This is a genomic window from Catenulispora yoronensis, assembly GCF_039531695.1.
Taxonomy (GTDB): Bacteria; Actinomycetota; Actinomycetes; order Streptomycetales; family Catenulisporaceae; genus Catenulispora; species Catenulispora yoronensis.
In genome coordinates this window covers 56,693-113,706 of the sequence record NZ_BAAAQN010000035.1, presented here as the reverse complement: position 1 = coordinate 113,706, position 57,014 = coordinate 56,693, and the positions used below count along the sequence as shown (strand labels likewise).

The 57,014-nt window shown below is 71.4% G+C and carries 51 protein-coding genes (1 of these 51 cut by a window edge); 30 read left to right on the top strand and 21 right to left on the bottom strand.

Annotated elements, in window-relative coordinates; translation table 11 throughout:
• Positions 1–16 precede the first annotated feature (16 nt).
• Entirely contained in the window at positions 17–760 is a 744-nt protein-coding gene (locus tag ABD481_RS26360) for an alpha/beta hydrolase (RefSeq protein ID WP_344668439.1), read from the top strand.
• 77 nt (positions 761–837) lie between these two features.
• Positions 838–2,109 carry a class I SAM-dependent methyltransferase gene (locus ABD481_RS26355; protein WP_344668438.1) on the top strand — a complete coding sequence of 424 codons (1,272 nt, stop codon included), beginning with the start codon at positions 838–840 and terminating at the stop codon, positions 2,107–2,109.
• An 81-nt stretch (positions 2,110–2,190) separates the two neighbouring features.
• Here ABD481_RS26355 and ABD481_RS26350 read toward each other — a convergent pair whose 3' ends face one another.
• Positions 2,191–3,453, bottom strand: coding sequence for a PP2C family protein-serine/threonine phosphatase (locus ABD481_RS26350; protein ID WP_344668437.1), 1,263 nt, complete (start codon positions 3,451–3,453; stop codon positions 2,191–2,193).
• 215 nt (positions 3,454–3,668) lie between these two features.
• Here ABD481_RS26350 and ABD481_RS26345 point away from each other — a divergent pair, with 215 nt between their 5' ends.
• The gene (locus tag ABD481_RS26345) at positions 3,669–7,025 is read left to right on the top strand and encodes a HAMP domain-containing protein (protein WP_344668436.1); all 3,357 of its coding nucleotides are present in this window, start codon (positions 3,669–3,671) and stop codon (positions 7,023–7,025) included.
• Complete coding sequence (locus tag ABD481_RS26340) at positions 7,022–7,639, top strand: response regulator (protein ID WP_344668435.1); 618 nt, start codon at positions 7,022–7,024, stop codon at positions 7,637–7,639. Before ABD481_RS26345 ends, ABD481_RS26340 begins: the two co-directional genes overlap by 4 nt.
• Before the next feature lie 40 nt (positions 7,640–7,679).
• On the opposite strand, the gene ABD481_RS26335 is transcribed toward ABD481_RS26340, so the two are convergent.
• A complete protein-coding gene (locus tag ABD481_RS26335) occupies positions 7,680–8,591 on the bottom strand; it encodes an EamA family transporter (RefSeq protein ID WP_344668453.1) in 912 nt (303 codons plus the stop codon).
• A 57-nt stretch (positions 8,592–8,648) separates the two neighbouring features.
• Positions 8,649–9,806: a LacI family DNA-binding transcriptional regulator gene (locus tag ABD481_RS26330; protein WP_344668434.1), complete on the bottom strand. Its 1,158-nt coding sequence runs from the start codon at positions 9,804–9,806 to the stop codon at positions 8,649–8,651.
• 121 nt (positions 9,807–9,927) lie between these two features.
• Here ABD481_RS26330 and ABD481_RS26325 point away from each other — a divergent pair, with 121 nt between their 5' ends.
• The 4 genes from ABD481_RS26325 (at position 9,928) to ABD481_RS26310 (ending at position 14,243) form a co-directional block, all read left to right on the top strand.
• Complete coding sequence (locus tag ABD481_RS26325; protein ID WP_344668433.1) at positions 9,928–11,094, top strand: Gfo/Idh/MocA family protein; 1,167 nt, start codon at positions 9,928–9,930, stop codon at positions 11,092–11,094.
• 5 nt (positions 11,095–11,099) lie between these two features.
• On the top strand, positions 11,100–12,194 hold the full coding sequence (locus tag ABD481_RS26320; protein ID WP_344668432.1) for a dihydrodipicolinate synthase family protein: 1,095 nt from the start codon (positions 11,100–11,102) through the stop codon (positions 12,192–12,194).
• Positions 12,191–13,021, top strand: a complete 831-nt coding sequence (locus ABD481_RS26315; protein ID WP_344668431.1) for a sugar phosphate isomerase/epimerase family protein — start codon at positions 12,191–12,193, stop codon at positions 13,019–13,021. The genes ABD481_RS26320 and ABD481_RS26315 overlap by 4 nt, the downstream gene beginning before the upstream one ends.
• A gap of 142 nt (positions 13,022–13,163) precedes the next feature.
• The gene (locus ABD481_RS26310) at positions 13,164–14,243 is read left to right on the top strand and encodes a LacI family DNA-binding transcriptional regulator (protein WP_344668430.1); all 1,080 of its coding nucleotides are present in this window, start codon (positions 13,164–13,166) and stop codon (positions 14,241–14,243) included.
• Here the strand turns inward: ABD481_RS26310 and ABD481_RS26305 are convergent.
• Genes ABD481_RS26305 through ABD481_RS26295 form a run of 3 tightly spaced genes read right to left on the bottom strand, consistent with a single transcriptional unit; the run spans position 14,233 to position 18,559 of the window.
• Positions 14,233–15,009 (bottom strand): sugar phosphate isomerase/epimerase family protein, encoded by a 777-nt coding sequence (locus ABD481_RS26305; RefSeq protein ID WP_425559289.1) that lies wholly within the window; start codon positions 15,007–15,009, stop codon positions 14,233–14,235. The two genes, ABD481_RS26310 and ABD481_RS26305, sit on opposite strands and share 11 nt — an antisense overlap.
• Entirely contained in the window at positions 15,006–16,859 is a 1,854-nt protein-coding gene (locus ABD481_RS26300) for a DUF2264 domain-containing protein (RefSeq protein ID WP_344668428.1), read from the bottom strand. Before ABD481_RS26300 ends, ABD481_RS26305 begins: the two co-directional genes overlap by 4 nt.
• Complete coding sequence (locus ABD481_RS26295) at positions 16,859–18,559, bottom strand: heparinase II/III domain-containing protein (RefSeq protein ID WP_344668427.1); 1,701 nt, start codon at positions 18,557–18,559, stop codon at positions 16,859–16,861. Before ABD481_RS26295 ends, ABD481_RS26300 begins: the two co-directional genes overlap by 1 nt.
• A gap of 119 nt (positions 18,560–18,678) precedes the next feature.
• Between ABD481_RS26295 and ABD481_RS26290 the strand changes: the two genes are divergently transcribed.
• Positions 18,679–19,692 carry a hydroxyacid dehydrogenase gene (locus ABD481_RS26290; protein WP_344668426.1) on the top strand — a complete coding sequence of 338 codons (1,014 nt, stop codon included), beginning with the start codon at positions 18,679–18,681 and terminating at the stop codon, positions 19,690–19,692.
• A 14-nt stretch (positions 19,693–19,706) separates the two neighbouring features.
• Positions 19,707–20,549 carry an alkaline phosphatase family protein gene (locus ABD481_RS26285; protein ID WP_344668425.1) on the top strand — a complete coding sequence of 281 codons (843 nt, stop codon included), beginning with the start codon at positions 19,707–19,709 and terminating at the stop codon, positions 20,547–20,549.
• A gap of 79 nt (positions 20,550–20,628) precedes the next feature.
• On the opposite strand, the gene ABD481_RS26280 is transcribed toward ABD481_RS26285, so the two are convergent.
• Positions 20,629–21,507, bottom strand: coding sequence for a hypothetical protein (locus ABD481_RS26280; protein WP_344668424.1), 879 nt, complete (start codon positions 21,505–21,507; stop codon positions 20,629–20,631).
• A 277-nt stretch (positions 21,508–21,784) separates the two neighbouring features.
• On the opposite strand from ABD481_RS26280, the gene ABD481_RS26275 reads away from it, so the two are divergent.
• Positions 21,785–23,197, top strand: coding sequence for a magnesium transporter MgtE N-terminal domain-containing protein (locus ABD481_RS26275; RefSeq protein WP_344668423.1), 1,413 nt, complete (start codon positions 21,785–21,787; stop codon positions 23,195–23,197).
• A 1-nt stretch (position 23,198) separates the two neighbouring features.
• Entirely contained in the window at positions 23,199–23,702 is a 504-nt protein-coding gene (locus ABD481_RS26270; protein ID WP_344668422.1) for a DUF1003 domain-containing protein, read from the top strand.
• 19 nt (positions 23,703–23,721) lie between these two features.
• Here ABD481_RS26270 and ABD481_RS26265 read toward each other — a convergent pair whose 3' ends face one another.
• Both ABD481_RS26265 and ABD481_RS26260 read right to left on the bottom strand, forming a co-directional pair.
• Entirely contained in the window at positions 23,722–24,078 is a 357-nt protein-coding gene (locus ABD481_RS26265; protein ID WP_344668421.1) for a VOC family protein, read from the bottom strand.
• 72 nt (positions 24,079–24,150) lie between these two features.
• A complete protein-coding gene (locus ABD481_RS26260) occupies positions 24,151–24,960 on the bottom strand; it encodes a methyltransferase domain-containing protein (RefSeq protein ID WP_344668420.1) in 810 nt (269 codons plus the stop codon).
• Between the two features lie 246 nt (positions 24,961–25,206).
• Between ABD481_RS26260 and ABD481_RS26255 the strand changes: the two genes are divergently transcribed.
• Positions 25,207–25,674: a MarR family winged helix-turn-helix transcriptional regulator gene (locus ABD481_RS26255; RefSeq protein ID WP_344668452.1), complete on the top strand. Its 468-nt coding sequence runs from the start codon at positions 25,207–25,209 to the stop codon at positions 25,672–25,674.
• Positions 25,675–25,814: 140 nt separating this feature from the next.
• Positions 25,815–26,699, top strand: coding sequence for an SGNH/GDSL hydrolase family protein (locus ABD481_RS26250; protein WP_344668419.1), 885 nt, complete (start codon positions 25,815–25,817; stop codon positions 26,697–26,699).
• Positions 26,700–26,746: 47 nt separating this feature from the next.
• Here the strand turns inward: ABD481_RS26250 and ABD481_RS26245 are convergent, their stop codons facing one another.
• From ABD481_RS26245 to ABD481_RS26225, 5 genes are all read right to left on the bottom strand, one after another.
• A complete protein-coding gene (locus ABD481_RS26245) occupies positions 26,747–28,411 on the bottom strand; it encodes an MFS transporter (protein ID WP_344668418.1) in 1,665 nt (554 codons plus the stop codon).
• Positions 28,412–28,598: 187 nt separating this feature from the next.
• A complete protein-coding gene (gene moaC, locus ABD481_RS26240) occupies positions 28,599–29,096 on the bottom strand; it encodes a cyclic pyranopterin monophosphate synthase MoaC (RefSeq protein ID WP_344668417.1) in 498 nt (165 codons plus the stop codon).
• Entirely contained in the window at positions 29,093–30,334 is a 1,242-nt protein-coding gene (gene glp, locus ABD481_RS26235) for a molybdotransferase-like divisome protein Glp (RefSeq protein WP_344668416.1), read from the bottom strand. Before glp ends, moaC begins: the two co-directional genes overlap by 4 nt.
• Positions 30,335–30,406: 72 nt before the next feature.
• On the bottom strand, positions 30,407–31,327 hold the full coding sequence (locus tag ABD481_RS26230) for a UTP--glucose-1-phosphate uridylyltransferase (protein ID WP_344668415.1): 921 nt from the start codon (positions 31,325–31,327) through the stop codon (positions 30,407–30,409).
• Positions 31,328–31,340: 13 nt separating this feature from the next.
• Positions 31,341–32,027, bottom strand: a complete 687-nt coding sequence (locus tag ABD481_RS26225; protein ID WP_344668414.1) for a GGDEF domain-containing protein — start codon at positions 32,025–32,027, stop codon at positions 31,341–31,343.
• 41 nt (positions 32,028–32,068) lie between these two features.
• Between ABD481_RS26225 and ABD481_RS26220 the strand changes: the two genes are divergently transcribed.
• From ABD481_RS26220 to ABD481_RS26200, 5 genes are all read left to right on the top strand, one after another.
• A complete protein-coding gene (locus tag ABD481_RS26220) occupies positions 32,069–32,701 on the top strand; it encodes a 5-formyltetrahydrofolate cyclo-ligase (protein WP_344668413.1) in 633 nt (210 codons plus the stop codon).
• Positions 32,702–32,796: 95 nt separating this feature from the next.
• Positions 32,797–35,127, top strand: coding sequence for an ATP-binding SpoIIE family protein phosphatase (locus ABD481_RS26215; RefSeq protein WP_344668412.1), 2,331 nt, complete (start codon positions 32,797–32,799; stop codon positions 35,125–35,127).
• A gap of 207 nt (positions 35,128–35,334) precedes the next feature.
• On the top strand, positions 35,335–35,742 hold the full coding sequence (locus ABD481_RS26210) for an FmdB family zinc ribbon protein (RefSeq protein WP_344668411.1): 408 nt from the start codon (positions 35,335–35,337) through the stop codon (positions 35,740–35,742).
• 138 nt (positions 35,743–35,880) lie between these two features.
• Positions 35,881–36,462 carry an RcpC/CpaB family pilus assembly protein gene (locus tag ABD481_RS26205; RefSeq protein WP_344668410.1) on the top strand — a complete coding sequence of 194 codons (582 nt, stop codon included), beginning with the start codon at positions 35,881–35,883 and terminating at the stop codon, positions 36,460–36,462.
• A gap of 50 nt (positions 36,463–36,512) precedes the next feature.
• Complete coding sequence (locus ABD481_RS26200) at positions 36,513–37,181, top strand: nitroreductase family protein (RefSeq protein ID WP_344668409.1); 669 nt, start codon at positions 36,513–36,515, stop codon at positions 37,179–37,181.
• 53 nt (positions 37,182–37,234) lie between these two features.
• On the opposite strand, the gene ABD481_RS26195 is transcribed toward ABD481_RS26200, so the two are convergent.
• Positions 37,235–37,780 carry a hypothetical protein gene (locus ABD481_RS26195; protein WP_344668408.1) on the bottom strand — a complete coding sequence of 182 codons (546 nt, stop codon included), beginning with the start codon at positions 37,778–37,780 and terminating at the stop codon, positions 37,235–37,237.
• A gap of 80 nt (positions 37,781–37,860) precedes the next feature.
• On the opposite strand from ABD481_RS26195, the gene ABD481_RS26190 reads away from it, so the two are divergent.
• From ABD481_RS26190 to ABD481_RS26180, 3 genes are all read left to right on the top strand, one after another.
• Entirely contained in the window at positions 37,861–39,135 is a 1,275-nt protein-coding gene (locus tag ABD481_RS26190) for a serpin family protein (RefSeq protein ID WP_344668407.1), read from the top strand.
• Positions 39,136–39,241: 106 nt separating this feature from the next.
• Positions 39,242–39,811, top strand: coding sequence for an FHA domain-containing protein (locus ABD481_RS26185; RefSeq protein WP_344668406.1), 570 nt, complete (start codon positions 39,242–39,244; stop codon positions 39,809–39,811).
• 68 nt (positions 39,812–39,879) lie between these two features.
• Positions 39,880–40,143 carry a LapA family protein gene (locus tag ABD481_RS26180; RefSeq protein WP_344668405.1) on the top strand — a complete coding sequence of 88 codons (264 nt, stop codon included), beginning with the start codon at positions 39,880–39,882 and terminating at the stop codon, positions 40,141–40,143.
• Positions 40,144–41,747: 1,604 nt separating this feature from the next.
• Here ABD481_RS26180 and ABD481_RS26175 read toward each other — a convergent pair.
• Positions 41,748–42,119: a LamB/YcsF family protein gene (locus tag ABD481_RS26175; RefSeq protein WP_344668404.1), complete on the bottom strand. Its 372-nt coding sequence runs from the start codon at positions 42,117–42,119 to the stop codon at positions 41,748–41,750.
• Positions 42,120–42,337: 218 nt separating this feature from the next.
• Between ABD481_RS26175 and ABD481_RS26170 the strand changes: the two genes are divergently transcribed.
• On the top strand, positions 42,338–43,147 hold the full coding sequence (locus tag ABD481_RS26170) for a hypothetical protein (protein WP_344668403.1): 810 nt from the start codon (positions 42,338–42,340) through the stop codon (positions 43,145–43,147).
• Here the strand turns inward: ABD481_RS26170 and pheA are convergent.
• Positions 43,134–44,078, bottom strand: coding sequence for a prephenate dehydratase (gene pheA, locus ABD481_RS26165; protein ID WP_344668402.1), 945 nt, complete (start codon positions 44,076–44,078; stop codon positions 43,134–43,136). The genes ABD481_RS26170 and pheA overlap by 14 nt on opposite strands.
• Positions 44,079–44,094: 16 nt before the next feature.
• Positions 44,095–45,285, bottom strand: a complete 1,191-nt coding sequence (locus ABD481_RS26160) for an FAD-dependent monooxygenase (protein ID WP_344668401.1) — start codon at positions 45,283–45,285, stop codon at positions 44,095–44,097.
• An 86-nt stretch (positions 45,286–45,371) separates the two neighbouring features.
• Here ABD481_RS26160 and ABD481_RS26155 point away from each other — a divergent pair, with 86 nt between their 5' ends.
• The 7 genes from ABD481_RS26155 (at position 45,372) to ABD481_RS26125 (ending at position 53,567) form a co-directional block, all read left to right on the top strand.
• Positions 45,372–45,989 carry a TetR/AcrR family transcriptional regulator gene (locus ABD481_RS26155; protein WP_344668400.1) on the top strand — a complete coding sequence of 206 codons (618 nt, stop codon included), beginning with the start codon at positions 45,372–45,374 and terminating at the stop codon, positions 45,987–45,989.
• 246 nt (positions 45,990–46,235) lie between these two features.
• Positions 46,236–47,363: a pyruvate dehydrogenase (acetyl-transferring) E1 component subunit alpha gene (gene pdhA / locus ABD481_RS26150; protein WP_344668399.1), complete on the top strand. Its 1,128-nt coding sequence runs from the start codon at positions 46,236–46,238 to the stop codon at positions 47,361–47,363.
• A gap of 1 nt (position 47,364) precedes the next feature.
• Entirely contained in the window at positions 47,365–48,360 is a 996-nt protein-coding gene (locus ABD481_RS26145; protein WP_344668398.1) for an alpha-ketoacid dehydrogenase subunit beta, read from the top strand.
• 18 nt (positions 48,361–48,378) lie between these two features.
• Entirely contained in the window at positions 48,379–49,866 is a 1,488-nt protein-coding gene (locus ABD481_RS26140; RefSeq protein ID WP_344668397.1) for a dihydrolipoamide acetyltransferase family protein, read from the top strand.
• A gap of 101 nt (positions 49,867–49,967) precedes the next feature.
• On the top strand, positions 49,968–50,762 hold the full coding sequence (locus tag ABD481_RS26135) for a carbon-nitrogen family hydrolase (protein WP_344668396.1): 795 nt from the start codon (positions 49,968–49,970) through the stop codon (positions 50,760–50,762).
• A gap of 33 nt (positions 50,763–50,795) precedes the next feature.
• The gene (locus tag ABD481_RS26130; protein ID WP_344668395.1) at positions 50,796–52,580 is read left to right on the top strand and encodes a serine/threonine protein kinase; all 1,785 of its coding nucleotides are present in this window, start codon (positions 50,796–50,798) and stop codon (positions 52,578–52,580) included.
• A 72-nt stretch (positions 52,581–52,652) separates the two neighbouring features.
• The gene (locus ABD481_RS26125; protein ID WP_344668394.1) at positions 52,653–53,567 is read left to right on the top strand and encodes an SDR family oxidoreductase; all 915 of its coding nucleotides are present in this window, start codon (positions 52,653–52,655) and stop codon (positions 53,565–53,567) included.
• Between the two features lie 41 nt (positions 53,568–53,608).
• Here the strand turns inward: ABD481_RS26125 and ABD481_RS26120 are convergent, their stop codons facing one another.
• From ABD481_RS26120 to clpB, 3 genes are all read right to left on the bottom strand, one after another.
• Positions 53,609–53,989, bottom strand: a complete 381-nt coding sequence (locus tag ABD481_RS26120; RefSeq protein ID WP_344668393.1) for a DUF3037 domain-containing protein — start codon at positions 53,987–53,989, stop codon at positions 53,609–53,611.
• Complete coding sequence (locus tag ABD481_RS26115; RefSeq protein WP_344668392.1) at positions 53,986–54,846, bottom strand: HipA family kinase; 861 nt, start codon at positions 54,844–54,846, stop codon at positions 53,986–53,988. Before ABD481_RS26115 ends, ABD481_RS26120 begins: the two co-directional genes overlap by 4 nt.
• A gap of 64 nt (positions 54,847–54,910) precedes the next feature.
• A protein-coding gene (clpB, locus tag ABD481_RS26110; protein WP_344668391.1) for an ATP-dependent chaperone ClpB crosses the window boundary here: on the bottom strand, positions 54,911–57,014 show its 3' portion. Its footprint extends 512 nt past the window's final position; the window shows 2,104 of its 2,616 coding nt (coding positions 513–2,616); its start codon lies beyond the right edge, outside the window — the gene reads right to left on this strand; the stop codon is at positions 54,911–54,913.

Below are 57,014 nucleotides of genomic sequence, written 5' to 3'. Positions count from 1 at the left end.
CGGTACATTCGCAGGCGTGAGCAGGGAAATCGAGCCCCGTCTCGACCCGCCGGTCCGCCCCGTTCCGGGGGTCGTGGCCGGCGTCGTGCTGTTGACGCACGGCGGGAAAGAGCGTTCGCACCAGCCGCCGCGGCTGCGGGGCGGGCCGGTGCAGCGGGTGCGGATGATCGCGCGGGCGGTCGGGCCGCGGCTGGCGGGGCAGGGCATCGCCGTGCACACCATGAGTTTCCGGTACCAGGGTTGGAACGGCGACGAGCGGGCACCCGTGCCCGATGTGCGATGGGCCGTGGAAGTGCTCGGGCGCCGGTACGGCGAGGTGCCCGTGGTGCTGGCCGGGCATTCGCTCGGGGGACGAGCCGTGGTCAACGCCGCGGACGCGCCCGGGGTGGTCGGCGTGCTCGGACTGGCGCCGTGGCTGCCGGCCGACGAGCCCACCGCGCAGCTCGCCGGGCGGCGGCTGCTGCTGGCGCACGGGACCAAGGACCGCGTCACCTCGCCCCGGTCGTCGTTCGCGTTCGCGGTGCGGGCCCGCGCGGACGGGCACCGGGTGGCGCGGATCGTGCTGCCCGGCTCCGGTCACACGCTGCTGGCCCGGGCCCGGGATTGGAACCGGCTGGTTCTGGCGTTCACCTCCACGTGCCTCGCCGACGCCGCCGTCCCGTCCCCGCGCTATGCGGACGTCATCGCCGACGCCTTCCGGGCCGACGCCCCCGACGGGTTGCAGCGGGTCCTGATCTCGGACGGACGAGTCCGCACCTAGACGTGACATAGCGGTGCGAAGTGCGTGTTAAGTTACCAAAGCGTTCAGTGCCCACGACCTGAGCTCGGAGCGGAGACATGAACCAGCCGCCCATCCTGCTGATCGACGCCGACCGCTGGCCGGATCTGGCGCGGATCCCGGACCATCCGGTGCGGGCGCGGATCGCGCGCCGACTGTTCACCCATGCCCTCAAGGACGTCCCGGTCACCGTGGTCGCGCCCAACGGCCTGGCGCTGGCCGGGGCCGGGGTGCCCGGCGGCGGCGGACCGGTGCTGCGGGTGCGCCGGCCCAAGGAGTTCCTGAACCGGCTGGGCGCCGACGGCCTGATCGGCTTCGGCGAGGCCTATCAGACCGGCGCCTGGGACACCGAGAACGGCGACGAGCTGGCCGCGCTGCTCACCGAGCTGGCGACCCGGCTGGAGGACCTGGTCCCCAGGCCGCTGCACCGGCTACGCCGGATCCAGATCCGGCACCTGCCCGGCGAGCAGCGGCCCGACCGGACCGGCGCCCGCAGCAACGCGCACGCGCACTACGACCTGTCCAACGACATGTTCGAGCTGTTCCTGGACCCGTCGATGACCTACTCCTCAGGGTTGTTCGACCCGGTCGCCGACGCCGACGGGCCCGGCGACCTGCACGCCGCGCAGCTGCGCAAGATCGACGCCGTCCTGGACGCCGCGGGCGTGCGCAAGGGCACCCGGCTGCTGGAGATCGGCTCCGGCTGGGGCTCGCTGGCCATCAAGGCGGCCGGCGAGCGCGGCGCCACCGTGCTCAGCCTGACCCTGTCCGAGGAGCAGCAGGAGCTGGCCCGGCGCCGGGTGGCCGCGGCCGGACTGGCCGACCGGGTCGAGATCCGGCTGGCCGACTACCGCGAACCGACCGGGGAGCAGCTGTTCGACGCGGTGGCGTCGGTGGAGATGATCGAGGCCGTCGGCCGCCGGTTCCTGCCGGACTACTTCCAGGCCATCGAGGCGAACCTGGCCCCGGGCGGCCGGGTGGCGATCCAGGCCATCACCATGGCCCACCACCGGATGCTGGCGACGCAGGACTCGTACTCCTGGATGCACAAGTACGTCTTCCCCGGCGGCCTGATCCCCTCGGTCGCCGAGACCGACAGCGCGGCCGCCACCGCGGGCCTGCGCCTGGTGGCCCGCCGCGATTTCGGCCCGGACTACGCCCGTACCCTGCGCGCCTGGCGGCACCGCTTCGAGGACAACTGGCCGCGGGTCGCGGCCCTGGGCTTCGACGAGGTCTTCCGCCGCACCTGGCGCTTCTATCTCGCGTACTGCGAAGCCGGGTTCGCCTCCGGCTACCTCGGGGTCTCGCAGCTCACCTACGTCCGCCGCTAGCCGCCAGCAACCAGCCACCAGCCACCAGCCACGGCAGCCGCCCCCTCCGTACGCACCGGGAGGGGCGGCACCACCCCCGCCTCACCCCCGCGAGGCCCGCAACGCCAGCAGCGCCAAGTCGTCCCGCGTCCCGGAGGACCCGAAGTCGACCACCGCCTGCCGCACCCGCGCCACCACGCCCGCCGCCGTCATCCCGGAGCACCCGGCCAGCGCCGCGGCCACGCCCTCGTCGCCCAGCATCCGGCGGCCGTTGCGCCGCTCGCTGGCGCCGTCGGTGTAGACCAGCAGCACCTCGCCGGCGGCCAGTTCCACGTCCTCGGCGTACAGCGCGGGCTCGGGCAGCACCCCGAGCAGCGCCTGCGGGTTCGCGGCCGCGCGCACCGTGCCGTCCTGCCGCAGGATCAGCGGCAGCGGGTGCCCGGCGCAGACCAGCACCAGCTGTGCCGAGCCGTCCGGGCGCGGCTCCACCTCGCCGTACAGCAGGGTGATGAAACGCCCGGCGTCGCCGGCGAGTTCGCCCTCCTCCAGCACCGCCTGGTTCAGCCGCTCCACCACCGACACCGGCGAGCGGCCCTCGCGGGCCAGCAGCCGCAGCGAGTGCCGGGCCAGCCCGGTCAGCGCCGCCGCCTCCGGGCCGGTGCCGCACACGTCGCCGACCGCGAAGCCCCACACCTTCGGGGTGATCGGGAAGACGTCGTAGAAGTCGCCGCCGACGTGCACGCCGTCGCTGTTGGAGGCGGCCTCGTAGACCACGCCGGTGTCGAGCCCGTCGATCCGCGGCAGCGACGGCGGCAGCAGCGAGCGTTGCAGGCCCCGGACGATCTCCAGCTGCTCGGCGTAGAGCCGGGCGTTGTCCAGCGCCGCCGCGATCCGCGCGGCCAGGTCCAGCGCCAGGGTCACGGTGGCGCCGGTGAAACCGCCCTTGGCCGGGCCGCCAAGCACCAGGGTGCCGAGCGCGACGCCGCGGGCCGTCAGCGGGATCGGCAGCGCCTGGCCGTACGGCGAGCGCACCGGGACCGGCCGGTCGCCGGGCCCCGGGTGCTCGGCGGCGGCCGGCGGCCGCCAGTCGGCCAGCGCCGCGGCCAGCGGGTCCAGACGGCGCTCCTCGCGGTGCCAGACATGCTCCGCGGGCGCCGACACCGACACGTTTGAGTGATCCTCGGCTGGATACAGTGCCACCCAGTCGGCCAAGCCGGGCACGATGAGCTGGGCGGCCAGCGCCGCGAGCCGACGCCGGTCCAGAGTCCCGGCCAGCAGTTCGCCGGCCTGGGAAAGCAAGGTGAGCCGGACCGCTTCTTCGGGGCGGCCCCGGGGAACAGGAGTACGGGGGCTGGGGGAGGACATCGCTTCGAGCGTAACCCGCCCCGCGGCTCCCGGGCGGGCTAATCGTATGGTTCATCCGTTTCCGCCCGACCGATCGGGCCCGATCTGCGACACTGGCACAGACCGAGAGAACACCGGGCGGCCGATGCCGCACGTCGGGTGGCTCCGCGAGCACCGAGAGCCACCCGCGTCACGCAGCAGATGCCCTGGCCGCCGACGCGCAAGGAGGCGCGGCGATGACACTGCAACCGGACGTCAGGTCGGACCCGGAGCTGGACCGCCAGCTGGGGGCGATCCTGGAGGTGGCGCAGGCGGTGGCCCGCGGCGACCTGTCCAGGAAGATCGCGTTGCCCGGGGACGTCGGCGGCCCGGTGCGCGAACTGGCCGAGACCATCGACGCGATGGTGGGCCAGCTGTCCGGCTTCGCCTCGGAGGTGATCCGGGTGGCCCGCGAACTGGGTACCGAGGGCCGGCTCGGCGGGCAGGCCACGGTGCCGCACGCCGAGGGGATCTGGCGTGACATCACCGATTCGGTGAACTCCGCGGCCCGCAATCTGACCGCCCAGGTCCGTGACATAGCGGGCGTCACCACCGCGGTCGCGCAGGGCGACCTGACCCAGAAGATCACCGTCGAGGTGGCCGGGGAGATGCTGGAGCTGAAGGACACTATCAACACGATGGTGGACCAGCTCTCGGGGTTCGCCGACGAGGTCACCCGGGTGTCGCTGGAGGTGGGCACCGAGGGCCGGCTCGGCGGCCAGGCCCGGGTGCCGGGCGTCGCGGGCACCTGGAAGGACCTCACCGACTCGGTGAACTCCATGGCCGACAATCTGACCACGCAGGTGCGCAACATCGCGCAGGTGGCGACCGCGGTGGCCTCCGGCGACCTGACGCAGACCATCACCGTGGACGCGCGCGGGGAGATCCTGGAACTCAAGACCACGCTGAACAAGATGGTGGACCGGCTCGGCACCTTCGCCGACGAGGTGACCCGGGTGGCGCGCGAGGTGGGCACCGAGGGCAAGCTCGGCGGCCAGGCCACGGTGCGCGGCGTGGCCGGCACCTGGAAGGACCTGACCGACAACGTCAACGCCATGGCCAACAACCTGACCGGCCAGGTGCGCAACATCGCGCAGGTGACCACCGCGGTGGCCAACGGCGACCTGAACAAGCGGATCGACGTCGACGCGCGCGGGGAGATCCTGGAGCTGAAGACCACGATCAACACCATGGTGGCGCGGCTGTCGGCGTTCGCCTCCGAGGTGACCCGGGTGGCCCGGGAGGTCGGGATCGAGGGCAAACTGGGCGGCCAGGCCACGGTCGAGGACGTCTCCGGGACCTGGCAGCGGCTCACCGAGTCGGTGAACGAGCTGGCCGGGAACCTCACCACGCAGGTGCGCGCGATCGCCGAGGTGGCCACCGCGGTCACCAGCGGCGACCTGACCCGGCTGATCACGGTCGAGGCCAAGGGCGAGGTCGCGGACCTGAAGAACAACATCAACCAGATGATCGGCAACCTGCGCGAGACCACCCGGCGCAACGACCAGCAGGACTGGCTGAACACCAACCTGGCCCGGATGAGCGGCCTGATGCAGGGCCAGCGGGACCTGGACGCGGTGGCCGCGATGATCATGAGCGAGCTGACCCCGCTGGTGAACGCCCAGTACGGGGCCTTCTACCTGGCCCGCAAGGAGGCCGGCAGCAAGGTGCTGACCCTGGTCGCGGCCTACGGCGCGGACCGGGAGTCCCCCGGGCTGTCCCCGGGCTTCCGGCTGGGCCAGGGCCTGGTCGGCCAGGCCGCGGTGGAGCGCAAGCCGATCATGATCCAGCACGCGCCCTCGGACTACATCCGGATCTCCTCCGGGCTGGGCTCGGCACCGCCGTCGTCGATCGCGGTGCTGCCGGTGCTGTTCGAGAACGAGGTGATGGCGGTCATCGAGCTGGCCAGCTTCCACACCTTCGACGAGGTGCACCGGGCGCTGCTGGAGTCGCTGATGGAGATGGTCGGCGTCACCGTCAACACCATCACGGCCAACACCCGCACCGAGGAGCTGCTCGGCGAGTCCCGGCGGCTGGCCGACGAGCTGAAGGCGCGCACCGACGAGCTCCAGATGCAGCAGAAGGAGCTGCGCCGCTCCAACGCCGAGCTGGAGGAGAAGGCCGAGCTGCTGGCCCGGCAGAACCAGGACATCGAGGTCAAGAACTCCGAGATCGAGCAGGCCCGGCAGGAGCTGGAGGAGCGGGCCGACCAGCTCACGATGTCCTCCCGCTACAAGTCCGAGTTCCTGGCGAACATGTCGCACGAGCTGCGCACCCCGTTGAACAGCCTGCTGATCCTGGCCCGGCTGATGTCCGACAACGCCGAGGGCAACCTGACCGAGCGCCAGGTGGACTACGCCGAGACCATCCACGGCGCGGGCAGCGACCTGCTCCAGCTGATCAACGACATCCTGGACCTGAGCAAGATCGAGGCCGGGCGGATGGACGTGCAGCCGGCCCGGATAGCGGTCAGCCAGCTGGTGGACTACGTCGAGGCGACCTTCCGGCCGCAGACCGAGCAGAAGGGCCTGGAGCTGCGGGTCCGGGTGGCGCCGTCGGTGCCGGCCCGGCTGTTCACCGACGAGCAGCGGCTGCAGCAGGTGCTGCGCAACCTGCTGTCGAACTCGGTGAAGTTCACCGAGACCGGGCATGTGGAGCTGGTCGTGGACACCGTCGACGACGTGGTGCTCGGCGGTCCGGAGGACAGCAACGAGGTGGTGCTGGAGCGCGCGGTGTCCTTCGCGGTCTCCGACACCGGCATCGGCATCGTCGACGACAAGATCCAGACCGTGTTCGAGGCCTTCCAGCAGGAGGACGGGACCACCTCGCGCCGCTACGGCGGCACGGGCCTGGGGCTGTCCATCAGCCGGGAGATCGCCAAGCTGCTCGACGGCGGGATCCGGGCCGAGAGCCGGCGCGGCCGCGGCTCGACCTTCACGCTGTTCCTGCCGCGCGCGGTGGGACCGGACAGCGCCGGCGGGCCGTCCGGCACGATCCCGGAGCCGGCGCCGACCCTGCCGCTGATCCCGGACCAGCAGGCGCCCTCGGACCAGTACCTGCCGGGCATGGCGAACCTCTACACCGCCACCGCGGACGTGTCCTTCGACGGCGAGAAGATCCTGATCGTGGACGACGACATCCGCAACGTCTTCGCCCTCACCTCCGTCCTGGAGCAGCACGGCTGCGCGGTGCTGAACGCCGAGAACGGCCGGGCCGGCCTGGAGGCCCTGGAACGCGCCGACGACGTGGCGCTGGTCCTGATGGACGTGATGATGCCGGAGATGGACGGCTACGCCACGATGGCGGCGATCCGCGAGATCGACCGCTACAAGAACCTGCCGATCATCGCCCTGACCGCCAAGGCGATGCGCGGCGACCGCGAGAAGTCGATCGAGGCCGGCGCGTCGGACTACGTCACCAAACCGGTCGACACCCCGCACCTGCTGGCCGTCATGCGCGGCTGGCTCGACGCCGACTCCGGCGTCCAGAACCCGGTCCAGGGCGGCCCGGCCCAGAACACGATCCAGCGCACCCCCGGAGGATCCGCCGCGTGAACGACGCGCACCGCACCCCGGCCACCGGCAGCGACATCAAGATCCTGCTGGTCGACGACCGCCCGGAGAACCTGCTGGCACTGGAGTCCATCCTGGCCTCCCTCGGCCACGAGCTGGTCACCGCCGCCTCCGGCGAACAGGCCCTGCGCGCCGTCCTGCGCGAGGACTTCGCCGTCATCCTCCTGGACGTCCGCATGCCGGGCATGGACGGCTTCGAGGTGGCGGCCCACATCCGCCTGCGCGAACGCTCGCGCGACACCCCGATCATCTTCCTCACCGCCGCCGGCGACGGACCGCACCAGACCCTGCGCGGCTACGCGGCCGGGGCCGCCGACTACCTGACGAAGCCCTTCGACCCCTGGGTGCTGCGCGCGAAGGTCGGCGTCTTCGCCGAGCTGCACCGCAAGAACCGCCAGCTGAAGGAACAGGCCGAGATGCTCCGCGAAGCCGCCGGCGTGACGCCGCGGATGCTCGACGAGCTGTCGAACCGCCTCGGCGCGATCGAGGGCACGCTGGCGCTGCTGATCGAGCAGAGCGGGCGGGAGGGGCCGGTCGGGCGGCTGGAGCGGCGGGTGGTGCACATGCGGACGGCCTTGGACGCGGTGCGGATCTGAGACGGCGCCCGCGCTGCCTACGGCCTGCGCCGCCTACGGCCTACGCCGCCTCAAGGATCAGGATCCCGCCGGCGATCGTCACGGCCGCGAGAATCCGGTACCGCCCGAACGGTTCGCGCAGGAACACCGAGCCGAGTGCCGCGCCGAAGATCACGCTGGTCTCGCGCAGCGCCGACACGGCGGCGAGGGCTCCCCGGGTCTGGGCCCACAGCACCAGGCCGTAAGCCAGCAACGACAAGGCGCCGGCGACGACGCCGCGCACCAGGTCGGCGCGGCCCAGTCCGGTCAGCGCCGCCCGGACCGCACCCCCTTCGGGCCGGGTCGCCCGGCCGCGGCGAGCGATGACCAGCACGCACGCGGTGGTCATCATGATGCTCTCCGCGAGCATCATCCAGGCCGTGTATCCCGTCGCGGTACCGGAATGCCGGACGGCGACGCCGTCGGTGACCGTGTAGACCGCGATGGAGAGACCGGTCATCACCGCCCAGAACATCGCCTTGCCCTGGGTGCGCTTGGGCCGGCCGGCCGAGAAGACCAAGGTGGCCAGTCCCCCGCAGACCACGGCGATACCGACCGTCTGATGGCGCGACAGCGGGTCGCCGAGCGCGGTGGCGAAGCCCGCCACCACGACCGGGGACAGGCCGCGGGCCAGGGGGTAGACCTGGTTGAAGTCGCCGATCTCGAAGGTCTTGATCAGCATCAGGAAGTACCCGACGTGGAGCGCCGCCGACACCAGGAGCAGGAGCCAGGACGAGCGGTCCGGGACCGCGGTGAAGAAGGTCGCCGCCCCGGCGATCACGCCGCCGGACACCGTCATCAGCAGCGAGCCGGTGAGCTTGTCCGGGACGAACTTCAGGATGGCGTTCCAGGTCGCGTGCAGCAGAGCGGCGGTCAGCACCACGGGGACGAGGATCGCGGGCGCGCCGGCCGAGGCAGCCGCCGCCGTGAGCACGTTCAACTGACTTCCCACCCCTGTTATACGCCATGAATACGTGTGCTGTGATTCGTCTCAGGACACTGCCGGACCGGTACTCCCGCGCACAATCAATTCAGTCGGGCTCTTAATGATCCGGCGGCGTTGTCCGGCGGCATCGTCGGTCGCGGATCCGTCTCCGGCGACGTCGGGGGCGCTGGAAGCACCATCGGCGCCGGCGCTCTCAGAACCGCCGTCATCGTCCGGCGAATCCGCCTCCACCACCATCCGCATCGCCTGCTCCCCCATGCCCTCGGTGTCCACCCGCACCGTGGTCAAGGCCGGCGTCAGATCCGCACAGATCGCCAGATCGTCGAACCCCACCACGCTCACCTCGTCCGGGACCCGCCGTCCCGCCTCCCGCAGCGCGGCCAGCGCGCCGACGGCCATCAGGTCGCTCAGCGCGAACACCGCCGTGATCTCCGGATGCTGTTCCAGGAGCCGCCGAGTGGCCCGGTAGCCGCCGTCGCGTGTGAAGTCGCCCTGCTGCGCGATGACGTGCGCGTCGTCGGCGCTCTCCATCAGGCCCGCGCTGAACCCCTCCAGCCGCTCGGCGACGGTCACCAGCCCGGCCGGACCGGTCACCACCCCGATCTCCCGGTGCCCCAGCCCGGCCAGGTGCAGGGCGGCCGCGCGGCCGCCCTCGACGTTCTCCGGCAGCAGCGCGTCGATCTCCGGGCCCTGATCCCCGATCGAGACCACGCGCCCGCCCCCGAGCACGTAGTCCACCAGCCGCTCGCGCAGCGCGGCGGCCGCGGCGGCCTCCACCGGCGGCGAACCCGCCACCAGGATCGCGCGCGCCCGCTGGGCGTCCAGCCGCGCGATGTAGTCCAGCTCCAAGTCGGCGTCGCGGTAGGTGTTGGCGACCATCACCAGCAGGTCCCGCTCCCGCGCCACCCGCATGGCGCCGGCCGCGATCGCCGAGAAGTACGGGTCGTTCACGTCGTGCACCAGCAGCCCCACCAGCGAGGTGGTGGCCCGGGCCAGCGCCTGCGCCGGGCCGTGCGAGACGTAGCGCAGCCGGCTGGCGACCTCCTTGACGTGCGCGCTCAGCTCCGGATTCACGGTGCGCGTGCTGCCATTAAGCACCCGCGAGGCGGTGGCCAGCGAGACGCCCGCGGCGTCGGCCACCTGCTGCAGGGTGGCGCCGCCGCGGCGGGGCGCGGGGGAGGGTGTTGACCGGTGCGTGGGCACGCTCGTAACCTATCGCCTCAAGGGGATGCGGGAAAGCGCTTTCCAATCGCGGCGCGGTCCCAGGGTGGTCACAGATTCACGCAGCCGCGCCGTTCGCAGACGCGCAGATCAGGGAGCAGTGATGGCACACGGACGCGAGACCGTCGGCATAGCCATGAACGGCGTGACCGGCCGGATGGGCTACCGGCAGCACCTGCTGCGGTCCATCCTGGCCGTCCGCGAGCAGGGCGGCCTGGCGCTGCCCGACGGCCGCACGGTCTGGCCCGAGCCGGTCCTGGTGGGCCGCGACGCGGAGAAGATCTCGGCGCTGGCCGCGCGGCACGGCCTGGAGCGCTGGACCACCTCGCTGGACGAGGCCCTGGCCGACCCGTCGGTCGCGGTCTACTTCGACGCGCAGGTCACCCCGGCCCGCGTCCCGGCGCTCACCAAGGCCATCGAGGCCGGCAAGCACATCTACACCGAGAAGCCGACCGCCGAGACCCTGGAGGAGGCGATCGGGCTGGCCCGCCTGGCCGACGCCGCCGGGATCAAGCACGGCGTGGTCCAGGACAAGCTGTTCCTGCCGGGCCTGCTGAAGCTGAAGCGCCTGGTCGACTCCGGGTTCTTCGGCCGGATCCTGTCGGTGCGCGGCGAATTCGGCTACTGGGTCTTCGAAGGCGACTGGCAGCCGGCGCAGCGGCCGTCGTGGAACTACCGCGCCGAGGACGGCGGCGGGATCATCCTCGACATGTTCCCGCACTGGCGCTACGTGCTGGATCACGTGATCGCGCCGGTGCGCAGCGTCTACGCCGAGGCCCGCACCGACATCCCGACCCGCTGGGACGAGCAGGGCCGCGAGTACCGGGCCACCGCCGACGACGCCGCGTACGCCATCTTCGAGCTCGAAGGCGGCGTCGTCGCCTCGCTGAACTCCTCCTGGACCACCCGGGTCAACCGCGAGGAGCTGGTCGAGTTCCAGATCGACGGCACCCACGGCAGCGCGGTCGCGGGCCTGCGCACCTGCAAGGCCCAGCACCGGACCGCCACGCCGAAGCCGGTGTGGAACCCCGACATCCCGGCCACCGAGGACTTCCTCGCGCAGTGGCAGGAGGTCCCGGACAACGCCGTCCTGGACAACGGATTCAAGGTCCAGTGGGAGATGTTCCTGGCTCACCTGGTCGCCGACGGCCCGTACCACCACGACCTGTGGGCCGGCGCCCGCGGCGTGCAGCTGGCCGAGCTCGGCGTCCAGTCCTGGCGCGAGGGCCGCAAGATCGCCGTGCCCGAGCTCGGCCCGGCCAGGGCGTGACCGCCGTGCGCACTGCGAACCCGGGATCCCGCTTCACCGCGCGCGTCGTCTACGCCGCCGCGCACGTCGTCGCGGATCCCGACGCGGACAACGGCCCGGGGCGCCCCGCGATCCTGGACTGGGATGCCACGCTGCGCTTCCGCGAGCACCTGTGGTCGCTCGGCTTCGGGATCGCGGACGCGATGGACACCGCGCAGCGCGGCATGGGCCTGGACTGGCCGGCCACGCAGGAGCTGATCCGCCGGAGCGGTGCGGCCGCTCGGGCCGTGGACGCCGCGGACGTGCCGTCGCTGCTGGCCTGCGGCGCGGGCACCGACCAGCTCGCCGCCGGAGCGCGGCCGTTGGCGGCCGTCCGGGCCGCGTACGAGGAGCAGCTCGGCGTCGTCGAAGCCGCCGGAGCCCGCGTCATTCTGATGGCCAGCCGGGCTTTGGCCGCGTCCGCCCGATCGGCGGAGGACTACCTGGAGGTCTACGGCTCGCTGCTGGCGCAGTCCTCGAATCCCGTGATCCTGCACTGGCTGGGCGACATGTTCGACCCGGCGCTGGCCGGCTACTGGGGCTCGCGGGACATCCCGACGGCCACCGCGACGGTCCTGGAGCTCATCAACGCGCACCCGGACAAGGTCGACGGCATCAAGGTCTCGCTGTTGAAGGCCGAGTACGAGATCGATCTGCGCCGCCGGCTGCCCGAAGGCGTCCGCCTCTACACCGGCGACGACTTCAACTACCCGGAACTGATCAAGGGTGACGAACTCGGCCACTCCGACGCGCTGCTCGGTATCTTCGACGGCATCGCCCGTCCGGCGTCCCAGGCCCTGCACGCGCTGGACGAGGGCGATCTGGAGACCTACGACCGGCTGATGACGCCGACCATCGCGCTGTCGCGGCACATCTTCGAGACGCCGACCTTCCACTACAAGGCCGGTCTGGTCTTCCTGGCCTACCTGAACGGGCACCAGGACCACTTCCGGATGGTCGGCGGCCTGGAGACCGCACGCGACGCCGCGCACCTGACCGAGCTCTACCGGCTCGCACGGGTCGCGGGGGTCGTCGACGACGCGGACCTGGCCGAGGCCCGCTTCCAGGCCGTGGTCGCGTGAAGCTCTCGCTGAACCAGGCCACGGTGAAGCGCCTGACGCTCGCCGAAGCCGCCGACGGCTGCGTGCGCCACGAGATTCCGGCCATCGGCCTGTGGCGCGACCGCGTCCAGGAGGTCGGGATCGAGGCGGCGGCGCGGATCATCCGGGAATCAGGGCTGGAAGTCACCAGCTTGTGCCGAGGCGGCTTCCTGACCGCCGGCACCGCCGGAGAGCGCGCGGCAGCCTTGGCGGACAACCGGCAGGCGGTGCTGGAGGCGGCCGGGATCGGCACGGACGTGCTGGTCCTGGTGGTCGGCGGCCTGCCCGCCGGCTCGCGCGACCTGCTGGGCGCCCGGGCCGCCGTCGCGGACGGCGTCGCCGCGCTCGCGCCGTTCGCCGCCGAGCACGGCGTGAAGCTGGCCATCGAGCCGCTGCACCCGATGTTCTGCGCGGACCGCGCGGTGGTCTCCACCCTCGGGCAGGCGCTGGACATCGCCGAGGAGTTCCCGGCCGAGCAGGTAGGCGTCGTGGTGGACACCTATCACGTGTGGTGGGATCCGCAGTTGGAGGAATCGATCGCGCGCGCGGGCCGGGGCAACCGGATCCACTCCTACCAGGAGTGCGACTGGATCCTGCCGCTGCCCGCCGACGTCCTGCTCGGGCGAGGGCACGTCGGCGACGGCCACATCGACTTCACGCGGATGCGGCAGCTGGTGACGGACGCCGGCTGGCGCGGCTACGCCGAGGTCGAGATCTTCAACCAGGAGATCTGGGACGCGGACGGCGACCGGACCATCGCCACTGTCCGCGCCCGGCATGAGGCCGTCTCGGCCGCGTCAGGGCTCTGACGGTCGATCGGGTCGGCGGCCGGTGGTTCGCGACGGTGCGCGACGGTGCGCGACGGTCGGCGCCTATCCGATCGCGCACGCAGCCGACCGCCCTCCTGCCGGATGATTAGGGGAAACGCGCCAGTAACCGTATTCTCTCCGCGTGGCACGCCGATCCGAGACCGCCGACGCGTCCGGCCCGCGGGCCGCGACGATCCGGGATGTCGCCACTCGCGCCGGGGTCTCGGTGGCGACCGTCTCCCGCGTGCTGACCGGCAACTACCCGGTGGCCGCCGCGACCCGCACCAAGGTGCTGCGCGCCGTGCGCGACCTGGACTACGTGGTCAACGCGCACGCCCGCGCGCTGGCCGGGAACCGCTCCAAGACCATCGCTGTCCTGCTGTCGAACCTCACCTCGCCCTTCTACAACCGCGTCGCCTCCGGCGTGGAGCAGCAGGCGATGGCCGAGGACCGGCTGTGCATGGTCAGCACCACCGGCGGCGACCCGGAGCGTGAGGTGAAGCTGGTGGAGACGCTGCGCGAGCAGAGCGTCGACGCCGTGGTGCTGGTCGGCGGCGCCATCGACACCCCCGACTACCGCGAGCACATGGCGCGGCTGGCCCGCCTGCTGGACAGCGCCGGGTCGCGGCTGGTGGTGTGCGGACGCCCGTCGCCGGGCGAGAACCTCCCGGTCACGGTGGTGGAGTACGACAACGCCGGCGGCGCGTTCGCGGCCACCAGCCATCTGCTGTCCCTGGGCCATCGCAGGATCCTGTTCCTCGGTGGGGACCCGGCGAACACCACGATGCGCGACCGGCTCGGCGGCTACCGCCGCGCGATCGCGGCCTACGGCCTCGACGAGGACCCGGGCCTGGTCGTCACCGACGCCCAACTCCCGAACCTCGCCTACGCCGAGGTCAAGAAGCGGCTCGCCGCCGGACCGCCGGACTTCACCGCCGTCTTCGCGTGGGACGACCACGTCGCGGCACGCGCGCTGGTGGCCCTGCGCGAAGCGGGCGTCGCAGTACCCGATGACGTCTCGGTCATCGGCTACAACGACGAACACGAGGCGCAGGACGTCTTCCCGGCGTTGACGACCGTCTCGATCCCGCACATGGAGCTCGGCCGCGAGGCGGTCCGGCTGGCGCTGCACCGCGAAGGCCCGGCCGCCCCGAACCAGCACGTGATGCTGGGCACGCACATCGTGCTGCGCGATTCGGTACGGCCGCGCATCAACGCGTGAAGGACGGCTTCACCCGCAACGCCTCGGCCAGCGGCACGGCTTCGGGATGCCACTTCGACTCCCACTCCAGCGCCATCCACCCCTGATACCCGAGTTCCCACAGGGCTGTGTAAAACTCCTCCAGCGGGATGGTGCCCGCGCCCAGGGGCAAAGGGGTGCGCTCGGTGGGCGATAAAACGTCTTTGACCTGCACATGCTTCAGATACGGCGCCAGTACTTCCTTCGTCACGGCGATCGGCTCGCCGGTACGCCACGGATGCATGACATCCCAGATGGCGCCCACTTTCCCAGAGATCTGAGACAGCACCCGCACGATATCCACACCCTGTGGATGACTGTCGTGGGTCTCCAGCAGAACACTGACACCATCGGGAAGCCGATCGGCGATCGCGTTCAACCGCCGCACCGCGCGCGCGTCGGCTTCAGGGCCGGGTTCCTCCGCCCCGGGGAAGACTCGCACGAAGGGCGCCCCGAGATCGCGGGCCAAGTCGGCGTGCGCCAAGGCGTCGGCGACGCACTCGTCGTCGCTGATCGCGCCGCGTGCCACTTTGACATACGAGGCGACCGTGAGCACGGTGACACCGCCGGAATCCAGCAGCTCGCGCGCGGCGGCCCGCTCCCGCGGCGACAGTCCGACGTGCACGGGCTCGTCGTCAGCGGCTCGGAGCTCCAGCCCGAGCCACTCGGTCGACCGCGCCAACTCCACGACGTCGGTCAACGGCAGGCCGGAACATCCCAGCGTCGAGAAAGCCAAGGGCCAGTTCATTCGCCGTCCTCCTCGGGAAGCCGATAGAGCATGACTTTGGAGCGGTAGAGCGCCGTGCCGCCCGGATGCTCGGCGGTCAGGTACGGCGTCGCCGAGAACGCCCCCAGGGCGTTGGCCCCGAGCTCGTCCGCGATCCCGGCCCCGGTCCAGCCGCCGAGGTTCTCGATCCGGGACATCACCCCGAGATCGTTCATGGCGAACGCGCCGGGCAGTCTCTCGTTCTCGCCGTGCACCGGCTGCTCGGGCCCGGCGACCGGATAGCCGCCCTCGCGGACCGTCCAGCCGGCGGGCGCCGTCACCCGGTGCACCCGGATCTCGGCGCCGTCCTTCACAAAGGTCTGCGTCTCGATCTCGGCGCCCGCGACGCGCTCCAGCCCCGCACCCGGTTCGGGTTCGAAGCCCGGGACGTGCCGCGACCCGCCCCAACCCTCGGCGACGCCGATCGGTTCGATGGCGCCGCGCGAGGTCGCGCGACCGTCCGGGGCGATCAGCGCGACGTGGTTGCCGACCCGCTTGGCCCAGGCCTCCGGCGCGGTGTCCGGCGCGGTCACGGTCGAGAACGCCAGCGGCGAGTAGAAGACGTCGGTGTGCTCGTCGAACGGCGGCGTGTGGTGGCGCGCCTTGTCGCTGCCGTGGTTCAGCAGCCGCACCACGCCGTCGTCCTTGGTGCCGCTCAGCAGCCAGCCGACCGGTGCGATCGACGACTCGAAGTCGCCCGCCTCGACGGGCAACGGCGACTCAGGGCTCGTCCACACCCGGTGGTCGGCCGGGAGCAACAGGCCGATGAAGCCCTTCGAGGCCCAGTACGGCGAGCCCGGACCGGAGTAGTCCTGGACCATCGGCAGGAACGGGTCGTGCCAGCCCATGGTCAGCAGGCCGCGCGCGTCCGGGGAGCCGTGCTCGGCGAAGTGCTTCAGGACGCCGCTGGCCGCGCGCCGGGAGAGGCCGGCGTCGTAGGGCGAGCAGTCGAACATCTCCCCGATCCAGATCGGCGCGGCGGCCGCGAACCGGTACGTCAGCGACCGGCCCTGGTGCACCGGCGCGCCGTCGGCGCCGAAGAAGTCGAAGTAGCGCTCCAGGAACAGGCGCAGCCGGTCCCGGTAGACCTCCCGCGCGGCCAGCGCCCGGTCGTGGCGGGCCCCGCCCTCGGCCATCCGCGTCCACAGCAGCGGATACAGGTGCATGGCCCAGCCGATGTAGTAGTCGAAATTGCGCCCGGCACCGTCGGTGTACCAGCCGTCGCCGACGTACCAGTCCTCGGTGGCGTCCAGGCCCCGCAGGATCTCGGCCTCGTCGTGGCGGGCCCCGATCGAGGCGAGGAACTCCTCGGTCACGGTCTGGAACAGCATCCAGTTATTGGGCCACGTGGGGTTGCCGACGAAGCCGCCGAGCCAGTCGGCGATCAGGCCTTGGGCGCGAGGTTCAAGGCGATCCCATAACCACTCGCGAGTGGTGTGCAGTCCGAGCGCGATGGAGGCGGCCTCGACCATCGGCTGCCCCGGGTGGCCCTGCGGAATCCGGGGCCAGGCCTCGGGATGGGCCGCGTCGGCACCGGCCGCCAGCCCGGAGGAGTACCGGGCGATGAGGTCAGCGGCGACCGGCCCCTGACCGCGATCGGCGGCGATGCGCCACGCCGCGAGCAGGAAGGTGCGAGCGAGCCCCTCCAGCGCGTCGGAGTCGACCCCTGAGCGGCTCGGACGGCCGGGAAGCTCGAAGCGGGCCGAACCGGGGGAGGCGAACGGCTTCACGCCGTCGAGCAGGAGATCGGCCTGGGCGAGCCAGTGGTCACGGGTCCAACCGGTGTACCCGGACAGCTTCCGGTCCTCGGGAACATCCAACGCGCCGGCCATCAACGCTCCTTGCGCTCGACGGTGAACACGGACTCCAGCCGGGTGGTGCCGGCTTCGACGGAGCATCGTAGCCGAAGACGGAAAACGCTTTCCAGCTCTGCCAGGTGGCCGGTCGTCCCGATCGTGTCGAGCACCGCCGTCATCGTGACAGGGCTCTGCCAGGTGAGGACGCAGCGGCCGTGAGCACCTTCCCACACCACCCGATCGTCCTCGACCACCGGCCGGATCCGGCTGATGTAGAGCTCGTCGACCGGCATGGCCCGCTCGGTCTGGAAGCGGTCGACGACCACCAGGCTGCCCTGCCGCTGCCAGGTGAAACGGCGGCCGACGGCGGTCAGGCCGGGCACATCGTAGGCACCGGTGAGGTCGAGCGTGAGGATCGCGCCGTGGCCGGTCTCGGCGTAGCGCTCGACCTTCGCGGCGTACTCGCGGCCCGGCCGCTGTCCCTGACCGTCGACGAGCGGAACAGAATGGCCCTCGGTCGCCGTGTGGATGTCCTCGTACCGCTTGGGCCCGAAGTAGTCGGCGTTGTACTCGCCGGCGCCGAGGTCCGCGAGCAGCGTCTCCCCTCCGGCGCGGAGGATGAACTGACCGACGTCCAGATGGTTGTGGTCCTCGTCGTTGTGGCCGGCCTTGGCCGCGAACTCGGCCGGACCGCCGCGGTCCACGAGCCACTCCAGGCTCGGCAGGAACACGGCGCCGGGCTCGCCCCGGCGCTCCAGCACCCGCTCGGTGGTCCACTCGATGTCGCGCGCGATGTGCGGCCAGCGATGGCAGGAGTCCGATGCGAAGCTCGGAACCGCTGCCAGGTAAGGGATCGGCACTCCGAGCCGCTCGACGAGGCGGGACATCAGCCCGGTCGGGATCGGCGCCGCCTCCGAACCGTCGGAGAAGCTCGGGAACCGGCCGTCGCCGAAGGCGACCCGCGCCGGGAACGCGGCGATCTCCCGGACCTTCTTGTCCAGCAACAGATCCGGGCCGCCGCGCTCGCGCCAGGCCTCGGCGAAGTAGGCGAAATACCCGAAGCCGTAGACCCAGTAGTCCATGCCCTCGGAGCAGCCGCCGTCGTCCGGGAACTGCGCGAGGTAGCGGACCATCGATTTCTGCGCCCGCTTGAGGATCATCGCCAGCCGCTTGGCGTCGTCCGGGAAGAAGGCCAGCGCCGCCATCCCGACGCCGCCGGCCACCACCGCGAGCCAGTTGTTCGTCATCTTCTCGAACGCCATCGGCCGCTGGTCGTCGGCGAACGGGATGAACACCCGGTCCAGCAGTTCCTCGCGGCACCGCATCACCACGTCCTCCGGCAGCTGCGCACCGAACCGCGCGATCAGCTCGGCCACGGTGTGCGCGGTCTCCGCCGCGAACAGATCCACGCAGCGCCGCATGTCGTCGTCGCGGGCGTGATACGCATGCGCGGGAAGCGCCCAGGTGAACTCGTCGCACACCCGCCACAACTCGTCGGCGAGGACGGCCAGGACCTCCTCGGCGACCGTCCCGGCCGTGCGCACGTCGAACAGCGCCGCCGCCCCGGCCGCGACCAGCCGGCCGCGCCGCTCGAAGTAGGGCTGCTCGTAGTGGAACCGGTTGCCGGTGTCCTGGTACTGCCGGTACAGCGTGTACGTCAGCTCCGGCGCGGCGGTTCCGGCCGCCCTCGCCACGACGTCGCGGACTTCCTCTTCCAAGGCGGCCAGGTAGGTCATGCGCTGATCATCCCCTACGTGTCAGGAGCTACGAAACCGGTTACATCACCTGCGACTCGGCCGCTCGCCGAGTGGGCATACCTGTACCGGCTCCCGACTCGCCGACAGAGAGGAACCCGATGGCCGGCCGTCCCGCCGCCGTTCTCGCCATGCGTCCCGACGTCGCCGACGCGGCGTTCCCGGCCGCCGCACAAGCCCTTCTCGACACCCTCGTGGACATCGATCACGGCCTGGCGGTGACGGACTTCTCCGACCCCCGGGCCCGAGCGGCGCTGGCCGGCGCCGAGCTCCTGCTGACCGGTTGGGGCTGCCCCGTTCTGGACGCGCAGGTGCTGGACGCGGCGCCGAAGCTGCGTGCGGTGGTCCACGCGGCCGGGTCGGTGAAACACCATCTGAGCACTGACTTCTGGACCCGCGGGATCCTCGTCTCCTCGGCCGCGCAGGCCAACGCGTACCCGGTCGCGCAGTTCACGGTGAGCGTGATCCTGCTGTCCGGCAAGCGGGTCTTCGAGATGGCCCGGCAGTACTCCGACGGCGCGTTCAAGAAGTCCTCGACCTCGCCGCGCTTCGGGAACACCGGCCGGACGGTCGGCGTGATCGGCGCCTCCCGGATCGGTCGGCTGGTGGTGCCGATGCTGGTCCGCGAGGGCTTTGAGGTGCTGGTGGCCGATCCGACGGTGACCGCCGCCGAGGCCGCCGCGCTGGCAACGGGTCCGGTACGGCTCGTCGGCCTCGAAGAACTCCTGCGGAGCAGCGACGTGGTGACCGTGCACGCGCCGTCACTGCCGGAGACGCATCATCTGCTGGACGACGCGCGCCTGGCGCTGATGCGCGACGGCTCGGTCCTGGTGAACACCGCGCGCGGCACGCTGGTCGACACCGACGCGCTGGTCCGGCACTGCTCCTCCGGCCGGATCGACGCGTTCCTCGATGTCACCGATCCCGAACCGCTGCCGCCGGGGCATCCGTTGTTCCTGCTGCCGAACGTGGTCGTGACCCCGCATCTGGCCGGGGCTATGGGCACGGAGGTGGCGGAGCTGGGCGGCTTCGCGATCGCGGAGGTCCGGCGATACGTCGAAGGGGTTCCGCTGCTCGGTGCCGTCCGGGAAGATGATCTCGCGCGTATCGCCTAGGGGGAGACAGGGTTATGGCCAACAGCTCGCACGTCCTGGTGATCGGGATCGACGGGACCCGATTGGACTTCCTGGAAACCGAGCCGACGCCCCATATCGAGCGGGTCATCGGCGAGGGATTCCTGGCGCCGGTGCGGATCGAGGACGGCACTCCCGACGTATCAGGCCCCTGCTGGGCCACGGTCGTGACCGGGACCACCGTCGAGCGGCACAACGTGCGCGCGAACGACTTCGAGGGCCATCGGCTGGCCGAGCACCCGGACTTCCTGACCGTGCTGTCGCGCGAGTTCGGCCTGCGCACGTATCTGGCCGTCGGCGCGTGGCCGCCGTTGGCGACGATCGAGGCGCACGGCCCGCTGTTCGCGCGGCCGTCGCGGGTGACGTTCGTGGACTACGGCCAGAGCCCGCGGGAGTGCGACCGGGGCGACGAGACCGTCACCCGCGACGCGGAGCGGATCCTGGCCGGCGAGGAGGTCGACGCGGCGTTCGTGTACCTGGGCGTGGTCGACTCCACCGGGCACGACCACGGCTGCGGCGACCTCTACCGCACGGCCCTGCACCGCACCGACGCCCGCGTCGGCCGGCTGCTGGCGGCGGTGGCCGCGCGCCCGAACCGCGCGGCGGAGAACTGGACCTTCATCCTGGTCACCGACCACGGGCACGTGCTCGAAGGCGGCCACGGCGCCGGCAGCGACGTCGAGCGGACGGCGTGGATCGCGGCGGCCGGCCCGGGGATCGAGGGCGGCGCCGAGTACGGCTCGCTGCGGCACGTGGACGTGGCGGCGCATGTGTACGCCGCGCTCGGGCTGGAGCCGCGGATCGTGCTCGACGGGAAGGCGTTCGCCTCGGTCGTGTGACCGCGTCAGTCTGGGTGGTGTTACCGCGTTCGCCTCGGCGGCGTGACCGCGTCCGCCTCGGCGGTGGTGCGGCCGCCGCCTACTTGGCGATCTTGGCTATGTCCACGACCTGGGCCGCCGGCGGCGGGTTCAGCGTCACCGGCTTGTCGTAGTCCAGGAAGTCGAGCGTCCCGCCGCCGGGCGGCAGCACCCGCAGCAGCCACGGGGAGCCGTCGATCGCGACGTACACCCGCGAGTCCTTGGGCCCGGACAGCACGATCGACTTGGTGCCGCGGATGTCCTTCTGGCCGTCCTTGGTCAGCCCGCCGACCCCCTGCATGATCTGCTGCACCAGCTGGCGCGGGTCGGTGAGGGAGGCGAAGGTCTGGTACTGCGCGTCGGCCGGGCCGATGTGCAGGAAGTTGACCTGCATCGCGCTGACCGTGATGTCGCCGGGGGTGCTGGCCGCGGCCTTCGGGCTCGCCGAGCCGGCGGCCGCGCTCCCGGACGGCGCCGCCCCGGCAGCCTTGCCCGACGCCGAGCCGGACTTGCCCGGCGTGGCGGCGCCGCTCGGCGCGGTGCTCGGCGCGGCGGAGCCGGTGGCCCCGGACGAGGGCGCGGCGCCGGCCGCCGGGTCGCCGCCGCCGCCGCCGAACCGCGCCACCACCGAGCGGTAGAAGGTCTCGTCGCCCTTGACGTAGACGTCCGGGCCGATCCGCAGCAGCTCGATGACCTCGTTGTCTATCGTCACCGTGCCGGCCGCGCCCTTGTCCTTGACCAGGCGCAGGTCCAGCGCGACGTGCTCGCTGCCGGAGGTGAACTGGCCCTGGACGTGCACGCTGTCGGCGGCGGCCACCGCGTCCTCGGCGGTGGCCACGATGGCGCCGGTCGACTTGGTCGCGACGCCGTTCTTGCCGGTGGACCCGCATCCGCCCACGGCCGTCACGGCCGCCGCGGCGGCGATCGCCAGAACACTCACTCGGACGGCGGTTCCACGGGAGGCAAGCGTGTGCACGGTACTCGGTACTCCAAAGTGGGGTCGGTGACGCCACGAGACTAGACGGTCGGCGGGCGCGGCGGGAATGGAGTAGCGGAGCCTGCCGCGCCGCGTCCGGAACCGGTAGCCTGATCGCATGATCGGACCCGCGGCGCGGCGCGGCCCGCGGTGCGCCGATCATCGGGCCCGGCAGTGAAGACTCATCATGACCGAAGCGGCGCCCCGCCGTGCCTCGGCCGAGACGGATGCGGAGGTTGACATGCGCGCCCCCTCCCGTGTCTACGTCTCCCACCTGGCCGGCAAGTCGGTCTTCGACGCCGACGGCGACCCGGTCGGCCGGATCCGCGACCTGGTGATCGCCATGGGCGCCGGCGACAGCGCGCCCCGGGTGCTCGGCCTGGTGCTGGAGATGCACGGCCGCCGCCGCGTCTTCCTGCCGATCGGCCGCGTGAAGTCGATCGAGAACAACCAGGTGGTCTCCAGCGGCCTGGTCAACATCCGGCACTTCCAGCAGCGGCCCGGCGAGACCCTGGTGCTGGCCGAGCTGCTGGACCGCCGGGTCACGGTCAAGGCCACCGGCGCCCCGGCCACCGTGCGCGACGTCGGCATCGAGCCCGAGCGCGGCGGCAAGGAGCTGGCGCTCACCAAGCTCTACGTGCAGAAGCTGGCCAAGGGCCTGCGCCGCCGCGGCGAGACGCTGACCGTGGACTGGGACGCGGTGACCGGCCTGGCCGTGACGCCCAGCGCGCAGGGCGCCGCCGAGCTGGTCGCGGCCCTGGACAAGCTGCACGCCGCGGACCTGGCGCACGTGATGCACGAGCTGTCGCCCAAGCGGCGCGGCGAGGTGGCCGCGGCGCTGGACGACGAGCGGCTGGCCGACGTGCTGGAGGAGCTGCCCGAGGACGACCAGGTGGAGATCCTGGGCGAGCTGGAGTCCGAGCGGGCCGCCGACGTGCTGGAGGCGATGGACCCGGACGACGCCGCGGACCTGCTCGGCGAGCTCAGCGCGGACGAGGCCGAGCGGCTGCTGGCGCTGATGGAGCCGCAGGACGCGAACCCGGTGCGGCGGCTGCTGAGCTACCGCGAGGACACCGCCGGCGGCCTGATGAACTCCGACCCGATCATCCTGCCCCCGAACTCGACCGTGGCCGAGGCGCTGGCGCTGGTGCGGGACGCCGAGCGGACCCCGGCCAACGCCTCGCTGGTGTTCGTCACCCGGGCCCCGACCGAGACCCCGACCGGGCGCTACCTGGGCGCGGTGCACATCCAGCGGCTGCTCCGGGAGCCGCCGATGGCGCTGGTGTCCGGGGCGGTGGACGTGGAGCTGGAGCCGCTGCGGCCGGACGCGGCGCTGAACGAGGTGACGGCCTACATGGCCACGTACAACCTGGTGGCCGCGCCGGTGGTGGACGCCGACGACCGGCTGCTGGGCGCGGTGACCGTCGACGACGTGCTGGACCACCTGCTGCCGGACGACTGGCGGATGCAGGCCGCGCGGGTGCCGCACGACGAGCTGCCGCCGGAACAGCGCGAGATCGTGGAGCTGCTGGAGGAGCAGGCCCAGCAGGAACGGGAGGACGAGCGGGGGGTGGACGGCGGCACGCCGCGGGCGGGATCCGGATCCGATACCGGGTCCGGACGCACCGTGGGCGTCGAGGCAGGGGAGGCCTGAGATGGCGCGCGAATACGCCCAGCCGAGACTGGACCAGCCGCGCGGGCGGCGGCAGGTGTCGTTGAAACCGTCGTTCGATCCGGACGCCTTCGGGCGGGTCTCGGAGGCGATCGCGCGATTCTTCGGCACCGCGCGGTACCTGGTGATCCAGTCCGCGATCGTGGTCGTCTGGATCGTGCTGAACATCCTGGTGGTCACCAAGTCGATCCGCTGGGACCCGTACCCGTTCATCCTGCTCAACCTGGCGTTCTCGACGCAGGCCGCGTACGCCGCGCCGCTGATCCTGCTGGCGCAGAACCGCCAGGCCGAGCGGGACAAGGTGCAGGTGGCCGAGGACCGCGCCCGCGAGGAGATGTCGATAGCGACGATGGAGTACATCACGCGGGAGATCGCCTCGCTGCGGCTGGCGGTCGGCGAGGTGGCCACGCGCGACTACATGCGCGGGGAGATCCAGGCGCTGTTGAAGGAGCTGGACGAGCGCGGCCGGGGCATCTCCGAGGGATAGCGGGACGGCGCCACCGCCGCTACTGCTGGATGAACTCCAGCCGGTTGCCGTGCGGGTCGAAAGTGTGCAGGCGCCGCCGGCCGACGATGTGGCCGTCCCAGGTGAACTCGTGGCCGGCTGCTTTCAGGGCATCGGCGAGCTCGTCGATGTCGGTGACCACGATGCCCGGGTGGGCCTTGCGCGCCGGGGCGAAGGGTTCTTCGACCCCGGTGTGGATCTCCAGGCTCCCGGCTGCGAACCAGCACCCGCCGCGAGCGGCGAGGACCGGCGGCTTGGCGAGTTCGGTCATGCCGAGCACACCGACGTAGTAGGCGCGCGAGACGTCCTCGACGCCCTTGGGGACGGCGACTTGGACGTGGTGAAGTCCGGCGAGCATCGGGATTCCCCTCCGTGGTTCTGAGCGGCTGGCTGGTGAGCGGCTGCTGATGAGCGGCTGGGCCCGGACGGGTCAGGCGGCCCGGCGGCCGACCGCGAAGATCCGCCGGTACGCGAGCAGCTGCACCGGGCGTCCGCCGAGATCGCGGACCGGGTAGGCGCGGCGGACCTTGGCGTCGTACTCGGCGACGAACTCGGCGGCGTCGCCCTCGTCCAGCGCCTGCACGACGGGCCGCAGCGCGGTGCCGCGCACGAACTCGGTCACGCCGCACGGTACGGCCGGATCCGGATCGCTCGGGATCACGTAGGTGTACGTGGTCTCCCACACGTCCGGCTCGAGCCCGGCGTCGGCGAGCTGCTCCAGGTAGACCGCCGGGTCGTGGGAGCCCGGCCGGTCGATGTCGGCGCCGATGCGGCCGGCCCAGGCCTGCTTCACCTCGGCGAGGGCGACATGGGACGGGGCGTCGAAGTTGCCGGGGACCTGGAAGCCGAACAGCCCGCCCGGCGCGAGCTGCGCGGCCAGGCCGCCGATCAGCTCCAGGTGGCCGGGGACCCACTGCAGGACCGCGTTGGCGAGGACGACGTCGGGCTTCTCGTCCGGCCGCCAGTCCCGCAGGTCGCCGAGCTCGAACTCGACACGGCCGGGGACGGCGTGCTCCCGCGCGGCCTCGATCATCGCCGGGGAGGAGTCGACGCCGACGATGCGGGCGTCCGGCCACCAGTCGGCGAGCAGCGCGGTGGCGTTGCCGGGGCCGCAGCCGAGGTCGACGACGAGCCGGGCGTCGTCCTTGGTCTCCATCTGGGCCACCAGGTCCAGGAAGGGGCGCAGCCGGTCGTCCGCGAACTTCAGGTACTGCTGGGCATTCCAGATGTCGCCGGTCACGACCGTCTCCTCACGCTCAAGTATCTCGACGTCGAGATACTTTCCGTACCGCGCAGTCTGCCCAATCAAGAATCTCGATGTCAAGATGCTCGGCACCGACCTTCCCGATAGGCTGGCCCCTCGGATCATCCTGAGGAGAAACCCGCGGTGGACGCACCCCGAACGCACGACCCGGACTCCGCCCCGCCCGCCGCGCGGGCGGCCGGCGTCCCGGACCCGGCGGCGTGCCGCGACGAGGTCGACCGCCTGGTCGAGGCCTGGCGCCACGAGCGCCCGGACCTGGACGTCGCCCCGCTGGAAGTCCTCTCCCGCGTCTCCCGCCTGGCCCGCCACCTGGACCGCGCCCGCCGCACCGCGTTCGCCGAGCACGACCTGGAGCCGTGGGAGTTCGACGTGCTGTCGGCGCTGCGCCGGGCCGGCGCGCCGTACCGGCTCACGCCCAGCAAGCTCCTGACCCAGACCCTGGTCACCAGCGGCACGATGACCAACCGGATCGACCGGCTGGCGGCCAAGGACCTGGTGAAGCGACTGCCGGACCCGGGCGATCGGCGCGGTGTCTTAGTCCAGTTGTCGGAAACCGGCCGCGAGCGGGTCGACGGCGCCTTCGAGGGCCTGCTGGCCCAGGAGCGGGAGCTGCTCGGCGGGTTGTCGGCCGGCGAGCGCGAGGCGCTGGCGGGCCTGCTGCGCACGCTCGTTCTGCCCTTCGACAACTGATTCACCCGGCGGCGTCCTCCGCGAGTCCGCCCCTCTACCCCCGTTCGATACCCCCCGGTAACATCCAGGTGTTCGCCGCCACACTCTGTGCGAGGTACCCCTCGCGGGCGGTGTTTTCTCCACGGGAGGGGACCGAAAGCATGCACGTTCCCACACTCAGCCTGCGCAAGGCCGCCGCGATCGCGGCGGCGGCGCTGTGCGGACTGGCGGTCAGCGCGGGACCGGCCAACGCCACCGACGGCTGGAAGCACAAGCCGTTCGACTACTACCTGGCCCTCGGCGACTCGCTCGGCGCCGGCTGGCAGCCGAACACCACGACCGGTCAGGGATACATAAGCGGCCGCGGTTACGCCGACGACATAGCCGCCTCGCTGAAGGCCGGGGGCACCAAGTACGTGAACCTCGCGTGCCCCGGCGAGACCACCGGCTCGATGATCCACGGCGGCTGCCCGTACCCGGAGCCGTACCGGAACCAGCTCGACGCCGCGGCCGACTTCCTCAAGGCGCACAAGGGCGACCGGGTCCTGGTGACCCTCGACATCGGCGCCAACGACGTGGACGGCTGCGCGAGCGCGAGCGGCCTGGACATCCAGTGCGGCCTCGACGGCATCCAGCAGACGGCGAAGGACCTGCCGGTCATCATCGACAAGCTGCGCGCGGCGGCCGGGCACAAGACCGAGTTCGTCGGGTCGACGTACTACAACCCGTTCCTGGCCTCGTGGCTCACCGGGTCGGCCGGCCAGTCCACCGCGAAGACCTCGGCGGTCTTCCTGAACCTCTTCAACGCGGTCTTCCAGGTCGAGTACCCGCTGCACGGGTTCCGGGTGGCCGACGTCGGCGCCGCCTTCAGCAGCAACGACTTCGTGCACCAGGTGCCGCTGGCGCCGGGGGTCACCGTTCCGCTCAACGTCGCGCGCATCTGCCAGTGGACCTGGATGTGCGCGCCGAAGCCGATCGGCCCCAACATCCACGCCAACGACGCGGGTTACCAGGTGATGGCGAAGGCCTTCCAGGCCGCGATCTGAGGTCGGCCGGGGCCACCCCTCGCGGGTGGCCCCTTCCTCTGCGTTCCCTACGCGGGAGCCGCCTCTTTAGCGGGCTCCCGCGCCGACAGGTAGCCGAGACCGCCTGTTGACGCTGTACGTCCCGCGCGCATGAAGTACGTACCAATCAGCGCGATCACACCGGCTATAGCACAGGCAATAAAGATCTGCGTATATGCAGTGTCGGTAAAAACCCCCGCACGTTTCGTTATCCCAGTCTTGGGATCCGGCGTTCCGGCGAGCACTGTCTGTCCGGCCACTACGAGTTTCACCGGATGGGCTGCCTGGAACGCGGCTGCTATAGCGGTGCCGACCGCGGTGCCTATGGAGTTGGAAACGCCAAGCATTCCCGCGGTGATCCCCTGCTGTTCCGGCGGCGAGGCTTCCACGAGCAGGTTCGGCGTCGTCGCGTAGAAGGCGCCGAAGCCGACGCCGAACACGATGCCGACCAGGGCCAGCGTCAGCGCGCCGTGGTGGGCGGCGGCGTAGATGCCGCTGGTGAGGGCGAAGGTGAGCATCCCTATGAGGAGCGGTTTGCGTGCGCCGATCTTGCCGGACAGCTGCCCGGACGCCGCGCCCGAGACCATCGACACCGACGAGCCCCACACCTGCACGTGGAAGGCCAGGCCCAGCAAGGTGAAACCGAGGCCGTAGCCGATGTCGCCGAGCACCTTCACCGGGATCTGGTTCGGCTGGACCAGCCCCTTGAGACGGGCCGCGGCGCCCTGCTGGGTGACGGCGATCAGCCCGTCATGACTGGGTGTGGACACCATGTAGGGGATCGCGAAGGCCTGGATACCGACCACGATCGCGGCGAAGAACGCCACGAACAGCACCGCCGACACGTTCGGCGAGAACAGCAGCCGCATGTCGATGATCGGTTGGCTGACCCGCCGTTCCAGCACGACGAACGCGGCTATCAGCGCGACGCCGAGGACCAGGTAGCCCAGGTACAAGGTGTTGCTCCAGCCGACGTTCGCGCCGTTGGAGACGTAGAGCAGCGCGAAGCCCACGCCGCCGGCCAGCAGCAGCGCCCCGAGCGGGTCCAGCTTCTGCTTGGCGCGGAACTTGGTCTCCGGGCAGACGAACAGCAGCAGCGGCAGCGTGACCAGGGTGTAGACCACCAGGAACCAGAACAGCGCCTTGTAGCTCCACCCCGCGGTGTCGGTCAGCACGCCGGAGAGCATGATGCCGCCGACGCCGGACACCCCGAGCCCGGTGGAGACCAGGCCGATCGCCAGCGGCACGTACTTGCGCGGGATCAGGTCGCGGATCAGGCCGTAGGCGACGGTGGCCGCGGCGATCGCCACCGCCTGGAACGCCCGGCCGACCAGGAACAGCGTCCAGTTGCTGGTGGTGGCGCAGATCAGGGAGCCGATCAGGAACGACACCCCGACGGCGAGCAGCATGTTGCGCTTGCCGTACAGGTCCGACAGCTTGCCCAGGATCGGCGTGGCCGCCCCTCCGACCAGGCCGAAGATGATGGTCATCCACGCGATGTTGCTGCCCACGCCCGGGAAGCTCCGCCCGATCAGCTGCGCGGCCGGCGAGACCATCGTGTACTGCAACGGCGCGACCTCGGCGAACAGCACGACGACCGCGATGACGGTGAAGATGCGGGCACGGGAGGCGTCGTCGAGGCGCCCCGTGTCGTTCTCGGGCGGCGGCGCCGCCGCGGTACTCGATTCGGTCATGGCGCGTCCTTGAGATCTCGGGGAGATGTCTGCGGCCTCTCACGGACGTGACCTGTGAGGCAACTCACAATCACGTTCGGGCACCATGACACCGAGACCTTCAAGTCGCAAGAGTCTTCGACGACGGCCGGAGCGAGCGCCGGGCGACGGCCGGAGCGACCGCCGGAGCGAGCGCCGGGGCGCCGGTCTACCGCGCCCAGTCCCCCGACACGCCGCCGGTCTTGGCCTCCACCCGCACCCGGGTCAGGACGGCCGCCGGATCCACGGCCTTGACCATGTCGATGACGGTGAGGCCGGCGACGGCGACCGCCGTCAGCGCCTCCATCTCCACGCCGGTCCGGTCCGCGGTCTTCACCGTCACGCCGATCCGGACGCCGGCGTCCTCGACCTCCAGCGCCACCTTCACCCCGCTGATGGCGATGGGATGGCACAGCGGGACCAGCTCAGAGGTCTTCTTCGCCCCCATGATCCCGGCGATGCGCGCGACCGAAAGGGCGTCGCCCTTCGGCACGCCCTCGCCTCGCAGCAGCTCCACGACCCGCGGCGAGACCTCGACGAACCCGGTGGCCCGGGCCTCCCGGGCCGAGACCGGCTTGGCGGTGACGTCCACCATGCGCGCGTCGCCGGCGGCGTCGATGTGGGTCAGGCGGTCGGACTTGCCGGCCGGCCGGTCCCCGCTGCTCACCGGCCGCCGCCGTCGAGCACGATCACCTCGACGTCGTCGCCGTCGACCACCTCGGTGACGTGCTCGGGCACCACGATCAGGGCGTTGGCCAGCGCCAGGTCGCCGACCAGGTGCGAGCCGTGGCCGCCGACCGGGCGCACGCTGTGCCCGACCGCGTCGTAGACGCCGCGGGCGAACTGCCGCTTGCCGTTGGGGGAGGAGAAGGCGCCGAAGCAGGTCGCGGTCACGGTGCGCCGCGGACCGGTCTCGCGGCCCATCATCTTCTCGATCGCCGGGCGGATGTAGAGCTCGAAGGAGACGTAGGCCGACACCGGGTTGCCGGGCAGGGTGAAGATCGGGATCCGGTCCTCGCCGACCGTGCCGAAGCCCTGCGGCATGCCGGGCTGCATCGCGACCTTGGTGAACTGCACGGTGCCCAGCGTCGAGAGCACCTCCTTCACCACGTCGTAGGCGCCGACCGAGACGCCGCCGGTGGTGACCACCATGTCGGCGCGGATCAGCTGGTCCTCGATGGCGTCGAGCACGCCCTGCGGCTCGTCGCCGATGATCCCGACCCGGATCCCGGTGGCGCCCAGGGCGTTCACCGCGGCGGTCAGGGCCGGGCCGTTGCCGTCGTTGATCTGCCCCGGGCCCAGCGGGGCGCCGGGCTCGACCAGCTCCGAGCCGGTGGACAGGACCACGACCCGCGGGTGCGGGTGCACCGGGGCGTGGACCTGGCCGATCGCGGCGAGCAGCCCGATCTGGCGCGGGCCCAGCCGGGCCCCGGCCTTGAGCACCACCTCGCCGGTGGCCACGTCCGATCCCAGCACCCGGATGTGCTCGTCGCGCTCCGGGACCCGGGTGATGCGCACGCTCTCGGTGCCGCCGTCGGTCCACTCCAGGGGCACGATCGCCTCGGCGCCGTGCGGCACCATCGCGCCGGTCATGATCCGCGCGCAGGTACCCGGCTCCAGGATGCCCTCGTACACCGAACCGGCCGCGATGTCGCCGACCACCCGCAGCTCGGCCGGGCTGTCCGGCCCCGCGCCGTCGAGGTCCGCCAGCCGCACCGCGTAGCCGTCGACGGAGGAGTTGTCGAACGGCGGCAGCGGCATGGCGGCGACCACGTCGGCGGCCAGGGTCAGCCCGTTCACATCGGTGATCGGGAGCTCCATCGGGGCGAGCAGCTGCACCGTGTCGAGGACCAGGTTCAGGTGGTCGTCGACACTGCGCAGCTTCTCGATCTCGGGTTCGGCCATGGCACCATCATCCCTCACCCGGGGCCCGGAGACGCCGGGACAAGGGTGATCTCCGTCCACCGGAGGACCGGGTCAGACCTGGAAACCCTCGTGCACGTACGAGGAGAGCCACTCCCGGAACTCCTTGCCGAGGTCCGGACGGTCCACGGCGAGCTGGACGACGGTCTTCAGGTAGTCGATCGGGTTGCCGGTGTCGTAGCGGCGGCCGGTGAAGACCACGCCGTGCACCGGGCCGCCGAGGTCGGGGTTCCCGGCCAGGGTGCGCAGCGCGTCGGTGAGCTGGATCTCCCCGCCGCGCCCGGGCGGGGTCTCGGCCAGCACGTCGAGCACCGCCGGGTCGAGCACGTAGCGGCCGATCACAGCCAGGTTCGACGGCGCCTGCGCGGCGGCCGGCTTCTCCACCAGGTCGGTGATCTGGATCAGGCTGGTGTGCTCGAACGGCAGGCCGGGGCCGTCCGGGGCGGGCTTCACGGCGGCGCATCCGTACATGTGGATGTGCTCCTCGGGGACCTCGATGAGGCCGACGACCGAGCCGCCGTAGCGCTTGCGGACCTCGATCATCGCCGGGAGCAGGGGGTCCCGCTCGTCGATGAAGTCGTCCCCGAGCAGCACCGCGAACGGCTCGCCGTTGACGTAGGACGCCGCCTTCAGCACGGCGTGGCCCAGCCCCTTGGGGTCGCCCTGCCGCACGTAGTGGACGTTCGCCATGTTCGACGACGCGCGCACCAGCTCCAGCCGGGTCTCGTCGCCCTTCGCGGCCAGGGCCTCCTCCAGCTCCGCCGCGCGGTCGAAGTGGTCCTCCAGCGGGCGCTTGTTGCGGCCGGTGACCATCAGGACGTCGGTCAGTCCGGCTGTCACCGCCTCCTCGACGACATACTGGATCGTGGGTTTGTCGATGACGGGCAGCATCTCTTTGGGCGTCGCCTTGGTCGCGGGAAGGAACCGGGTGCCCAGACCCGCCGACGGAATGACTGCTTTTCGAACCTCCACCATGAGGCGGACGTTATCAGGCGATCTGCCAACTTCCATGAGAGTTGCGTTTAGCCGCCATGAGATATTCGTCAGCTTGACGCAAAAGCGTCGTCGCATGGGTGCCGTGATCCGGATATGTCACACCACCAATGGAGATCGTCAATTGCAGGGGCCCCTGCTCGGGGTCGCTGTCCGGGCCGGGATCGAAGGCGACTTTCCGGATGGCGTAACAGAGACGCTCGGCGACCTTCGCCGCGGTGTCGGCGTTGGTGCCCGGCAGGATCAGGACGAACTCCTCGCCGCCGTAGCGCGCGAAGGTGTCGGCGGTGCGCACTTCCAGGGCCAGGCGCTGGGCGAGTTCGCGCAGCACCGCCGACCCGCGCTGGTGGCCGTGCGCGGCGTTGACCCGGCGGAAGTCGTCGACGTCGATCATCAGCAGCGCGCCGCCGGTGCCCGTGGTCCGCGCCGACTCCAGCTCGCGGGCCAGCGTGCCCTGCAGGTGGCGGTAGTTCCAGACGCCGGTCAGCGGGTCGATCGCGGAGAGCCGCTCCAGGTCCTCCCGGCCCTGTTCCAGACCGGTCACCTCGTCGGCCGCCTCGGCGAGCGCGGCGCGGGTGCTCTCCTGGAGCCGGTCGAGCTTGCGGCGCAGCACCAGGGTGGTGCCGCCGAGGCAGACGCAGGCCACCGCCAGGAACACCAAGGCGGCCGCCGTGGGAGTCATGGGGTGGAGCTCCTCTCCGGCCTGGCATTCTTGAGCACAGCATGACGAATCATTCCAACGAGCCGAGCACCGCCAAGGGCACGATCCGGTCACGGTTGCTGGACGCGCGCCGGGCGTGCGCCCCCGACCTGCGCGCGCGCCTCTCGGCGCAGGCGTGCGAGGTGCTGCTGGACGTGTTGCTGGACCGGATCGGCGAGGCCGAGGTGGTCGCCGCCTACGCGTCGTTCGGCACCGAACCGGACACGGGTCCGCTGCTGGCGGGACTGCACGCACGCGGTGTCCGTGTCCTGTTACCCATTCTAGAGAATGACATGAACCTGTCGTGGGGGTGGTACTCCGGCCCTGATTCACTCGTTCGAAGGATTCCGCCCGGCGGCACCCGCCCCAGCCCCATCCCGGAACCCGCCGTGTCGCTGGGCCGCGACGCCGTGCTGGCGGCCGCCTGGATCGTGGTCCCGGCGCTGGCCGTGTCACCGGACGGGGTGCGGATGGGCCGCGGCGGCGGCAGCTACGACCGGGTGCTGGCCGGGATCGAGGCGTCCGGCGCGGCCGTGCGCCCCCGGGTCGCGGCACTGCTCTATCCCGGTGAAACGGACGTGGACATCCCGGTGGAGCCGCACGACCGCGCCGTCGACATGGCCGTCGCAGGGCACGAGGTTCGGGACTGGCGGTAATCTCCCGGCTCGTTTCCTCGCGCGGAGGGGACCGCAAGTGGCAGACTCGGCGCTTGAAGAAGGACAGGGTTCGGCAGAGCGGTTTGGTATCTCACATGCGACGTCAGCCGGGGACCGGGGAACAGCTCCCGCACGCCCGGTTGCAGCCATCGGCCGAGCTGGTGCCCAACAACGCGACGCAGAGCGCGGCGATCGCCGTGCTGGAGGCGCTGCCCGACCCGGTGGTGGTGCTCAACCGCCGCGGCCTGATCACCGGCTGGAACCCGGCCGCCGAGGAGCTGTTCGGCTACAACGGCGACGAGGTGCTGGGCCGGCCCTGGACCGAGTTCGTGGTCACCGACGGCCTCAACGGCAACGCGCAGACCCACTTGGACGCCATCGGCTCCACGGTGCAGCGCGGCGGCACCTGGGAGGGCTCCTTCCCGATCACCACCCGCAACGGCGACTCGCTGCTGGCCCGGGTCCGGGCCGCCCCGATGACCAGCGGCGGCCTGATCACCGGGACCGTGGTGACGGCGATCGACCTGTTCGGGACCGACGCCAGCCGGGACGACCAGCAGCGGGCCGCCGCGCGGGCGGCGGTGCGCGCCGCGGTGCTGTCGCGGGCCGGGATGCAGCTGGGGACCTCGCTGGACACCGGCCGGACCCTGGCGGCGCTGGCCGAGATCCTGGTCCCGGCGTTCGCCGACACCTGTGTGGTGGACCTGTTGGACGAGAACGGGGTGGCGCAGCGCCTGGTAACGGTGCACAGCACGGACACCGCGCCCTGCCCTCCCATGCGGGCGGGCACCGAGATCCACTACCCGGCCCGGCACCCCTGCGACCGCGCGCTGCGGACCGGGCGGCCGGTGCTGATCCAGGGCGCGCCGCGGGTCAAGCCGCTGGACCCGGACGAGGAGTGCGACCGGAAGTCGCTGCTGCTGGACGCCAAGTCGCTGATCGCGGTGCCGCTGCTGGCGCCCAGCGGGGTGCGGGGCGTGCTGGCCATCGCCCTGACCGAGGACGCCGATCCGACGCCGCGCTACGACACGGCGGACCTGGAGCTGGTCGAGGAGCTGGCGGCGCGGGCCGGGCTGGCCCTGGAGAACGCGGCGATGTTCGACCGCCAGCGGACGCTGGCGTTGGCGCTTCAGAAGTCCTTGCTGCCGACCGATCTGCCGCTGCCCGACGGGGTCTCGATCCGCGTGGGCTACGCGCCGGGTGCCGCCTCCGAGGTGAGCGGCGACCTGTACGACGTGGTGGAGCTGTCCGCCGGGCGGATCGGCGTGGTGATCGGGGACGTACAGGGCCGGGGCGCGCACGCCGCCGCGGTGATGGGGCAGTTGCGCGCGGCGCTGCGGGCCTATGCGGTGCTCGATGTGCAGCCCGGGCAGTTGCTGTCGTATCTCGACGAGCTGGTGCGCGGGCTGAACGAGGAGATCCTCGTCACCTGTGTCTACGCGATCTACGACCCGTTCACGCGGCGCTGCGCTTTAGCCAACGCCGGGCATCCGCCGCCGCTGCTGGCTTCCGCGCACGGCACGTATCCGATGGAGGTGCCGCCGGACGTCCCCTTGGGGATCGGTCCGCTGGGACCGGGCGGCGGCAAGGGCGCGGTGCAGTTCGACGACCACATCTTCAGCATCCCGCCGGGCGACGTGCTGGTGATGTACACCGACGGGGTCGTCGAGCGGCGCGACCAGTCGGTGGATCAGGGTGTGCGGACGCTGTGCGAGGCCATCGAGCGGGTGGTGCGCGAGCCGCGCGCGATCTGCCGGGCCGCGCTGCGGGCCGCCGGGAGCGAGGCGCACGACGACCAGGCCGTGCTGGCGATGGCCACCTCCACGGTCGACCTGCCGCTGTCCCGGCTGGCGCTGCCGGCCCGGCCGGAGGCGGCGTTCGCGGCGCGCCACCACACCCGGGCGGTGCTGCGCGAGTGGGGCCTGAGCGAGCACGCGGAGCTGGCCGAGCTGCTGGTGTCGGAGCTGATCACGAACGCGGTGCGGCACGCCAGCGGGCCGCGGCCCTCGCCGTGGTCGTTCACCGACTCCGACCGGTTCCCGGAGGCCGAGCCGCCGCCGCTGGCCGAGGACATGCTGGAGCTGGCCGCGGTCCGGGAGTACGCCAACCACCTCGGGGCCCTGGACGAGGACAACGAGATGGACCTGCTCGCCGAGCCCGGGCTGCTGGACGAGCTGGGGATGCTGGACGGCACGCTGACCGCGCCGGGCGGCTCGCGGCGGCTGGACCTGGTGCTGCGCCGGGGGCTGCGGGCGCTGTGGATCGAGGTGCACGACCCGGACGTGCGGCTGCCCCGGATCCGGCAGGCGGCGGAAACAGATGAGGGCGGGCGCGGGTTGTATCTCGTGGACGCGCTGTCGGCGCGGTGGGGCGCGCGGCCCACGGACGCCGGGAAGTTCGTCTGGTTCGAGATCCCGCTGTTCTGATCGGAGCCGGCCGGCTTCGAGCGGCTCTGCGACGGTGCGGTCGCGGTGCCGGATCCGACCCCTGAGGCGGCTCCGAAAGCGGCCTCGAAGCGGCCCCGAAGTGATGTGCGTCACTGTGTGCCACCGCCGCATTGGACAGCTCCCGCGCCGATCCCGCAGAATTGGCAGTCTGGCGGCCAGAGTGCCAGGTCGATGAAGGAGTTCCCCGTGCCGACTTACCAGTACCAGTGCAAGGACTGCGGCGAGGCGCTGGAGGTCGTGCAGAAGTTCACGGACGATGCGCTGACCGTCTGCCCGAACTGCCAAGGCGAACTGCGCAAGGTCTTCTCCGCCGTGGGCATCGTGTTCAAGGGCAGCGGCTTCTACCGGACCGACAGCCGGTCGGCGTCGAGCTCGTCGACGGCGGGTTCGTCGTCGAACGGCTCGAACGGGTCCTCGGGCTCCGGTTCCTCGGGCTCCGGGTCGTCCTCGGGCAAGAGCGACTCGTCCTCGTCGGGCTCGTCCGGCTCCGGCTCGTCCGGCTCGTCGGGCTCGTCCTCCGGGTCCGGCTCGGCCTCGGCGTCGAGTTCGTCGTCCGGCTCGTCGTCGAGTTCGTCGAGTTCGTCCGGCAGCTGAGTCCGGCCCGGCCCGCGCCGGGTTATCCACAGCCTCTCCCTACTTATCCACAGGCTGCCCGACAACCAGTGGACAGGGTTGCGGACCGCTGCGGATCATTACTCCCTGAAGCGTCCCGACTACGCCCAGGGGGATCCCATGCCGCCCACCGCGTTCCGGCCCGGCCCGGCCGTCCACCGATCGAAGCTCGCCGCCCGGATGGCCGGGCGGCGTCATTCCTCCCGCGCCAGGCGGCTGCGGGTGGTCGGCGCCGCCGGGTTCGCCGGCGTCTCGATGGCCCTGCTGTCCGCCGAGCACACCGGCCCGCCGCCGCGCCGTCCGCCCCGATTCGCGGCGGAACCCCAGATGAGCGGCCTGGTCGCGGTCCCCGTCCGGTTCGCCGATCCCGGCAGCACCGGCTATCTGCGCCCCGGCGACCGGATCGACGTGCTGGCCGCCCGCGACGCCGGACCGGGCGCGCCCCCGGATCCGGCCGACCCCGACGGGCCCGTCGCCGACCCGGACCGGACCGCACCCGCCGGGCGGTCACGCAGTGGGACGACGGTGGCGGCCGACGTCTCAGTGCTCGAGATCGCGCACGCCGCGGAGGCCGGTTCACTGAGCCGTGCGGCGCCGGACGACGGGGGTCTGGTCTTCCTGGCTGTGGACAACGCGACCGCCGCGCGGCTGGCCCAGGCGGCGGTCGCCGAACGTCTGAGTTACGCCCTTCGCCCGGGGTAGCCCGTCCCCCACTTGTCTCGGCCGAGGATGGTACCTACTGTGCGGTAGCCATGGACGTCTACGAAGCGCTCTACACCACCCGCGCCATGCGCCGGGTCAAGCCGGACCCGATCCCGGAGCCGGTCCAGGCCCGGATCCTCGACGCCGCGATCCGCGCGCCCTCCGGGGGCAACACCCAGAACTGGCGGTTCCTGCTGCTCGACGACCCCGAGAAGAAGAACCTCCTGGGCCCGCTCTACCGCGACGCCCTGGACCAGCTCTACCGCACCCTGTACGCACCCCGGATCGCCGCGGCGGCCGCCGCCCCGGACAGCCCGGAGTCGGCCCAGATGGCCAGGATGGCGAAGTCCTCGCAATGGCTGGCCGACCACTTCGAGCAGGTGCCGCTGTTCCTGTTCGCGTTCGTGCAGGCGGACCGGTCCGGCGGCTCCATCTTCCCGGCGGTCTGGAGCGCCCAGCTCGCGGCCCGGGCCGACGGTGTCGGCAGTGCCCTGACCTCGATCCTCGGCGCGTTCCACGACGAGCGGGTGAAGGAGATCCTGGGCGTCCCGGCCGAGGGCGACTGGAAGCAGGCCTGCTGCGTGTCCTTCGGCTACCCGACCGGCCGCTGGGCCGTGGCGCCGCGCCGGCCGGCCCACGAGGTGGCGTACCGCAACGGCTGGGGCGAGCCGGTGGGCTTCACCGTCGACGAGCCGCTCTGGCAGCCGTCGGAGGGCTGAGCGCCCGGCTCCGGCGGTCGGTGTCCGCCGGAGCCCGGCTCTCCCGCCGGCCGCTAGCCGAGCGCCTTCTCCTGGATCAGGTCGGTCAGGGCCTTGACCGCGTCCACCTTGCCGGGCGACTCCACGGCGTCGCGCAGCTCGGTGAGGCGGTCCAGGACGTCGTGGACGTCGGTGTCGGGGGAGGAGGCCTCGTCGAGATCCACCACGAGCACGGAGTCGGTGTCGGCGTACTGCACCCGGCCGTCCTTCAGGACGACGAGGGTCTTGGTGCCGCCGGCGGCCTTGCGGGGCGCGCTCTTGCGCTTCGGCTTGGCAGCGGCCTTCTTCTCGTCCTTCTCCTCGACGGTCTCCTTCTCCTCGGTCGTCTCAGGGACCTCGGCTACCTCGGCAGTCGGCTCCGCAGTCGGCTCCGCGGGCGCCTCCGCAGTCATCTCGGCGGTCATCTCGGCGATCGATTCCGGGGACCCCTCCCCCTCGGGATTCGGCGTGGACTCGGCGTCCTGCTGCTGCGGAATGTCAACAACTTCCTCGACAACGCGCTGCTCGTTGTTCTGCGTGACATGGTTCGGGGCCACCGGGGAGACGGTCATGACGTTCATGCCGGCTTCAACGATCAACGCCGGACGCAGTCACTCACTCGTTCGGGAAACCGGATGCGCCCCGCCCGCGTCCAATCCGCATGGCTCGTAAGCAGATAGCACTCATCGCCGCCGCCTCCCTCGTCGCGCTGACGGCGTGCTCGTCCGGAGCGGGGAAGCCGAAGGACTCCGCGCTGGTCCGGGTGGACGCCGAGCGGGCGACCGTGCCGCCGACCGCCCTGACCGCCGCGGCCACCAGCGCCAACGCCTTCGGCGTCGACGTCTTCCAGGCCGTCACCGACGGCAAGAGCGGCAACGTCATGGTCTCGCCGACCAGCCTGGCCACCGTGCTGGCGATGCTGCTGCCCGGCGCCAAGGGCCAGACCGCGGCCGAGATGGCCAAGACCCTGCACACCACGCTGCCGGCGGATCAGTTCGCGAACGCTCTGGGCGCGCTGAACGCGGCCACCGTGCAGCGGGTGCTGGCCGACAAGGCGGACCTCCAGCAGTTCGACAGCGCCTGGACGCAGCAGGGCTACGACCTCCAGCAGCCGTATTTGAAGACCCTGGCCTCCGCGTTCGACACCGGCATGCACGAGGTCGACTTCGCGGGGTCGCCGGAGGCCGCCCGGCAGACGATCAACAAGGCGGTACAGGACCAGACCAACGGACTGATCAAGGACCTGTTCGGGCCGGGCTCGCTCGACCCGAGCACCCGGCTGGCCCTCACCGACGCGCTGTACTTCAAGGCCAAGTGGGCCGAGACCTTCAAGAAGGGCGGCACCACCGACGTCCCGTTCCATCTGCCGGACGGCGGCACGCCCGCGGTCCCGACGATGTCCCAGTTCCACGGCTTCGGTTACGCCGAGGACACCGGCTGGCAGTACGTCGAGCTGCCCTACGAGCAGGACCACCTGGCGATGGACGTTGTGCTCCCCGCCGCCGGGACCTTCGACAGCTTCCGCAAGGGCCTGACCGCCGAGAAGCTGGCGGCGATGGCGGGCTCGGCCTCGGAGGCCGACGTGGACCTCCGGCTGCCGAAGTTCACCTTCGACACCAGCCTGCAACTGAAGGAGGCGCTGGCCGCGCTGGGCATGACCTCGGTGTTCGACGCGAGCACCGCGGACCTGAGCGGCATCCCGGCCAAGCCGGAGCCGCTGTCGGTGGGCACCGTGGTGCAGAAGACCCACGTCGCCGTCGACGAGGACGGCACCACGGCGGCCGCCGCCTCCGGCGTCTCGATCGCGGCCGGCGCCGCGCGGGCGACGACCAAGCCGGTCACGATGCACGTCGACCGTCCGTTCCTGTTCCTGATCCGCGACACGGTCAGCGGCCAGATCCTGTTCCTCGGACAAGTCACAGATCCGCGCGGCTGAGACCGGCCCCCCGAAGCAGCCCGCTGAGCAGTCCCCTCCAGGTCGGTCCGACGGCCGGGCGCGGTCTTGCTGGACACCCGCTCGGCCGACACCTGACAATTGCTCCATGGGAGGTCCATCGTTCGGGAACGCCGCCTGGCAGCCGCCGGACCACCGGCCCTCGGACGCAGAGCGCGATGACGCCATCGAGAAGCTCGCGGCCGGTGCCGAGGTCGGCCGGCTGTCCAGCGACACGTTCTCGCACCGCATCGATCAGGTACTGGCGGTGCGCTCGCACAGCGAGCTGACCCAGCTCGTCTCCGACCTGCCGATCCCGCCGCCGCGCCCGGGACTCGGCCAGCGCATGGTCAACGCGGTCGCCGCCGTGGCGCACTTCCGCTTCCGGGTCAAGGCGGCCTGGCGCGGCCCGTCCCTGCCCCGCCTGTCCCTGCCCGGCGGCCCGCAGGCGACGCTGCGCATCGGCCGCATGCCGGAATGCGACCTGCAACTGTTCGACACCACGGTGTCCCGCTACCACGCCGAGTTCCGCCGCTCCCACGCCGGCTGGTTCCTGGTCGACCTCGGCTCCACCAACGGCACCCGGGTCAACGGCTGGCGGATCACCGCCCCCACCGCCGTCCACCCGGGCGACGAGGTCTCCTTCGGCTCGGTGGTCTTCTCCCTGAACGGGCACTGACACCCCGACCGTCGCACATTCGGGGCAACGCGCGATTCCCGGACCCCGGGCGGGGCAACAGGGCGTTCATGACGACCGACGCACCGAAGCCCCCACCGGCACCGCCCCGCTCCGCGGCCGACAAAGCCGAGCGCTCCCGCCTGATCGGCGCCATCGTCATCGCGGTGATCGCCATCTGGTTCATCCTGGCCAACACCCACAAGGCCAGCATCACCTTCTGGCTGGTGACCGTGACCTCCCCCATGTGGCTCACCCTGTCCGGCACCTTCCTGGCCGGCATGCTGGTCAGCCTCCTGCTGACCCGCAACCGGGCCCGCAAAGCCCCGAGATAATATAAAACGTCTTATCCCCGATCACCCGATTCGCCCTACATCCACCCCCACCCCTCTGCCACCCTGAAAGCACCAACCACCCCAAACCACCGCAGAGGGGGACCCCATGACCACCCCATGGCTCCGCGCCGAACTCATAGCCGCCCCGGAAACCACCCCGGGCGCCCAGCTCATGATCCCGGCCGACGGCATCGAGTTCCACGACGACCAACTCGTCTTCCACCACCAAGGCGAAGTCGTCTACATCGCCGACCAGGGCCAACTCCGCTCCATCACCTGGTTCGCCAAACAACCCAACCCCGAACTCGCCCGCCGCAAAAGCATCTGGCCCAACCACGGCACCCGCTGGACCGACGACCAACGCGCCGACCTCCTCCGCCGCCTCCGCCTCGGCCAAAGCTGGCCCGCCATCTCCACCGCCGCCGGCCGCTCCCGCACCGGCTGCCAACAAGAAGCCGTGAAACAAGGCTGGCTGGACCCCGACACCCTCCGCCCCCGCCCCGAACTCCTGACAGCGGCAGAACCGGGCTCCACGGACGGAGCACCTTCCACGACCGAAGCAGCTTCCGCGACCGGAGTGGCTTCCACAACCGGAGTGGCTTCCACGACCGAGCTGAGCCCCGCCGCAGTACCGCCCTCGCCTGCCGCACCGGCCTTCGCCACCGAGCTGAGTCCCGGTGCCGAACCAAGTTCGGCCTCCGCCCAGACATCGGCCGCCGGACTGCATGCCGCTGCCGAACCAAGTTCCGCTGCCACACAGACTTCAGCCACCGGACCGCATGCCCCTGCCGCACAAGCCTCCGCCATCGCACTGGGTCCCGGCGCCGCGCTAAGCCCCGCCGCTGAACTGAGCCCCGGTGTCGCACACGCTTCCGCCACCGATCCGAATTCTCGGGCCGAACTTGGTCTTGGTGTTGCACTGGCTTCCGCCCCTGAACCTGCCGAACTTGGTCCCGGTGCGGCACTTGCTTCCGCGACCGCACTTGCTTCCGCAGCCGTCCAGGCATCCGCTGCCGAACTCCTAAGAGCAGCAGTGCCGATCACCTCCCCGAGCGCCACTGCCCCGCCAAGCAGCATGTCCGTACCGGCCCCCGCCGCCGCACCAACCCCCGCGTCTGCACCGCCTTTCGCTCCCGTCGCTGCGCCAAACTCCGCCGCCGATTCCCCCTGGCCCGCGCTCACGTCCCCGATCGATCGCGACCCCCTCGCCGAGCAAGCACCGCCGCAAATGCCCTCCCGCGCAGCGGTGACCGGCCTGGACATCCCCGATGCGCTGCGCTCCCAGCCGTACCGCCCGCCCATCGCCGCCGCCGAAGAGAATCTCTACTCCGGCGCCTGGCCGCCGACCGGGTCCGGTCCTCAGCTCGCCGGGCCCGGCTCCGGGCCGCCGCCTTCGGAGCCGCCCGAGCCGGATCCGCCACAGCCGGAGCCGTCGGTCCCGGGGCCGCCGCGCATTCCTCGGCAGCGCACCGGAGCGGATCCTGAGCCCGGTGAGGGCTTTCGGGGTGCGGGGCAGTCGGCGCTCGGGCGGGCCGCTCTTGGCGGGTATCCGAATCGGGCGAGAAGGTCGGTGTAGTGGAGCTGTGCGGCGCCCGGGGGGTGAATCAGGTGTCTGATTCTGTGGGTGGGCGCCGGGGTGGCGACCCCGGGCGGTGGGCTCCTCCGGGGTTGACAGCAGCGCTCCTGGTGTCGATCGCGGGACCTGTGTCCCCCGGGGCGTGTACGCTCGGGGCGCGAAGACTTCGGCGAGGGTCGGGGGTCCCGTGGTGGTGGTCGGCTGCCGGAAATCCCCTCCGGGCGGGTCCGGCCTCGGCGGGGATCCTGTGCGCTGCCGCGTCCGGGGCCGCCGCGCCGACATCGCCTCCGCTCGGACCGGGCACGCCCCGGTCGGACAGCACGCCGTGGGGCTTCACATACCGCATCCGGTCACCGGCCGCCCGAGCGAAAGCGTCTGGAGCACCGATCTGAAAAAGCACATCGTCCGCGGGTCCCGGCGCGACGGCGTCCGGGCCGAGGTGGTGGCGCCGGGGCCGGGGCCCCGGAGGCGTTCGCCCGGATTTGCGTTAAGGTCGATCATCCTGCGCACCACAGTACGCACGAAGACGGAGTCGTCACCCTGTGCCACTCCTGTACCCTCTCTGCCGCAGTGCCCTGAGTAAATCTGTGAGGACAAACCGTGGAGACTGCCCAGGCCATGAGTGAGCCGTTGTTCCAGAGTCTGGAGGACGCCGTCGTGGTGGCCGAGACGAACCTGCTCGACACGCAGGTGGCCGTCGAGACGCTGCGCGCCGAGCTCGACCAGTTCACCCGGCTGCACCAGATCCAGCTGGGCCCGCTGTACACCCGGCTGGACGAGTTGGACGCGCTCACCGCCGAGACCGAGGCGGCGATGACCGGCGACCCCGAGGCGATCCGCCGTGCCGTGGAGGCGCGGGCCAAGGTGGACGGCGAGGACCCGCTGCTGTTCCCGGCCGACGACGCCGAGGGGGCCGACGGGGACGGCGGCGACCCCGGGGCCGCCCGCGCGAAGCGGGAGCAGGCGGCCGGCGCGGAGCCCGCGGCCGACTCCGACGGCCCGGTCCGGCCCAGCAAGACCGCCCAGCGCCTGTACCGCGAGCTGGCCCGCCGGTCGCACCCGGACCTGGTCCAGGACCCGACGGAGATCGCGCGCCGCTCGGCCTTCATCACCCGCGTGAACGCCGCGTACGAGAAGGACGACCTCGCCGGGCTCCAGAAGCTCAGCGAGGAGTGGTCGCTGGCGGCCTCCGGGCCGGCGCCGGACGCGCCGCAGCGCGAGATGTGGCTGCGCAACCGCCTCATCTGGCTGCGCGCCAAGCAGGCGGAGCTGGCCCTGGAGCGCCAGACGCTGATGGAGAACCCGATGGCCGACGTCCTGGCGGCCTATCAGTACGACTCCCTCACCGCCCTGCGCTCCATCTCCGAGCAGCTCTACACGGCGATCCAGGAGCGCGAGACCCTGCTGAACGCGCTCATCGGCTCCTGAGCCCGCGCAGCCAGGCCGCCGCCTCGTCGAACTCCTCGTCGGAGGTCCCTGGCCGGACCTCCACGGGCCGCTCGTCGGCGCGCGGATAGCTGCCCAGGTAGCGCACCTCGGCGGCGACCCGGCGCAGCCCCATCAGCGCCTCGCCGACGCGCTCGTCCTCAAGGTGCCCCTCGCAGTCGATGGAGAACCAGTACGTACCCAGCCGCGACCGCGTGGGCCGGGACTCGATCCGGGTCAGGTCCACGCCGCGCACCGCGAACTCCTCAAGGATCTCCAGCAGCGCCCCGGGGTGGTTGTCGCGCAGCACGACCGCGAGCGAGGTCTTGTCGGCCCCGGTGCGGTCCGGCGCCGGCCCCGGCGGGACCACCATCACGAACCGCGTGACCGCCCCGCCGACGTCGTGGATGTCCTTGGCGAGCACCGTCAGGTGGTAGAACGGCGCCGCGAACGCCCCGGCCAGGGCGGCGTCGTGCACGCCCTCGGACACCAGCCGCGCCGCGTCGGCGTTGGACGACGCCGCGATCCACCGCGCGTCGGGCAGGTGCTCGGCCAGCCACTTCCGGCACTGCGGATAGGCGTGCGGGTGGCTGGCGACGGTCTTGATGTCCTCCACCTTGGTGTCCGGCCGGCCCATGAGGGCGAACTCCACCGGCAGCAGGATCTCCCGCACGATGTGCAGCGGCGGCTCCTCGATGGACAGGTCGTCCAGCGTGGCCGGGACCGCGCCCTCCACCGAGTTCTCGAACGCGACGACCGCGCCGGCCACCTCGCCGCGCCGCACCGCGTCCAGCGCGGCGGGCACCGACTCATAGGGGAGGCGTTCCGCTTCCTGGGCGCCAGGAACGCTGAGCAGCGCCGCCTCCGTAAAAGTCCCGGCCGGGCCTAGGAAGCCGTAACGGATCGGGACGGGGTGTGGCGCGCTCTGGGACATGCGGCCTAGCCTACGGTCACAGCGGCGGTTGCCATGCGACAACCGGATCCATCGCCCGCAGTGCCAGGTCCGGGACCACGCGCCCGGCGAGGCGCATCGCGCCGTTCCGCAGCGCCGCCTTGGGCCGCGACCTGGTCTGGGTCAGCGCGCCGAGCTTATGGGAACGCTTCACTATGTCGGCGCCGCGCGGAGCTCTCAGTTCCGTATAGCGCGCAAGCGCCTTCTCAAGCTCCACGCCGTTCCTGGCCGGTCCGGCAAGCGCCGCGAGCGTGACAGCGTCCTCCATGGCCTGATTCGCGCCCTGCCCCAGATGCGGAGTCATGGCATGGGCCGCGTCTCCTAGTACAGCGACCGCTCCCCGGTGGTACGCGGGCAAAGGATCAGCCATCTCATATACGTCGTTGTGCAGGATGCCCCCCGGCCCCGCGGCCGCGATGATCTCGGGGATCGGGTGGTGCCAGCTTCCGAAGCGCCGCAGAAGCTCAGCTTTCTCATCCGGATATGTGACGCCGGCGGCGGCGTGATCTGCCGCGTATGCGTATATCCGGCCGTCGGCCAACGGCGTGACGCCGAAGACCTGCCCGTCGCCCCAGGTCTCCCCGGGCAGATAGTCCCCCGGCGGCGCCGGGACCAGCATCCGCCAGGCCGTGAATCCGCTGAAGACCGGGCCGGGATGCTCCGGGAACAACGCCTTGCGCAACGCCGAGTTCACCCCGTCGGCGGCGACGATCAAGTCCGCCGGCATCACCCCGGACTGCGTCAGCAGCACCGGGCGCGCCGATCCGCCGCCGGGTTCGAGGCCGGGTTCGAGGCCGGTCGCCGCGACACCCAGCCGCAGTGCGTCGCGCGGCAGCATCGCCGTCAGCACGTCCATGACCGCTGCCCGCGTCGCGGGCATCATCGCGTCGCCGAATCGCCGGACGATCGCGTCCCCGGCGGTCCGCACGACGATCCCGCCGCCGGGCCGGCGCAAGGCGGCATCGCCGTTCAGCGCGGCGAGTTTTCGGACCTCGTTGCCCGCACCCAAGGTGTCCAGAGCCTTCAGCCCGTTCGGCGCGATCACGAGCCCGGCGCCGACCGGCAGCAACTCGGGGGCCCGCTCGACCACCGTCACGTCCCATCCCCGCTGGTGCAGCCCGACCGCCGCCGCCAGACCGCCGAAACCCGCGCCCACCACGACTGCCTTCATCGCACTCTCCACCTTCATGACGTTCTCCACTACATCCGTAGTTCCGACTACGGATGTAGTTCTACGCCACTACAGGCGTAGTCGTCAACTGTTAGGCTCGGACCATGACCTCCCGCCCCGACCTCATCGGCGACACCGCCATCGCCCTGCTCGCCGAGCGCGGGCTCCGCGGGCTCACCCACCGCGCCGTCGACGAGGCCGCCGGCCTGCCGCCGGGCTCCACCTCCAACCACGCGCGCACCCGCACCGCCCTCCTGGAGACGACGTTCGCGCGGCTGTGCCGCCTGGAGGCGGAAGTCTTCGAGAACGCGGCGAACCCGGAGGGTCTGCTCGCGCTGCCGAGGCTCAGCCCGGAACTGGCGGCCGATCTGGTGGCCACCCAGCTCCACGACACCCTCACGGTGCGCCGCGATCAGTTGCTGGCGCGTTTCGAACTCGCCCTGGAGGCAACCAGGCGCCCGGAACTGCGCACCATCTACGACACCGCCGGACGGACCTTCCGCGAGCCCGCGCGCTCGTTGATGGCCGCGCTCGGCACCCCCGATCCCGACCGCAACAGCCGCTCGTTCATCGCGTGGAGCGAGGGCCTGATGTTCGACTCGGTGGCCGGCGCCGGAAACCGCGAGGTACCGAGCCGGACGGAGATCCGCGACGGGCTGATCGAGCTGTTCCACGGAATGATGGAGGACCGGAAACCGAGCCCGCCGCCAGAGAGGCCCTGATCATGACGGTATGCGTCGCTATGGCAGCATCAGGCTGCACACCGGCAACATAGCGATACTCAAGGCAATTCGCGTAGTTGGCGTAGGCGTCGCACACGCATGCAGCAATGTAACGTGGCCTCTGCATGGCCGAGGGGGATCCACGTCACACCCCGACCGAAACCCGCGGCCAGTTTCACACCTCGCTGACCGCGGCGGCGATCCCGCCGTTACGTCCGTCTGAGAAACGTGTAGAGGAGACATGTAGTGGTGACCTCACGCAAGGGCGCGGGTGGCAAGACCGCTGCGAAGAAGAAGGCCGCCGCGTCAGCGCCGGACCTCGTGCAGCTGCTGACACCCGAAGGGGATCTGGTCGAGCACCCCGATTACTCGATCGACCTGTCGCCCGAGGAATACCGCGGCCTGTACCGGGACATGGTCCTGGTCCGCCGCATCGACGCCGAGGGCACGGCGCTCCAGCGCCAGGGCGAGCTCGGGCTGTGGGCCCCGCTGCTGGGCCAGGAGGCCGCCCAGGTCGGCTCCGGCCGGGCGCAGACCGCCGAGGACTACGCCTTTCCCACCTACCGCGAGCACGGCGTGGCCTGGTGCCGCGACGTGGACCCGGTGAACCTGCTCGGGATGTTCCGCGGCGTAAACAACGGCGGCTGGGACCCCAACGAGAAGAACTTCCATCTCTACACGATCGTCATCGGCTCCCAGACGCTGCACGCCACCGGCTACGCGATGGGCATGCAGCGCGACGGTCGTGAGGCCGCGGTGATCGCCTACTTCGGCGACGGAGCCTCCTCCCAGGGCGACGTCAACGAGGCCTTCGTCTTCGCCGGCGTCAACAACGCCCCCGTGGTGTTCTTCTGCCAGAACAACCAGTGGGCCATCTCCGAGCCCAACGAGCGCCAGTTCCGCGTCCCGCTGTACCAGCGCGCGGCCGGCTTCGGCTTCCCCGGCGTGCGGGTGGACGGCAACGACGTCCTGGCCTGCCTGGCGGTCACCAAGGCCGCGCTGGAGCGGGCCCGCAGCGGCAACGGCCCGATGCTGGTCGAGGCCTTCACCTACCGGATGGGCGCGCACACCACCTCCGACGACCCGACCCGCTACCGCAGCTCCGACGAGCTGGAGGAGTGGCGCGCCAAGGACCCGATCCAGCGCATGCGCGCCTTCCTGGAGAAGAACGGCCACGCCGACGAGGCGTTCTTCACCGGCGTGGACGACGAGGCGGACGTCGTGGCCGCGGACATCCGCTCGCGCTGCGTCAACATGCCCGACCCGAAGCCGGTCTCGATCTTCGACCATGTCTACGCCGAGGCGCACCCCTTGATGGACGAGGAACGCGCAGAGTACGGGGCTTACTGGGAATCTTTCGAGGGTGCGCACTGAGATGGCAGAGTCGACTAGCAAGACACAGCAGATCACCCTCGCCAAGGGCCTCAACCTGGGCCTGCGCCGGGCCTTGGAGGACGATCCGAAGGTCCTGCTGATGGGCGAGGACATCGGCAAGCTCGGCGGCGTCTTCCGGGTCACCGACGGCCTGCAGAAGGACTTCGGCGACGCCCGGGTCATCGACACCCCGCTGGCCGAGTCCGGCATCGTCGGCACCGCGGTCGGCCTGGCGCTGTCCGGCTACCGCCCGGTGGTGGAGATCCAGTTCGACGGCTTCGTCTTCCCGGCCTTCGACCAGATCGTCACCCAGGTCGCCAAGATGCACGCCCGCGCGCTGGGCACGGTCAAGATGCCGATCGTCATCCGCATCCCGTTCGGCGGCGGTATCGGCGCGGTGGAGCACCACTCGGAGTCCCCCGAGGCGTACTTCGCGATGACCGCCGGACTGCGCGTGGTCGCCGCGTCGAACCCCGTGGACGCCTACTGGATGATCCAGCAGGCCATCGCCTCCGACGACCCGGTGGTGTTCTTCGAGCCCAAGCGCCGCTACTGGGACAAGGCCGAGCTGGACCCCTCGGCGACCCCGCACCCGCTCTACGCCTCCCGCGTGCTGCGCCAGGGCACCGACGCCACGCTGGTCGCCTACGGCCCGATGGTGAAGACCTGCCTGGAGGCGGCCGCGGCCGCCGAGCAGGAGGGCCGCTCGCTGGAGGTCATCGACCTGCGCACGCTGTCCCCGCTGGACCTGGAGCCGGTCTACGCCTCGGTCCGCAGGACCGGTCGGCTGATCACCGTGCACGAGGCCTCCGTGTTCCTCGGCATGGGCGCCGAGATCGCCGCGCGCGTCACCGAGAAGTGCTTCTACTCCCTGGAATCGCCGGTCATCCGGGTCGGGGCGCCGCACACCCCCTATCCGCCGTCGCGGGTCGAGGAGGAGTTCCTGCCGGACCTGGACCGGGTGCTCGACGGCGTCGACCGCGCTTTCGCGTTCTAAGGGATCTGGGAGCACAGCATGGGTGAGATCAAGAGATTCAACCTCCCCGATGTCGGCGAGGGCCTGACCGAGGCCGAGATCCTGGCCTGGTCGGTCAAGGTCGGCGACATCGTGAAGACCAACCAGATCCTGGTGGAGATCGAGACCGCGAAGGCGGCCGTCGAGCTCCCCTCGCCGTGGGCCGGCAAGGTCGTGGAGCTGCTGGTGGAGGAGGGGCAGACGGTCGACGTCGGCACCCCGATCATCGGCATCGACCTCGACCCGAGCACGCCGGGCACCGGCGGCGCGGCGGGCGGCGACGACGTGGTCGCCGGGGTCGCGGCGACGGCCGAGGCCAAGGCGGCGCCGAAGAAGGAAGAAGCCAAGCGCGAGCCGGTCCTGGTCGGCTACGGCGTGAAGCCGGGCGCCACCGGCCGCCGGCCGCGCAAGACGGCGGCGTCGACTCCGACGGCGGCCGACGTCATGGGCGCCTCGCTGCGGGAGGAGCCGGTCGCCGACGACGTCCCGGCCCCGGCCTACTATGGGCAGTCCGCGGCCCACGAGGCGGCCGCTCCGGCCGTCTCCGGACCGTCGACGACGTCCTCGGCCCCCGCAGCAACCGCGGCCCCCGGCGCCAAGGCCCTGGCCAAGCCGCCGGTCCGCAAGCTGGCCAAGGACCTCGGCGTGGACCTCACGCTGGTGGCCCCGACCGGCCCCAACGGCACCGTGACCCGGGACGACGTCCACGCGGCCGCCAACGGCGCGGCGCCCGCGAGCGCCGCGGCCAGCAACGTCGGCACGGTCGGCGCGGCCGCCGCGTTCGTCAACGGCGAGCGCCGCGTCCCGATCAAGGGCGTCCGCAAGGCGACCGCCGCGGCGATGGTGCAGTCGGCGTTCACCGCGCCGCACGTGACCGAGTTCCTGACCATCGACATCACCCCGACCATGAAGCTGGTGCAGCGGCTCAAGGAGCTGCCGGACTTCCGGGGCGTGCGGGTCTCGCCACTGTTGCTGGTGGCGAAGGCGCTGCTGGTGGCGATGGCGCGGAACCCGGAGATCAACGCGCGCTGGGACGAGGCGACCAATGAGATCGTCTACTTCGACCACGTGACCCTGGGCATCGCGGCGGCGACGCCGCGCGGGCTGATCGTGCCGAACGTGAAGGCCGCGGACACGCTGTCGCTGGTGGAGCTGGGCCGGGCCCTGAACGCGCTGACGGATGTGGCGCGCGAGGGCAAGACGGCGCTGGCGGACATGACCGGCAGCACGACGACGATCACCAACGTCGGCGTGTTCGGCGTGGACACCGGCACGCCGATCCTGAACCCGGGCGAGGCGTCGATCCTGGCGTTCGGCGCGGTGCGGGAGCAGCCGTGGGTGCACAAGGGCAAGGTGAAGCCGCGCCAGGTGACGACCCTCGCGCTGTCCTTCGACCACCGCCTGGTCGACGGCGAGCTGGGGTCGAAGGTGCTGCGGGACGTCGGCGCGGTACTGGCCGACCCGCTGACCGCGCTGGCTTGGAGCTGATCGCTTAAGGGAGCTGATCGCTTAAGGGATCTTCTCCTGGGAGTCCTCTAAAGAGGCGCGCCGGTTCTCACAACCGGCGCGCCTCTGGCACGATCGGGACTATGCGCGTATCGCTTCTGCAGTTGGCCGTCGACGACTCGGAGCGGCCGGAGGACCGCGCGGACCGCGCGGTGCAGCTGGTCGAGGCCGAGCGGGCGTCCGGCGCCGAGCTCGTGATCCTGCCTGAGCTATGGGTCGCCGGAGGCTTTGACTACAAGCATTGGGGCGAGCACGCCGAACCGATCGCAGACAGCGGCCCGGTGGCCGCGTTGGAGAAGGTGCGCGCGGGGGAGGGCTCCGGCCCTGAGTTGTGGCTGCACTTCGGTTCCTATGTGGAGAGCGCGCCGGACGGGACCCTGTACAACACCTCGGTCTTCCGCGGACCCGGCGAGGTGGCGGCGCAGTACCGCAAGATCCACCGGTTCGGCTTCAGCGAAGGCGAGGCCACGCTGATGGGGGCCGGGGAGGACCTGGTGACGGTTCCCTCGCCGTGGGGCACGCTGGGCCTGGCCACGTGCTACGACCTCCGTTTCCCGGAGCAGTTCCGCAGCCTTACGGACCTGGGCATGGAGCATCTGGTGATGTGCTCCGCATGGCCGGAGCGGCGGATCGAACATTGGCGGATCCTGTTGCGGGCCCGCGCTATCGAGGATCAGGTGTTCGTGTTCGCGACGAACTGTGTGGGGACGAACGGCGGAGTCGTGCTCGGAGGCCGGTCCGCGGTCATCGATCCCTGGGGCAACGTGGTGGCCGAGGCCGGCACCGGGGAAGAGGTGCTGCGCGTGGATGTGGATCCGGCGGTAGTGGCTCAGACCCGTGAGACGCTTCCGGTCCTCAAGGACCGCCGCTTGCGTTGAGCGTCGGCCACCAATTGAATCCCCTGTCGCATAATGGCCGGAGTGCCGGACAGGGGAGGCAGCACGTTGACTACGCATCACACCGAACCCAGGGGGGATTCGGCGGAGCCTTCGGAAGCAGCGAAGGTCGGGCCGTACCGGCTGCTCACGCAGTTGGGTTCGGGTGCCATGGGACGCGTGTTCTTGGCGACCGACGACGACGGACGCCAAGCGGCCGTCAAGGTGATCCGCTCCGATCTCGCCGAAGTACCCGCGTTCCTTAAGCGTTTCGCGCGCGAGTTGGATGTAGCTCAACGCGTACACGGTCCTCATATAGCTGAGATCTACGATTCGCAGCCCAACGGCCCCAGGCCGTGGCTGGCGACCGAATACGTGCCCGGCCCTACGTTGCAGGAAGCGATCGAGCGCGGCGGCTGCTTCGACTCCGCGCGGTTGCGTTCCTTCGCCGCCGCAGTAGCGGACGCGCTCAAGACGATCCACGCGGCGGACGTCGTGCACCGCGACCTCAAGCCGTCCAACATCCTGCTCGGCGCGGACGGCCCGAAGGTGATCGACTTCGGCGTGGCGCGGGCGATCGACGCCTCGCTGCTCACAAACACCGGTCAGACCCTCGGCACACCGGCGTACATGTCTCCCGAGCAGGCCGACGGCCGAGCGGTGCAAAGCCCTTCCGACGTCTTCGCGCTCGGCGCGCTCTTAGTGTTCGCAGCGACCGGCCGCCTGGCCTTCGGCGACGGGCCGCCGCTGGCGATCCTGCACCGGGTCGTCAACAACGAGCCGGATCTGGAAGGCGTCGCCGAGGACGACCCGGAACTCCGCGACCTCGTCGCACGGTGCCTCGCCAAGGAACCCGACGACCGTCCCACTCCGCAGCAGCTGATCGACGAACTCGGCGACGCTCCCTGGGCTCCGCTGGTCGGCGTCGACTGGCAGCAGCCCCCGATCGGCGTCGGGCTGCCGGACACCGTCAACGACACGGCCGCCGCCGGCACGGTGGCGCTCCGCCCGAAGGCCCGGAACGGCAAGCGGATCGCGATCGTCTCGACGGCCGCGGTCGTCGCGCTCGTCCTGGCCGCCATCGCGGTCATGGAGGGCACCGGCGGCAAGGGAAGCCCGGACGCCAAGTCCTCAGCGAAGGTCGGCGAATCGCTGTCGGGCTCGGATTCCGGCGGATCGTTCCCGTCCGGCAGCGAAAACTCCGCCACCACTCCCGGCAGTTCGCCACTGACCACCTCCGCTTCCACCAGTGGCTCGCCCTCCCCCTCCGGCTCGCCGGCGTCTGCGGTCAGCCCGGGCGCCCCGCCGCCTCCCACGTCCGGCGCGTCCGGCGCGTCCACGTCGCCGGGCACCTCGCAGAACCCGGGCGGCCAGACCACGACGAGCCAGCCGCCACACACCACCTCCTCCTCCGCGGCCGCGCCAAAGACCACCGCTCCGGCGTCGAAGCCGAGCACCAGCAAGCCCGCGCCTCCGCCGCCGACCACCACGGCCGCCCCGCCTCCCGCCCACAATCCGCCGGCGGCTTTCGGGCACGGCGAGGTCGCCGTGAACATCCCGGGCTGGGTCGGCATCGCCACCGTCCAGGTGACGTGGGTGGCCCGCGGGGACGCGACCGGCTACGAGCTGCACTACACCGTCGACAGCGGCACCGACCAGACAGTGTCGGTCAGCGGCACGTCGTACTCGTACCAGATTCCGGCGGGCAGCAGCTCCTGCATCCAGGTCCGGCCGCTCAACCAGTACGGCAAGGCGGCTTTCTACCCGTCCCCCATGTTCTGCTTCAACTCCTTCGGCCAGACCGTCAGCGGCTCGCTGTAGATCCGCGACTCGCCGACGGCCGCCCGACCCGACCCCTACCGTTCAGTAAGTTACCGGCGGTAGGGTTCGGTCATGGGAACCTGGGGACCGCAAGGCGTCAGCGGCAAAGTCGTGGTCATCACCGGTGCGGCACGCGGGATCGGCGCCGACGCCGCCCGCCGTCTGGCCCGACGCGGCGCGAAGGTGGCGCTGGTCGGCCTGGAGCCCGAGGAACTGCGCAGGACCGCGGAGTCCTGCGGGCCCGAAGCCACCGCCTGGGACGCCGATGTCACCTCCTGGGAGCAGCTCGGCGCCGCGATCGACGGCATCGTCGCGCACTACGGCGGGATCGACGTGGTCGTGGCGAACGCCGGCGTGGCCCCGACCGGGTTCGTCCGGAACATCGATCCGGCGGCCTTCGAGCGCACCATCGAGATCAACCTGCTCGGCGTCTGGCGCACCGTCCGCACCGCGCTCCCGCACGTCATCGAGCACAAGGGCTACGTCCTCGTGGTCTCCTCGGCGGCGGCGCTCATCCATGCCCCGGCACTGGCCGCGTACACCGCTTCCAAGGCCGGCGCCGAAGCCTTCGGCGACAGCCTGCGTGCCGAGGTGAAGCACCTCGGCGTGGACGTCGGGGTCGCGTACTTCTCCTGGATCAAGACGGACCTGGTCACCAGCGCCGACGCGCACCCGGTCCTCGGCAAGTTCCGCAAGAGCGCGCCGGGTCCCGCGTCCCGCGTCTACCCGCTGGAGAAGGTCGGCCAGGCGGTCGCGGACGGCATCGGGCGCCGCAGCCGCGTCATCTGCGTCCCGTCGTGGGTCAATCATCTGCGACGCATCCATGGCGTGCTGCCGGTGTTGGTGGAGAAGGCCAACGCTCGCGCGACCGCCCGCGCCGATCGCGAGATGGTCGCGGACATCGCGAAGCGCGGCGTCCAGACGTCGTCGCGGCTCACCGGTCCGGGCGGAGCCGCCGCGGAGCAGGCTTCACACCGCGACGCCTAGCCGCACCGCACCGCTCGACACCGCACGACACCACTCCACACCTAGCCGAGAACCGTTTCGGCTAATCGCTTCAGCACCGCCGCGGGGTCCGCGGTCAGCCCGGTGTGCACCGGACCGGGCTGCACGACCGTGGACCGCGGCGCGATCAGCCACCGGAAGCGCCGGCCGAGGGCGTCCTGTCCGGCCGGGCCGGAGTCCGGCCCGCCGCAGCACACTTTCGTGATCGCGCCGAGCAACGCCTCGATGCCCTCGACGTCCGCGCCGGGATCCAGCGCGAGCACCCGCGCCGGGGCCACCTGCGTGGTGCAGCCCAGGAAGTCGAGCTGCTGGCAGTAGAGCACGACGCCGACGTTGACGAACTCACCGCGCTCGATCCTCGGCACCGCGCGCAGAACCGAGTACTCGTAAGGCTGAACGCTCACTTCACCCGTCCCTGCGTCCAGTTCGGGTACTTCGCCTTCAGCCGTGCTTTGCGATCGCCCGCGGACGCCCGCGCGGCCTCCTGCGCGGAGCTGTCCACAACCTGTGGAAACCACTCGCGCGGTCCGGCGACCCGGGTCAGCAGATAGCCGACATAGGCATCGCGGACCTCGTCCGGGGAGCCGAAGCCCGGTTCGTCGGCCAGCCATTCGTCCGGGACCACCGCCACCACCGCGCGCAACAGCTCCTCGGTGACCCGGGGCGCCAACGCAGCATCGGCGCCGGGCATGTCCTTCGCGAACGCCGCGAGCACATGGTCGGCGGCGTCGAACGGCACCAGCGCGCCCTTCTGCGCGCCGGGCCAGTTGTGGTGGAAGATCAACGACGCCCCATGGTCGATCAGATAGAGCTTGCGGTGCCACAGCAGCAGATTCGGGTTCCGCCACGACCGGTCGACGTTCCGGATCAGCGCGTCGAACCACACCACCCGGCTGGCCAGCTCGTGCTCCACCGGGAACGCCAGCGGATCGTAGCCCAGGGAACCCGGCAGGTAGTCCATCCCGAGGTTCAGACCCTCGCTGCCCTTGAGCAGCGCCTGGATCTCCCGGTCCGGCTCGGCCGCGCCGATCACCGGGTCCAGCTCCACGCCGACCAGCGCCGGCACCGGCAGGTCCAGGGCCCGCGCCAGCTCCCCGGCGACGACCTCGGCGACCAGAGCTTTGCGCCCCTGGCCGGCCGAGCGGAACTTCACCACATAGGTGCCCAGGTCCGAGGCCTCGACCAGGCCGGGGAGCGAGCCGCCCTCACGGAGCGGGGTCACGTACCGCGTGGCGGTGACGGTCGGCAGTGCGGATGGCATGGACACCAAACTAGCCGCACCGCCGACCGTTGATCGCGCGGTTATTCGCCGGCGGCGCCAAGGCTCAGGCCTTGGTGCCGATCACCAGCGTGTCGTTCTCCAGGTCCACGTCCACGAACACCGTGTCGCCGTCCCGGATCTCCCCGGCCAACAGCCGGCGGGCCAGCGGGTCGCCGATCGCGGACTGCACCAGGCGACGCAGCGGACGGGCGCCGAACGCCGGCTCGTAGCCCGCGATCGCCAGCCAGTCCCGGGCGCCCGGCGTGACCTCCAGGCCCAGCCGCCGGTCGGCCAGCCGCGCGGCCAGCTTGGCCACCTGGATGCCGACGATCCGGCCCAGCTCGGCGGTGCCCAGCGGGTCGAAGATCACCTGGGCGTCCAGCCGGTTCAGGAACTCCGGCTTGAAGGCCCCGCGCACGGCGGTCTCCACCCGCTGGCGCCGGTCCAGGCGGGCCTGCGCCGGGTCCAGCGCCTCGTCGACGGTGAGGTCGAAGCCGGCGGTGCCCAGGTTGGAGGTGAGGATCAGGATCGCGTTGCGGAAGTCCACGGTCCGGCCCTGGCCGTCGGTGAGCCGGCCGTCGTCCAGCACCTGGAGCAGCACGTCGAAGATCTCCGGGTGCGCCTTCTCCACCTCGTCGAGCAGCACCACCGAGTACGGCCGGCGGCGCACCGCCTCGGTCAGCTGGCCGCCCTCCTCGTAGCCGACGTAGCCGGGGGGCGCCCCGACCAGCCGGGCCACCGAGTGCTTCTCGGAGTACTCCGACATGTCGATGCGCACCATGGCGTGCTCGTCGTCGAACAGGAAGTCCGCCAGCGCCTTGGCCAGCTCGGTCTTGCCGACGCCGGTCGGGCCCAGGAACAGGAACGAACCGGTCGGGCGGTCCGGGTCGGAGATCCCGGCCCGGGCCCGGCGCACCGCGTCGGAGACCGCGCGCACCGCCTCGGCCTGGCCGATCAGCCGCTCGCCGATCCGCTCCTCCATGTGCAGCAGCTTCTCGGTCTCGCCCTCCAGCAGCCGGCCGGCCGGGATGCCGGTCCAGGCGCCGACCACCTCGGCGATGTCGTCCGGGCCGACCTCCTCCTTGACCATCGGCGTCACCGCCTCGGCCTGGTCCACCGTGGTCGAGGCGGTCGCCAGCTCGGACTCCACGGCCGGGATCTCGGCGTACAGCAGGCGGGAGGCGGTCTCGAAGTCGCCGGCCCGCTGGGCCTGCTCGACCTGCGACTTCAGCGCGTCCAGCCGCTGCTTGAGCTCGCCGACCCGGTTCAGGCCGCCCTTCTCCTGCTCCCAGCGCGCGTTCAGGGCGTTGAGCTGCTCCTGGCGGTCGGCCAGGTCCCGGCGCAGCCGGGCCAGCCGGTCCCGGGAGGCCGGGTCCTGCTCCTTGGCCAGCGCCAGCTCCTCCATCCGCATCCGGTCCACGGTGCGCTGCAGCTCGTCGATCTCCACCGGCCGGGAGTCGATCTCCATGCGCAGCCGGGAGGCGGCCTCGTCGATCAGGTCGATGGCCTTGTCCGGCAGGAAGCGGGAGGTGATGTAGCGGTGCGACAGCGTGGCCGCGGCGACCAGCGCGGTGTCGGAGATGGCGACCTTGTGGTGCGCCTCGTAGCGGCCCTTGAGCCCGCGCAGGATCGCGATCGTGTCCTCGACCGTCGGCTCGTCGACCAGCACCTGCTGGAAGCGGCGCTCCAGGGCCGGGTCCTTCTCGATCCGCTCCCGGTACTCGTCCAGCGTGGTGGCGCCGACCATCCGCAGCTCGCCGCGGGCCAGCATGGGCTTGAGCATGTTGCCGGCGTCCATCGAGGAGTCGCCGGTGGCGCCGGCCCCGACCACCGTGTGCAGCTCGTCGATGAAGGTGACGACCCGGCCCTCGGAGTCCTTGATGTCCGAGAGCACGGCCTTGAGCCGCTCCTCGAACTCGCCGCGGTACTTCGCGCCGGCCACCATCGCGCCCAGGTCCAGGGACACCAGCCGCTTGTCGCGCAGGCTCTCCGGCACGTCGCCGGCCACGATCCGCTGGGCCAGGCCCTCGACCACGGCGGTCTTGCCGACGCCGGGCTCGCCGATCAGCACCGGGTTGTTCTTGGTGCGCCGGGACAGCACCTGCACCACCCGGCGGATCTCGGCGTCCCGGCCGATCACCGGGTCCAGCTTGCCGTCCCGGGCCGCG

Coding starts and splice junctions, on each gene's coding strand:
- ABD481_RS26325 (WP_344668433.1), top strand. CDS start 9,928: ATGGCACACGGACGCGAGACCGTCGGCATAGCCATGAACGGCGTGACC.
- ABD481_RS26265 (WP_344668421.1), bottom strand. CDS start 24,078: ATGCTCGCCGGACTTCACCACGTCCAAGTCGCCGTCCCCAAGGGCGTC.
- ABD481_RS26205 (WP_344668410.1), top strand. CDS start 35,881: ATGCCGCCCACCGCGTTCCGGCCCGGCCCGGCCGTCCACCGATCGAAG.
- ABD481_RS26140 (WP_344668397.1), top strand. CDS start 48,379: ATGGGTGAGATCAAGAGATTCAACCTCCCCGATGTCGGCGAGGGCCTG.
- ABD481_RS26285 (WP_344668425.1), top strand. CDS start 19,707: ATGGCCAACAGCTCGCACGTCCTGGTGATCGGGATCGACGGGACCCGA.
- ABD481_RS26345 (WP_344668436.1), top strand. CDS start 3,669: ATGACACTGCAACCGGACGTCAGGTCGGACCCGGAGCTGGACCGCCAG.
- ABD481_RS26185 (WP_344668406.1), top strand. CDS start 39,242: ATGGGAGGTCCATCGTTCGGGAACGCCGCCTGGCAGCCGCCGGACCAC.
- ABD481_RS26125 (WP_344668394.1), top strand. CDS start 52,653: ATGGGAACCTGGGGACCGCAAGGCGTCAGCGGCAAAGTCGTGGTCATC.
- ABD481_RS26225 (WP_344668414.1), bottom strand. CDS start 32,027: ATGACTCCCACGGCGGCCGCCTTGGTGTTCCTGGCGGTGGCCTGCGTC.
- ABD481_RS26250 (WP_344668419.1), top strand. CDS start 25,815: ATGCACGTTCCCACACTCAGCCTGCGCAAGGCCGCCGCGATCGCGGCG.
- ABD481_RS26155 (WP_344668400.1), top strand. CDS start 45,372: ATGACCTCCCGCCCCGACCTCATCGGCGACACCGCCATCGCCCTGCTC.
- ABD481_RS26190 (WP_344668407.1), top strand. CDS start 37,861: ATGGCTCGTAAGCAGATAGCACTCATCGCCGCCGCCTCCCTCGTCGCG.
- ABD481_RS26355 (WP_344668438.1), top strand. CDS start 838: ATGAACCAGCCGCCCATCCTGCTGATCGACGCCGACCGCTGGCCGGAT.
- ABD481_RS26350 (WP_344668437.1), bottom strand. CDS start 3,453: ATGTCCTCCCCCAGCCCCCGTACTCCTGTTCCCCGGGGCCGCCCCGAA.
- ABD481_RS26115 (WP_344668392.1), bottom strand. CDS start 54,846: ATGCCATCCGCACTGCCGACCGTCACCGCCACGCGGTACGTGACCCCG.
- ABD481_RS26295 (WP_344668427.1), bottom strand. CDS start 18,559: ATGACCTACCTGGCCGCCTTGGAAGAGGAAGTCCGCGACGTCGTGGCG.
- ABD481_RS26180 (WP_344668405.1), top strand. CDS start 39,880: ATGACGACCGACGCACCGAAGCCCCCACCGGCACCGCCCCGCTCCGCG.
- pheA (WP_344668402.1), bottom strand. CDS start 44,078: ATGTCCCAGAGCGCGCCACACCCCGTCCCGATCCGTTACGGCTTCCTA.
- ABD481_RS26275 (WP_344668423.1), top strand. CDS start 21,785: ATGCGCGCCCCCTCCCGTGTCTACGTCTCCCACCTGGCCGGCAAGTCG.
- ABD481_RS26200 (WP_344668409.1), top strand. CDS start 36,513: ATGGACGTCTACGAAGCGCTCTACACCACCCGCGCCATGCGCCGGGTC.
- ABD481_RS26220 (WP_344668413.1), top strand. CDS start 32,069: ATGACGAATCATTCCAACGAGCCGAGCACCGCCAAGGGCACGATCCGG.
- ABD481_RS26305 (WP_425559289.1), bottom strand. CDS start 15,009: ATGAACTGGCCCTTGGCTTTCTCGACGCTGGGATGTTCCGGCCTGCCG.
- ABD481_RS26290 (WP_344668426.1), top strand. CDS start 18,679: ATGGCCGGCCGTCCCGCCGCCGTTCTCGCCATGCGTCCCGACGTCGCC.
- ABD481_RS26215 (WP_344668412.1), top strand. CDS start 32,797: ATGCGACGTCAGCCGGGGACCGGGGAACAGCTCCCGCACGCCCGGTTG.
- ABD481_RS26170 (WP_344668403.1), top strand. CDS start 42,338: ATGAGTGAGCCGTTGTTCCAGAGTCTGGAGGACGCCGTCGTGGTGGCC.
- ABD481_RS26160 (WP_344668401.1), bottom strand. CDS start 45,285: ATGAAGGTGGAGAGTGCGATGAAGGCAGTCGTGGTGGGCGCGGGTTTC.
- ABD481_RS26300 (WP_344668428.1), bottom strand. CDS start 16,859: ATGGCCGGCGCGTTGGATGTTCCCGAGGACCGGAAGCTGTCCGGGTAC.
- ABD481_RS26145 (WP_344668398.1), top strand. CDS start 47,365: ATGGCAGAGTCGACTAGCAAGACACAGCAGATCACCCTCGCCAAGGGC.
- ABD481_RS26230 (WP_344668415.1), bottom strand. CDS start 31,327: ATGGTGGAGGTTCGAAAAGCAGTCATTCCGTCGGCGGGTCTGGGCACC.
- ABD481_RS26130 (WP_344668395.1), top strand. CDS start 50,796: ATGGCCGGAGTGCCGGACAGGGGAGGCAGCACGTTGACTACGCATCAC.
- ABD481_RS26195 (WP_344668408.1), bottom strand. CDS start 37,780: ATGAACGTCATGACCGTCTCCCCGGTGGCCCCGAACCATGTCACGCAG.
- ABD481_RS26270 (WP_344668422.1), top strand. CDS start 23,199: ATGGCGCGCGAATACGCCCAGCCGAGACTGGACCAGCCGCGCGGGCGG.
- ABD481_RS26245 (WP_344668418.1), bottom strand. CDS start 28,411: ATGACCGAATCGAGTACCGCGGCGGCGCCGCCGCCCGAGAACGACACG.
- glp (WP_344668416.1), bottom strand. CDS start 30,334: ATGGCCGAACCCGAGATCGAGAAGCTGCGCAGTGTCGACGACCACCTG.
- ABD481_RS26135 (WP_344668396.1), top strand. CDS start 49,968: ATGCGCGTATCGCTTCTGCAGTTGGCCGTCGACGACTCGGAGCGGCCG.